Below are 55,441 nucleotides of genomic sequence, written 5' to 3'. Positions count from 1 at the left end.
ATTAAAAACATGTCAATTAGGGAAGCACCTATGCGATTCATTACAAGCGCTGGACGATGCATCTTTAACTTCATTTTATGTCGACTCCTTCATATCCTTCTTTACCCGTCTCATCGTACCACTTCTAAAAAACATTGTAAACTAGCGTTTCTCTTACTTTTCTTGTACAATTTGTTACAATAGCATTATAAAGGAGGTTCCCATATTGAAAAAATGGATAATCCTATTCGTCGCCTTCCTATTAACTGGTTGTGCAGGAAACACAAGTCACTTAACTTATACGGTTAACGATGAATACGAACTCATACGTACTTCTGGAAATGCATTTGAACTTTTCCCCTCGCAAGATGCTGTATATGCCACACAATACATCCCTGCAAAAATTACAGACATTGCTTGGGATGATAAATACATTATTGCAAAACAAACTGAGGAAAAATCAGATCCAAATAACCCTGACGCAGCAATTGCAAATAAAAAAAGTGAACATTATTGGATTATTGATGTAAAGCACAATAAACGTTTCGGTCCCTACAATGAAAAGCAATTTAATGAACAAAAAGATGCGTTTAAAATTAAGGTGCCTTTTCAAAATGTAGATTCATACATAAAAGAAATAAAAAAACAGTCAGCATAATATTTGTATGCTGACTGTTTTGTCTTACATTATTTTAGTGAGATGTTAAACGTTTGTGGCTCTTTTACAACATCTTGTGTTTCTGAATCTCCTGCAAGTAAATCATCAGTTGTAAACTGAATATCCTTTACCTTGTCTTTTCCATCGTCAAGTATTAAACCAATAATACCATCTCTTATTTCACCAGGCTTATAGTCTTCTCTTGATACATTTTTTGTACCAACTAACGTATCTTCGTCATATAAAAAGTTTTGAGTGGCTACTTTAAAATGTTGCTTACCATTAATCATAACATCATTCATAGAGAAAAATTGCATATTTTTATTTCCGCTATTCTCCACTTTATATGTAATCTCAACGTAACGAATTGTATTACTAATCTCTGTTCCACTTAGCGATGCATATAATTCTGCATCTTCTTGGCTTACTTTATCCCCTAATCTACGTTTTACTTCTTCAGGAGTTAGTGCCGTGTATACTTTCAATGTATTTTTTGCCTTTTCACTCATTTGTGATAAAGAGATTACTTTCACATCTTGTACGTGAATTTTCATTGGCGCTACTTCAAATGTTTGATTCACAGAATGCATCTGCTCTAACTTGAAAGTACCCCATCCTGTTTCTTTCACTTTTTGTCCTACTTTTTTCAGCTCACGCCCACCATATTCTTTCGTTTCAGGAATAGATTCTTTCTTCTTCGGTTCAGCTTTCTTTTCTTCTTGATGGAAGCAACCACTTAACATAAGAAGAAAACTACATAAAACAAAAATACTTTTCCATGCTTTCATCATTTCATTTCTCCTAACGCTATCATTCATGAATATAAAATTAGTCCCTTGCTTTGTAAACTATAGAAACAATGACAATTCCACAAAATGAACTTGTCAGTCCAGATACTATTATACCTCCAATTTGGAAAATATGAAAATAGGGGTCTAGGAACGCATGCACGATAAATATAAAAGCTGTCACAATGATTATCGAAACCCAATACTTTCTTTTTTCTAAAGCTACAATCATATCTTTCCCTGTTTCATCTTTATACTCCCATAGTACGTATAATAGCAATAATAAGCCAACACATGTACTCCCATGTTGCATATATTTATACAATGGAATACTGTGTAATTCAATTTGTAACAATGCTATTTTCATAACGAAATAGCCTGTATTATGAGTAAATGCATCCAAAACGACATGCGTGAGCATACCGAATAATGCAGAATAGCAAAATACAAAGAATTCTTTCCAGGTATGTAGCCCCCACCTCTCATCTATTGCATATGAATAATAACCAGCAAACGGTTTAGGCAAATGCGTTATAAACGGCTTTTTTAAAATGTAATGATATATGTATGCGATTAGAAATACAAGCGGTAAATTTAAATATAAGAACCCAAGCCATGTATGGCCAATAACACCATAGGGTCTAAAGTGCAAAAAATATTCAAAGTCAGGCGCCATACTACCTAATATAAGAGCCGTTACTGAAATATGTTTAGAGTGCTTTTTCGCAAAAGGAAGAACTGCTGCTGGATGTGCAAATGTAAACGGCATACTTTAACTCCTTCTCACATTTTCAATAGAATACCATATATCATAACGAGAGAATGAATCTTCATGCAATATTTATTTTCACATTGGAATATGATAGTTTAAATGATATAATCCACATAAAATATTCAGAAAACAAGAAGGGATTCAGGTGTCATTAACACTTGTATTTGCTGCCTTTTTAAATTCAAAATCCGTTATGAATTGAGGTTTATATATTGATTGACGTACCCTTTTTACAAAATGTCACATTAAAAAAAGAAAATATCCCTAGTTTTTCCGCATATCCTTACTGTTTACCCGCTATTCGAACATTACAATCACTAGCTTTCCATCCAAATGTAACATTCATTATTGGAGAAAACGGAACAGGTAAATCAACATTACTTGAAGGAATTGCAATTGCGTTAGGTTTTAATGCAGAAGGTGGAACGAAGAACTTCCGCTTTAGCACAAACGATTCCCATTCATCTTTACATGAATACCTTCGAATTTCAAAAAGTTTCAATACACCAAACGACGGTTTCTTTCTTCGCGCTGAATCATTTTATAACGTTGCTTCTTATATTGATGAAATAGATGCTGATAGAGAAGCACGTGGGAATCCGGTTATCAACTCTTATGGTGGTATCTCACTACACAAACAATCACACGGTGAATCATTCTTCTCATTATTTATGAACCGTTTTTCAGGACAAGGTTTATACATTTTAGATGAGCCTGAGGCAGCTTTATCACCAATGAGACAACTTTCCATGCTCATTCGAATGCACGAACTAGCTGAACAAGGTTCACAATTTGTTATCGCGACGCATTCTCCTATTTTAATGGCTTATCCTGAATCCACTATATATTCTTTAACACAAGAGGGAATTCACGAATCCACATTAGAAGAAACTGAGCATTACCAAACGACGAAACTTTTCTTTGAAAATCGCGATCGATTATTCCATCATCTATTTGAGTCGTAAAAAAAGAAGCAGCAATAGCTGCTTCTTTTTTATAGTGCTTCTATAAATAAGGCAACCCCGATACCGCCACCGACGCATAAAGAGGCAATTCCTTTTTCTAACCCACGTCTTTTTAATTCGTGAATTAAACTTACTGTAATACGAGCCCCTGTACAACCAATTGGATGCCCAAGTCCTACGCCACTACCGTTTACGTTCACTTTTTCACGGTCTAAGCCTAACTCTTTCTCTACAGCTAAATATTGAGCCGCGAAAGCTTCATTAATTTCAAGTAAATCTGCATCTTCCAATGACCAATCTACTTTTTCTAAACCTTTACGAATTGCTGGTGCTGGTCCAATACCCATAATTTTTGGATCTACTCCAGCTACTGAATATCCAACAATTCTAGCTAACGGTTGTAAACCTTTTTCTTTCGCTTTTTCTTCGCTCATTAATACTAGAACTGCACTCCCGTCATTAAGGCCAGATGCATTTCCAGCAGTCACTGATCCATCTTTACGGAACGCCGGCTTCAATCCAGCTAATTTTTCAGCTGTAATATCTGCACGTGGATGTTCATCCTTCGAAAATACAACTTCTTTTCTACGCTCTTTTATTGTAATAGGAACAATTTGATCGTCAAAGTATCCAGACTCGATTGCCTTCAGTGCCAATGTATGACTGCGAAGAGCAACTTCATCTTGTTCCTCTCTTGTAATTTCATATTGTTTAACTAAATTTTCCGCTGTTTCACCCATCATAATATGGTGAATCGGATCTTCTAACACTTCCCACACCGTATCACGAATTTCTCCGTGCTGTAGACGTTGTCCCCAGCGGTGCTGTTTCAATGCATAAGGGCTCGAACTCATCGCTTCTACCCCACCTGCAACAACAACATCACTTACACCTAATTGGATTTGCATTGCAGCTGACATAATTGCTTGCATACCTGAAGAACATTGACGTTGGATTGTATATCCCGTAACTGTGTCAGGAAATCCTGCCGCTAATGCAGCTGTTCTCGCCGTATTTGCTTCATCAGTTCTTTGAATACAATGACCTAAAATTACTTCATCAACTTCATGTGGTTCTACCCCGCCTCGTTTTACAGCTTCCTGAAGTACAGGAACAGCTAATTCTACTGGCGTTACATTTTTTAGCGCTCCTCCAAAAGTTCCAATTGGCGAACGAACTGCAGCTGTAATAACAACATTATGCATTTTGCACTTGCCCCTCTCTTATGTACCCTAGTCAGTTTTTAGGTGAAATTCCATAAGATGTATATCTATAACTATCATACTATAAACATACTAAAAAATCAAAATATTTAATATAATAAAAATAGAAGGAATTAACCTTCTATTCTGTCAGCGCATATAAAAACTTTTGTAAAATTTTCTCTGTCGTTTCATTCAATTTTGGCAACTTATCTACTGGAAAATATTGAAGTTTTAACCCTTCATGATCGAGCTTTAATTCCCCGCTCACATGATGTGCCTGATACAGATGAATAACATTGAAAATTTCATCGCCATTCGGATAACGGAAATATACTTCTTTTCCTGATAGAACACCAAGAAATTGCATTATTTTTGCAGTTAACCCCGTTTCCTCAAATAACTCTCTACGTGCAGTTTCTTCTGTCGTTTCGCCCAGTTCCATCGCCCCACCAGGTACACCCCAATCATATGTATCTGAACGATATTGAAGCAATACTTCTTGATTATCGTTTAATATAATAATTGCTGATCCTACGAGAATAAGCGGCCTTGTACCAACGACTTTTCGTAACTCTTCAATATACCCCATATGTAAATTCCCCTTTCCCTAACCTCCCTTATCATAACAAAATTTTGCTCTTTTTGTTCATGTAATTTTAAAGAAAAAAAGAAGCTTTCGCCTCCTTTTTTTCACCTTTATTTCTTAAAACTTTCATATTTTACAGCTTCAAAAGCTTCCTCAATTTCATCATTACGATAATGGACATATGTAAAACGCCCCAATTCTACTAATCTTGCTATTTCCTGTAACGCTTTATGCTGCTCATATGTTTCTTTCAGCTTAATATGTACATAAAACTTCATTAACGGATGTTCATATAAAGGTTCTCCCACCTCTACATATACATCTTCCACCCCTTGTACAACTCTTACATAACTTGCAAATTGATAAAGAGCTTCTCTGTCTGAAACGATTTTTAATGTATACATATATTCTCCCCCTTTTCTTTACTATATCAAAAAGATGATCACACTACGTTATAGAACTATGAAATTTTTTCGACTTGTCATCTATATATTCAATAAAGAAGGCGTTTATCCATACATGACATCTTTTCCCCACATATATTATAGGAAGAACTTTTTTTCAGTTGAGGTGTTCCTTATGGATCCATACGTCAATATATGTATTTGTATTACTCCCGGCGCCGATATTTCTGATGACCGCATCGCAAAAGATTTAGCTGTTGCAGAATCAATTTGGCACCCCATTACATTTCAAATTCAAGAAGTAATTGTATTAAATGAACTTTTCCGTTTTTTTGACCGTGAAATCAGTTATAAAAATTCCATTCAAAGTCAAGAAAAGCTGGCATCCTTTTTCCAAACATGTGTAAATGAAGCTCCTGAATGCGACCTTTATATTTGTTATATTGGCAGTGATTATTTCAAAGAAACAGCAGTAATTGCCTGCGCTTACTCTTTAGCAAAACAGCAACAACTTACCGGATATATCGTTTTAACAAACTCGGCTGCTCCTATGAAAAATATATATACGCTTGCTCACGAAATCGGTCATATTTTATTTACAAGACGTGTTCACGGAAAACTTACTCACGCAGATCCTCATTCCCCAACCGGCTCCGAGCACCATCCTTCTCCAACCAATCTTATGTATCCGATAGTCCCGCGCCCTGAAAATGTTCCTATTCAGTCTCTATTGACGAACGAACAAAAAACACTCTCTTTACAAAGCTCTTTATTGCAAAGAAAAAAACAGTAACCCTCATGTTACTGTTTAAAACAACTTATTCCAATCAACAAAACAAATCCCGGCTGCTAGAAATAAAAATAGACAACTAAATGTAAATGTAATCCCTCTAAAAATCCCTATATAATATTTCTTTGGAAATAATTTTTGGTATATCCAGAGCAGCCGCTTTTTATTGAATTTCTAGTTCACACTTTTTCTTTCTTCAATTTTTAAAGACCATCTCATTAATCCATATATACTTCCATACATAAGTAATATCTTTGCAATTCCCCAAAATACATTTCTTTCTTCTAAGTCTTTAAATAAGAACATAATCGCAAGAGGAACAATTAGTACCAAAACACCCATCCAACCAAGAACATATACTTCACCAATAAGAAGTAATAAAAATATACTTACTGCTAATATATATGTCTGCATTGTCGACAATTGTAAAATTGGCGTCCCATACCATTTATTCATAAACATTAATAACACTAATAATAAAATAGGTATCATTACTATTACATAAATAATTCCAAACTCTACTGATTTACTTTTAAAAGAAGACATTCTAAACGCAAAAACCGTTCCAATAATTGTAATAATTAAAACGATAGGATAACCAATTACCTGTACATTTGTTAACGTAAATTGTTGATTCGGATTTCCAAATAAAATATTGGTTAGTAACCAATACCCACCTATCCCAATAATCATTCCTAAAACACTCTTTATACTTCCGCCTTTATCCTTCTCCATCTCTTTCGCTAATTCTTCCGCATACTCTTTTGGCGAATCACCAAATATATTACTTACCGTTTTTCCTTCTTTCTCACCTTCAATTAAATGAGGTTCTGCATCTTCTAAAAAAGCGTCAACATCTTCTTCTTTAATTCCTTGTGTTATTAAATATACTTTCGTATCGATTAAGAACTTTTCTCCTTCTTTAGAAATCTGCATTATAGCCCCTCCCTTATTTAACCATTTCTCTTCTATTCGCCTTCACCATAATTTCAACAAAAATTAAAATAAATAAACTTCCGTATAAACATATAATTTGAAATAACATTGGAACAAGATCTTCCGTTGTAAATGTTTTAAACACTAACATAATTGAAAGTGGAATGATTAAATATAAGTTTTTAAACCATCCTTCAAAGTATATATTTATAGCTACTGTGATGATAAAAATCCCACCAGCTACTATATAACTTTGCACTTCGGTGAATGTGAGCATTTTTGTCGGATATATCACGTCTAATATCGTAACAGCTCCTAATAAAAACATTGGAGCGATCATAACTAAAGACCACATAGAAAACCATGTTTTTGTAAAACTTGTTACGAAGGCCATTTTGCGAAGTAGAAAATTAGGACCTATAACAACTAAAATCAATGAAAAACTATAACCGATACACTGAATAAGTGAAATCTGTAACATTCCATGATTCACTATTAAGATAGAAGCAATAATCCAAAACGATACGATATTCATTACTGTAAAACCAATTTGCTTCCACGTTTCCTGTCTATCTTTTTCCATCACTTGTACAAGTTCATGCGCATATTCTTTCGGTGAGCTTCCGAAAATATCTTCTACACTTTTCCCATCACTCTCACCCTCAATTAAATGGAGTTCCGCATCTTCTATAAAATTTTCAATATCGCTTTCTTTCACACTCTTTGCCGTCAAAAATAATCTCATATCTAACAAAAACTTTCGCGCTTCACTTGATAGCATTATTTTCTCCTTCCCTTCCCTTCAAGTAGACGTTCTACACTACTTTGCATCGTTTCCCAGCGATCCATAAATTCATCAAGTGCTTCCTCGCCTTTTTCTGTTAATGTATAATATTTTCTCTTTGGACCAGATGGAGATTCCTTCATTACGCTTGTTATTAGTCCTTCTTTTTGCATTCGTATTAATAACGGATAAATACTTCCCTCACTCGCCATTGTAAAACCATACTTCGCTAGCTTTTCACTCATTTCATAACCGTATATTTCGCCTTCAGAAATAATAGCAAGTAAGCATCCTTCTAAAATCCCTTTCAGCATTTGACTTGTCGACATAATTCAAATCCTCCTACTATCTTGCTTTACAAAATAGTATAGCAAAGACTATTTTGCAAAACAAGATAGCTAACGATATTTTTTCCAAATGTTTGCAGGAATTTCATTATAGCTTCTCTAAATAGAGCACTATGAAAACTTTATTATGAAGGGATGTTTTTCATCATGGTTACAAATCGAGTTGTCTTTTTAACAGGTGCTGCAAGTGGTATTGGTTATGAAATGGGAAAGGCTTTTGCAAAAGAAGGTGCAAAAGTTGTGATTACCGATCGGCTTGAAGAACGTGCAAAAGAAGCTGCTGAACAATTACAAAATGAAGGTTTTCAAGCTATCGGTTTAAAATGTGACGTTACATCTGAAGAGGAAATTACAGCAGCAATTTCTCAAACAGTTGATCATTTCGGTTCATTACATATATTAATTAACAACGCAGGAATGCAACACGTTTCACCCATTGAAGACTTTCCAACTGAAAAGTTCGAGCTACTAATTCAAATTATGCAAATTGCTCCGTTTATTGCAATTAAGCATGCCTTTCCGATTATGAAACAACAAAAATATGGTCGTATTATTAATGTCGCTTCTATTAACGGCCTTGTCGGGTTTGCTGGAAAAGCTGCCTACAATAGTGCAAAACATGGCGTAATTGGATTAACAAAAGTTGCCGCTTTAGAAGGTGCTACGCATGGTATTACTGTTAATGCCCTTTGCCCTGGTTATGTTGATACCCCCCTTGTACGTAATCAACTACAAGACTTAGCTACTACACGAAATGTACCACTTGAAAATGTTTTAGAAGATGTTATTTATCCACTCGTTCCACAAAAGCGCTTATTACAAGTACAAGAAATTGCAGATTATGCGATGTTTTTAGCGAGTGAAAAAGCTAAAGGTATAACTGGTCAAGCTGTCGTTATCGATGGTGGTTATACCGCTCAATAAAAATAAAGTTTGCTCAAGAAGAGCAAACTTTATTTTTTATCCCGAGGATCTTCGTACTTTAGTAATTGCCGCGGGAGCTTCTCAATTGCAACAATTACCCCCTCTAATTTACTTTCAATACGGTGGAGTAAATATAATGTTACAACAATCGGAAACCCTACATTACCTATCATCTTGATCCACTCTTCCACCCTCTTCCCCTCCTTTCATTATATAAGTAAGAGAAAACACTGCATTTAGGCATAAAAAAACAAGCTATTATGTATTAGCTTGTTTTTCAAATAATGATGCAATTTCTCGTTTATAGTCCCCGCGTATAATACCTTTCTCAGTAATAATTCCTGTAATTAATTCATTCGGCGTTATGTCAAATGCTGGATTATAAACATCCGTTCCAATTGGTGCTACTTGTTTTCCAAAGATTTTCGTAACTTCTGTTTCATCTCTTTCTTCAATAATAATTTCGGCTCCAGTTTCTTTCGTAACATCAAATGTTGACAGTGGCGCAGCAACGTAAAATGGGATATTAAAGTACTTTGCTAAAATAGCTAAATTCATTGTCCCTATTTTATTGGCTGTATCTCCATTTGCGACAATTCGATCCGCCCCCACAATAATTGCGTTTATTTCTTTCGTTTGAATAGCATGAGCTGCAGTATTATCTGTTATAAGGGTCACATCAATATTTGCTTGCTTCAATTCCCACGTCGTTAAGCGACCACCTTGTAAAACTGGTCTCGTTTCACACGCATATGCATGTAAACGCACACCTTTCTCTTTTCCAATATAAAAGGGAGCTAATGCAGTTCCATATCTGGCAGTTGCGATACTTCCAGCGTTACAGATTGTTAAAATATTATCGCCATCTTTAAAACATGTTAACGCATATTCCCCAATATTTCGACACACCTCTTCATCTTCCTGTTGAATGCGAAGCGCTTCTTCTTCTAATATTTTTTGCGCTTCTTTTATTGTAGTAATCTCTCGAATAGATTCTCTCATACGATCAATTGCCCAAAATAAATTTACTGCCGTTGGGCGTGATGTCCCTAAATAGTTACAGTCTCTATTAAACTTCTTTTGAAATTCTTCGATATGTAAAGTATTATATTTTTTCGCTGCAAGCGCCAAGCCAAATGCAGCTACAATTCCAATTGCAGGCGCTCCGCGTACTTCTAACATTATGATACTTTTCCCAACCTCTTCAATAGTCGTTAATGTTTTGTATTCTGTGCTATGTGGCAATTTCGTTTGATTTAATACCGCAATTGCATCCCCTTTCCAACTTACAGATCTCGGAACAGTAACGATTGTACTCATGCTTTTACACCCCTTGAAACTGTCTGTTGAAATAATGTTCGAAACAGTTGAATATCAGCACTTTTAGATTCATATTTTATTAGTTCTTTTCCTAAGGATAGCGCTTGTTTCTTAGCTTGAATTCTTGTTTCTTTATTTTCTATTTCATCTAAATCTGCTACATGAGCTAAACCAATTGTTCTACGAATTAGTTCACATCCGGCAAATCCAACAGCATCAGTAAAGATATTTTGCAAAATAATTGGTAACCATTGTTTTTCTTTCGTATATGCTTCTACACCTTCTCCAATCCATAACTTTGTAAAAGTCTCTACAAAATAACTCCACGTCTTTTCTATATGGAAAAATAGTACACTTCTCTTTTCTTCTTCTCTAGATAACGCATTTAATAATAGATTTGCAATAAATTGACCTATGTCAAACCCAAATGGGCCATATGTCGCAAATTCTGGATCAATCACTTTCGTTTCAGAAGGTGACGAAAAAATACTACCAGTATGTAAATCACCATGAATAAGAGTTTCTTTTCTTGTTAAGAACTTATATTTATATTGTGCTACTTTTAGTTTTAAAGTTTTATCACTCCAAAGTTCATCAACCACGAGCTGTAAATCTGGCTCATAATCATTTGTATCATAATGCCCAAACGGATCTGTAAACACTAAATCCTCTGTAATTTTACATAGGTCCGGATTTACAAAGGTACCTTCTAGTATCCTCTTCTCTTCTGACTGTAAACCAAAATCTGAAGTGTAAAATAAAACATGTGCTAGAAAACGACCAATATGCTGGGATAAAAGCGGATATTCTTCTCCGTCTATTAATCCTTTTCTTGTAATTGTTAGTCTTGATAAGTCTTCTATTACCGTTATCGCTAACTCTTCGTCATGACTGTACACTACTGGAACATAATCCGGTACATACTGCGCAAAAATTTGTAATGCCTTGCTTTCAATCGTTGCTCTTTTTATAGACAATGGCCAGCTTTCACCAACTACTTTCGCATAAGGCAGTGCTTGTTTTATTATAATGGATTTCTCTCCATCATCTAATTTGAACACGTAATTTAAGTTTCCATCTCCAATTTCATGACAAATGACATTTGCCTTCTCTTCAAAATAGCCATGATCTTTCGCATATTGTACAGTTGTTATTTCTGTTAATGAATAATATCCCATCTTCTTCTCCCCCTTTTTAAATTCAGAGGTTTTTCTAACATAGAAAAACCTCTTTCCACTAAGAAAGAGGTTTGAAGTTTATCTTCTCCCCTCTTATCTGCCAGAAAGTTTTACTTTCTGCTGGAATTAGCACCGTGCCTTTTGGCGTAATAAACGCCCCATTTCACAATGGTATTACGGTCGGTTGCTGGGCTTCATCGGGCCAAATCCCTCCACCTGCTCTTGATAAGAGTTGTATAATTTTTTGAATTTTTAACTTTATGTTGAAGACTATACCAAGAATAAAAATCACTTGTCAACATTTTATTTGTATAATTCTGGACGGCGATCCGCAAAAACTGGAATTCCTTTACGTACTTCTTTAATTTTCTCGAATTCAAGCTCTCCAAATAAAATTGATTCCTCTTCATTCGCCTCTACTACAACTTCACCCCAAGGATCCACAATTAAAGAATGACCTGCAAACACATTATTCGGATCCTTCCCTGCTCTATTACACGCAACAACATAACACTGATTTTCAACTGCTCTTGCTTGCAATAGCAAACGCCAATGTGCTAAACGAACTAATGGCCATTCAGCTACAACAAATAATACTTTTGCCCCTTTAGCAGTATGAACACGCATCCACTCTGGAAAACGAATATCATAACAAATTGTTCCAGCGCATTCAACATCATCTAGCTTAAATTCGCCCGTACCATTACCAGCTATTAAATATTTATGTTCATCCATAAGCTGAAATAAATGTACTTTACTATATTCGTTGACTAACTGTCCTTCATTATTTACAACATACATCGTATTTGTAACGCCTTGCTCTGTTTGCTTTGCTATGGACCCACCAACAATATGTACATCATATCGCTTCGCCCATTCTATTAACTTTTCTTTCGTTTCCACTCCATCCCTATCTGCAATTTCAGAAAGTCTCGTTAAATCATATCCTGTTGTCCATAGTTCTGGTAAGACGATAACATCTGGCCTTTCCTTCATAGCTTCACTTATTTTATTTTTAGCATTCTCAATATTTTTTTCTACATCTCCAAAAACAATATCCATTTGAATACATGCGACTTTCATTTTTTCAGCCCCATTCTTATTTTTCTCTTTACAAAATACTGGAAAGATTATATCATTTGTCACTAGAATTGTAACAACTTTCAAAAGAGGTGGAAAGTATGAAATTATTTCAACCTTCTGAGATAGTAACATCATTGCCAACACAATTTTTCGCTTCACTTGTTGCAAAAGTTAACAAAGTCGTTGCAGCTGGTCACGATGTTATTAATCTAGGTCAAGGTAATCCAGATCAACCAACACCGCAGCATATCGTAAAAGCTTTACAAGATGCTGCCGAAAAGACCATTCATCATAAATATCCGCCATTTCGCGGACATGAAAGCTTAAAGGAAGCCGTGGCTACATTCTATAAACGTGAATATGGCGTCGAATTAAACCCAAAAACTGAAGTTGCTATTTTGTTTGGTGGGAAGGCTGGACTAGTAGAATTACCGATTTGTTTTACAAATCCTGGTGATACGATTCTCGTTCCGGATCCAGGTTATCCAGATTATTTATCCGGGGTTGCTTTAGCAAAAGCACACTTTGAAAGAATGCCACTTATTGCAGAAAATAACTTTTTACCAGATTATACGAACATTGATGACTCTATTGCAGAGCGTGCAAAATTAATGTTTTTAAACTATCCAAATAATCCTACCGGTGCTACTGCATCAAAAGATTTTTTTGATGAAACCATTCACTTTGCTAATAAACATAATATATTAGTTGTTCACGATTTTGCTTATGGCGCTATCGGATTTGATGGTCAAAAACCTGTTAGTTTCTTGCAAGCAGATGGTGCGAAAGATATAGGAATTGAAATTTACACATTATCAAAAACTTTCAATATGGCTGGCTGGCGCATCGCTTTTGCTGTAGGGAATGAAAGTGTGATTGAAACAATTAACCTATTACAAGATCATATGTATGTTAGTATATTCGGTGCAGTTCAAGATGCTGCTCGAGAAGCGCTATTAAGTTCACAGTCTTGTGTAATAGACCTTGTAAATAGTTACGAATCTCGAAGAAACGCTCTTATTTTAGCCTGTCACTCAATTGGTTGGAATGTAGACATTCCAACAGGATCATTCTTTGCATGGCTTCCCGTTCCAAAAGGATATACCTCTGAGCAATTTTCTAATATTTTACTAGAAAAAGCACATGTCGCAGTTGCTCCTGGTGTTGGATTTGGTGAGCATGGCGAAGGGTATGTCCGTGTTGGTCTCTTACATACAGAAGATAGATTACGAGAAGCCATTAATCGAATTGATAAATTAAATTTTTTCAAAAAGTAATTGACAACACGAAAAATATCTGACAAAATTCAGTTATCTTAAAAATTTAAACATTTCTAAATACTTCTTATCAAGAGCAGGTGGAGGGACGAGCCCGACGAAACCCGGCAACCGATCTACAATTGTAGACACGGTGCTAATTCTCGCAGCATTATGCTGACAGATAAGGAGCTGGTTGTAAAAAAACCTCTCCTTAGCTGAGAGGTTTTTTTATTTAACTAGGAGGTTATAACAATGAGCGGAATAATAGCGACGTATTTGATCCATGACGGTTCACATAACTTAGAAAAAAAAGCTGAGCAAATTGCACTTGGTTTAACAATTGGCTCTTGGACTCATTTGCCACACTTATTACAAGAACAATTAAAACAGCATAAAGGCAATGTCATTCATGTTGAGGAATTAGCTGAACATGAACATACCAATTCGTATTTACGTAAAAAAGTAAAACGCGGAATTATTAAAATCGAATATCCGTTATTAAACTTCAGTCCAGATTTACCAGCAATTTTAACGACTACATTTGGAAAGCTATCCCTTGATGGCGAAGTAAAATTAATTGACTTAACTTTTTCAGACGAGTTAAAAAAACATTTTCCTGGTCCAAAATTCGGGATAGATGGTATTCGAAACCTTTTACAAGTGCATGATCGTCCCCTTTTAATGAGTATTTTTAAAGGAATGATTGGACGAAATATTGGGTATTTAAAAACGCAATTACGCGATCAAGCAATTGGTGGTGTAGATATAGTAAAAGATGATGAAATATTATTTGAAAATGCATTAACACCACTTACGAAACGCATTGTATCTGGAAAAGAAGTTTTACAATCCGTATATGAAACATACGGACATAAAACGTTATATGCCGTAAATTTAACAGGACGAACTTTTGATTTAAAAGAAAATGCTAAACGTGCAGTGCAAGCTGGAGCTGATATTCTATTATTTAACGTATTTGCTTACGGACTAGATGTACTACAATCACTTGCAGAAGATGATGAAATCCCAGTTCCTATTATGGCACATCCTGCTGTAAGTGGTGCTTATTCAGCATCCAAGTTATATGGAGTTTCATCTCCATTATTACTTGGAAAGCTACTACGTTATGCTGGGGCTGACTTTTCATTATTCCCATCTCCATACGGAAGTGTTGCGCTAGAAAAAGAGGAGGCTCTTGCTATCTCAAAATATTTAACTGAAGACGATGCATCTTTCAAGAAGAGCTTTTCTGTTCCGTCTGCTGGTATTCATCCTGGTTTCGTTCCCTTTATTGTACGAGATTTCGGTAAAGATGTTGTTATTAATGCTGGCGGCGGGATACACGGACATCCAAATGGAGCGCAAGGCGGCGGTAAAGCTTTCCGTACTGCAATTGATGCTACTTTGCAAAATAAACCACTCCATGAAGTAGACGACATAAATTTGCATAGTGCACTACAAATATGGGGAAATCCCTCTTATGAGGTGAAATTATGAGTATTCAAGTATTTTGTGATTTCGATGGCACGATTACAAATAATGATAACATTATGTCCATTATGGAAAAATTCGCACCACCAGAAGCCGAAGAAGTAAAGAATAAAATTTTATCACAAGAACTATCCATTCAAGAAGGTGTTTCTCAATTATTTCAATTAATACCTACTAATCTGCACGATGATATTATTCAATTTTTAATAGAAACTGCTGAAATCCGTAGTGGTTTTCATGAGTTTATACAATTCGTAAAGGAAAATAACATTTCTTTTTACGTGATATCAGGTGGAATGGATTTCTTCGTCTATCCACTCTTACAAGGAATCATTCCAAAAGAGCAAATTTATTGTAATGAAACAGACTTTTCAGCAGAGTTTATTACAGTTAAATGGCCTCATTCTTGTGATGATCATTGTCAAAATCATTGCGGATTATGTAAATCATCATTAATCCGTAAATTAAGTGATACAGATGACTTTCATATTGTAATTGGAGATTCTATTACTGATTTACAAGCCGCGAAACAAGCTGATAAAGTATTCGCTCGCGATTTTCTTATTACAAAGTGTGAAGAAAATCATATTGCTTATACACCGTTTGAAACATTTCAAGATGTGCAAGCTGAATTAAAACTTTTGTTGGAGGTGAAGGCATGAAACAACTTTTTCGTCAATGGTATGACTTAAGCGAGATAAAAAAAGAGTTAACAACACGAAATTGGTTCCCAGCAACAAGTGGTAATATTTCTATAAAGGTTAGTCATGAACCACTTACTTTTCTTATTACGGCAAGCGGTAAAGATAAAACAAAAACCACTCCAGATGATTTTCTATTAGTAGATCATGTAGGAGTTCCCGTTTTAGAGACTGAATTACGCCCTTCAGCAGAAACAATATTGCATACACACATTTATAACAATACGAATGCCGGTTGCGTACTTCATGTTCATACAACCGATAATAATGTCATCACAAATTTATATAGTGATGCAGTCACCCTTCAAAATCAAGAAATTATTAAAGCTCTCGATATTTGGGAAGAAGGTGCAACCATTCACATTCCTATTATCGAAAACCATGCCCATATCCCAACACTTGGAGAAAACTTCCGAAAGCATATACAAGGAGATTCGGGTGCAGTATTAATCCGTAACCACGGTATTACCGTATGGGGCCGAGATAGCTTTGATGCAAAGAAGAGATTAGAAGCTTATGAGTTTTTATTCCAATTTCATATAAAACTATTATCAATTCAAGGAGGCGTTTCTAATGGCGCAAATTCGTATTCATGAAGTAAATACTCGTATTGAAAATGAAGTGGAAGTATCTAAATTTCTACAAGAGGAAGGCGTTTTATATGAGAAATGGAATATTTCTAAACTTCCTACTCATTTAAATGAAAATTATTCGTTAACGGATGAAAACAAAGCTGAAATATTAGCTATTTTTTCAAAAGAAATCGCTGATGTTTCAGCACGTCGAGGTTATAAAGCACATGATGTAATCTCACTTTCAAGTAGCACACCTAACCTTGACGAATTATTAATTAATTTCCAAAAGGAACACCATCATACAGATGACGAAGTTCGCTTTATCGTCAGTGGTCACGGCATTTTCGCTATTGAAGGTAAAGATGGGAAATTCTTTGATGTTGAACTTGAGCCAGGCGATTTAATATCTGTTCCTGAAAATGCAAGACATTATTTTACCTTGCAAGATGATCGCCAAGTTGTAGCTATTCGTATTTTTGTGACAACTGAAGGCTGGGTTCCAATCTATTAAGGTAGTTAGTTGAATAAAAGGACTTGGACCCCCTTTTCCAAACTTTTATTCACTCTACATATATACATCCTCCTATGGAACAGACTTATTTCATTTTGAAATAAGTCTGATTTTTTATTTACTTGAAAGTACCATTTCATCACAAATTTACACCTTAATTTTTCAAGTGCATTTTTCGAACATTTTTTGAACATTTATTTAATTTTTTCTGAAAATTCTGTTTTATATGTGATATACTACAATTAACTTAGAAGGAAAATAATATCGCAAACAGAGGGGGATAATCATGAGCTTACTTATCGCACTTATACTTGGAGTTACATGTGGAGCATTTCCTGTTATTTTAGGAGCTATTATGGAAGAGTTAGAAATTGGTGTTTTAGGATTTGTCGCATCTTGTGTAAGCGCTTTATTATTTGGTTTATTCGGCGCTATTCCTGTTTCAATTCTGTGTGCTTTTTATATAATACGCCATGCTCGTACAAAACAATTTGGTCCTAATCACATCGCACAAATTATCCCGTTCCCGGTTGAACGATGCCGACGCGCTTCTAACTTATAATTATAAAAATTAAAGATGACTAAATAAATAAAAGTCCTCAAATGAGGACTTTTATTTATTTTCTTCTAGAAATTGAAACAATTCTTGTAGATGTAGGGCATCTTCACCATAGCTAACAGATACATGAAATATACCATCAATCTCAGCTTGCATATAAAGATCCACTCCATCACGATCATATTTCAATGCCAAATAAAACTCCATTTCTTCTAACATCTTTTTTGAGGTTCGAATTACATAATGTCCCTTCTCATCTCTTCCATATTCAAATTCTGGTTCAAAATCATATTTTTGTTTAAAAGCTTCTTTTTGTCTTTCATTAATTTGCATACAAGTAGCTCGCTGTACAGTATCAATCATCTCATCAAACTTTTGAAGGTCCACCTCGTTTACCCCCTTATATATTTTTTATATAGTACTTGTGTTCCACTATTTTCTTCGCCATCCTTAATTAACTCTTCATACAATTCTTTCGCCAAACTTAAGCCTGGGACTGGTAATTGTAATTTTTCTGCTTCCTCTAAAGCAATTTTCATATCTTTCATAAAATGCTTTACATAAAATCCTGGCTCAAAGTCTCCTTTTAACATTCGAGGAGCTAAATTACTTAATGACCAGCTACCTGCTGCCCCTGTTGAAATACTCTCTAACACTTTATCTGGATTCAGTCCAGCCTTCTTCGCGTAAGCAACAGCCTCACATACTCCAATCATATTGGAAGCAATCGCAATTTGATTGCACATTTTTGTATGTTGTCCACTCCCAGCTGGTCCTTGTAATTGAATGTTTGTTCCTAACTTTTCAAGTAAAGGTAAGCATCTATCATATATTTCTTTCTCCCCACCTACCATAATTGCGAGTTTTGCTTCTTTTGCGCCAACATCTCCTCCTGAGACAGGTGCATCTAACGTATATATATTTTTTCTTTTTGCAACTTCATTAATCCGTTTTGCTAAAGTAGGTGTAGATGTCGTAAAGTCAATTGCTATCGTACCTTCTTTTGCATGTTCTATAATTCCTTCTATACCAAAATACACTTCTTCTACATCATGTGGATATCCAACCATTGTCATTACAATATCAACTTGCTTCACTAACTCTTTTGGCGTATTACACCAATTTGCACCATCTTGCACTAAAGAATCTGTTTTTGCTTTCGTTCTATTATATACATATACTTTATGACCATCTTGCATTAAGTGATAAACCATACTTTTTCCCATTACGCCAATACCAATGAAACCTATTGATAAAGTTTTATGTTCCATTTTCTCATCCCCTTTGTTCTAATAAATCATTTACCATCTTTCGGAACTCTTTATTAAAGTCATCATCCATACTATTTTTCACATTTGAAAATAAAATAACAAAAGTTCCTTTTTCTTTATTAAAATTATTGAAAGTGTTCCAACCAGATAATACACCATGATTATGAAAATAATCTGGATATATATAAAAACTAAATGCATATTTCCGTTCTGCTGAAGGTGAAAACATTGCTTGTATACTTTGTTCAGAAAGAAGTTTTCCATTTATAATTGCTTCGTCTAATTTCTTCATATCTCCAACTGTCGTATACATCTCACCACAACCATATAGCCAATCCATGCCTAACTTCTGCGCTGGTACAAGCTCTTGATCTTTTTTCACATAACCCTTTGTAAAATTTTTATCTCCAGGTACCATATTTCCCATACCGGATTCATGCATATCTGCTTTTACAAATATGTTTTCTTTTATGTAATCTCCTAAAGGTTTTTTCGATATACGTTCTATTATATAAGCAAGCACCATATAATTATAATCTGTATATCTCCAACCTGTTCCTGCAGGAAATTCTAAATTTTGACGTCCAATCCAATTAATTAATTGTAAGCGGGAAGCCGCATTAATATTGCCTTTTGCGTGTTCAGGTAAACCAGAGGTATGCGTTAATAAATGATATAGCGTAATATTTTTATTCTCCGGAAATGAAGGAATATATTTATTTACATTATCTTGAATATTCAATTTCCCTTGTTCTTGCAGCTGTAAAATAGATGTGGCAACGACTGTTTTCGTAATAGAACCGATACGATATTTTGTTTGAGGCGTATTTTCTATTTTATTTTGAACATCAGCATACCCATATCCTTTATTCAATATAACATGCTCTTTATCTGTTACCAAAACTGTTCCATTGAATTGCTTTCCGACTAAATATTGATCTAATTTTTGAGATATGCTAGCATAATCAATTTGTTGCTCTTCTTTTTCTTCTATATTCCCTTGTACTTCCGATTCAATAGTAGGATTCACTTTAGTTGTTAATACAGTGTTTTCCTTTATATTGGGGCTAACAAGAAAATAGTATACTCCGCCGCCAACTATAGCAGACAGTGAAGCCACCACCATTACTTTTTTTATCATATTGATCCTCCATAATTCCTTCGCTAAAAATTGTCCCCCTATTCTATTATCAAACAATAAAAAAAAATCGCAACAATTTGTTGCGAAAAATCACATTTTTTCTTTTCTATACACACATACTTGATTCTTTCCATTTTTTTTCGCTTCATATAATGCAATATCCGCTCGTTGCATTAATTCTTCTCTTGTAGTTCCTTGTTCATATAACGCAACTCCAAAGCTAGCTGTTAACTTCGAAATTCCAGTGAATTGCTTTGTTTCAATGAAGAATCGTAATGATTCCGCAACTTGAAATGCTTCCTTTTCTACTGTATTTGTCACTAATATAATGAATTCTTCCCCTCCCCATCTTGCAAATACATGTTGCTGCTCCACTTTAGATTTCATAAGCTCTGCAAGTTGTATTAATGCCAAATCGCCAAAATCATGACCATATGTGTCATTAACTGTTTTAAAATTATCTATATCAAATAAAATAATTGCTATTTTCTCATCATTACGTATTACCTTTTCCCATTCTACCTCTAGTATTTGTTGAAACTTTAAACGATTATAAATCTCTGTCAATGAATCTATCATAGCAAGTCTTTCTTGTTCTTGATAGATTTCATCTAATTCTGTAATTTCCGTGCACTTTACAATAAATCTTGATAAATCTTCTGGCAATGGTGTCGCACGTAATAGAAAAGTAGATACTGCCCCTTCATAATTTGACATCTTAATTCTTCTACCGCTTGATAAAGTATCGTCTAGCCATGTTATATCATGCGTCGTCGAGTAGTATCCATTTTCTCTAATAAAATGTTCAGCAAATACTAAATGTTGCTCGCGATAGGCAAACAAATTTTCATATCCGAAAAACGTTAAAAAATTTGTATTACAATCAACAATTTCATCATCTTCTACTATAAATAATAAATCATTTTGAAAATCAAACATCGTTTGAAGCAGTTCCTGTTGTAAACTAACTTGCCTTACTAAAGAAAGTTGATACAAACTCTTATTCACTTCTTCTAACACTGCTTGCGGAGTTACAGGGGCTATTACAATATTACGTATTCCTAATGCAAGTACATCTGTAAATTCCTTTGTTATTTGTTGATCCCAAATGACAATGAATGTACTTTGCGAGGTATACATATTCTTTATATATTTTATTTGAGAATAATCTGTTACATACATAATTATAATGTGCGGTTTCGTTCTTTGAAATAATAGTTCGCCCTCTTCAAAACTATTTGCTATAAACATACATTTTGGATGGATATTTTCTATCGTTTGTTGATGTTTACATCCATTTTCTATATAAAGGACATTTAACTGCAGATCTTGTAACACATTTTGGAAAACCGTATTCTCTAATAAAAAATGTAGTATGTTCATCACTAGTCTTCACTCACTTCATATATCTTGTTCTACTGAATTCCTCACAAACATTTCTAAAAGACTGTTCTCCAATAAACTTTAATTTGTGAGAAATACATATTAACAAGCTAATTGAGAATGTTATCTTCCCTTTTCACTCTATAAATTCCTTTTTTAGTGTATGATTATAGGAATTATATCGTTTGTATGAATGCCCTAGCTTATTTCTTAAAACTTGACAATTAAAATAAAGATATTATATTCTTAAATTCGACAACTTACAAAATGTAAGTAATATACATTGCGTTTTCCCGATAATTTTATATACAATTTGGAGGATATATTATGACAAACGACAACTTTTTTAACGTTCTATATGAACGCACATCTACACGTGCATTCAACCCAAATAAAGAAATCTCATCTACAGAATTACATGAGATTTTAAAAGCAGCAGCACAAGCACCTTCCGCTTGGAACTTACAACACTGGAAATTCCTTGTTTTTCAAGGTAAAGATGTACAAAAACGATTACACCCAATAGCTTATAACCAACAACAAATTCTTGATGCTTCTGCAGTAGTCGCTATTTTAGGTGATTTAGAAGCTTATAAAAATGTTGAGCCAGTATATGGTCCAATTGTAGAACAGGGATTTATGAAAGAAGAAGCAAAAGAACGCTTAGCTAAAAATATTGAATCTGCATATGCTCGTGAACAATTCCCAAGAGATGCTGCCTTTTCAAATGCATCTTTAGCAGCAATGCAACTTATGCTTGCAGCTAAAGCAACTGGTTGGGATACTTGTGCTATTGGTGGCTTCAATCCACAAGCACTGACAGACGAATTTAACGTTTCATCTCGTTACGTTCCTATTATGCTTATTACAATTGGTGAATCAACTTTAAAAGGCCACCCTGCACCTCGCATGAGCGTAGAGCAAGTAAGCGAGTGGGCAAAATAATAAAAAACGAAGGCAACTACATTGCCTTCGTTTTTTTATTCCCTGTCATAATTTTGTAATATTACTACAAATCATTCGACATTTATACTTATGGAAAAGTATATTCTATTCCCTTCTCATAAATAAACGTGACGTTTCGTGTCGAATTTTGTTAAGGCGTTGAAATATACCCGTGTATTTTTGTTACAATTGTGATACAATGATAACAAATAGATAACAAGAGAGGGATTTTCATTGAGTTCATACGGAAGCTTTATCGCACTTTTATGTTACATAGTAACTGTACTGCTTCTATATTTTATTGGCGATGCCGCAAACATCTCCATTTTACAATTTCCAAAAGAAGAAGCATTCCAATTAGAATCAGAAAAACATACTGCACGATCCATTGTACCACTACTCCTAGCTCTTCCTGTATATATCATCGTTTTATATAAAAGTAAAAAAGTGTAAAGGCTACCCATTTCATTTATTTCGGTGGTTTTTACATTTTTTTGTTATATTCCACCTATTTTAAACATCATTCCATACTAAACACCCAGCTAGTCATTTAAAATGAGAAAATCCCCTAGAAAAAATTCCACTCTCTGTCCAGTCACTAACTACCGAACTTACATAGATTATAAGTGTGAAGGGGGTGATGAGGATTATGTTTGGATCATTTGGATGCTGTGATAACTTTAGAGAATGTCATCATCATGAAAGAGAGCGCGACCATCGCGAGAAAGAGAGAGAGAGAGAGGTTAGACCACAACAACCAGCTGTATGTAACGTACTTGCTAGCATTTCAGTTGGAACAGAACTTTCTCTTTTAAGCATTAGAGGTAATGGTACTTTCAACAATGTAATTTTTGAAGGTTTCGCTAACGGTGTTGCTCTTTTCTCTGCTTTAGCTCGTAATGACAAAGACAACAAAGATAACAATAAAGACGATAAGAACAATCAAAATCGAAATACTTTTACTGGTATTTTACGTGTATGCCCAACTGATATCGTTGCAATCGCTATCTAATTCTGTCTCTTATCCTCGATAGTAAGCAAATAAGATTTACTTTTCTCATAGAAAAAACCTGAGACCGATTTCAAATCGACTCAGGTTTTTTTATTAATTAGATGCTTTTAACTAGTTCAACAACTTCTTCAGCAGTTGACATCATTAATGCTTTTTCTGCTAATGTTTCCATTTCTGCTTTTGACAACTTGCTTAGCTGTGTTCTTGCAGGAAGAATAGATGTTGCACTCATACTGAACTCATCTAACCCTAATCCTAATAGTAATGGGATAGCAAGTGAATCGCCCGCCATCTCACCACACATACCAGCCCATTTTCCTTCTTTATGAGCAGCATCGATAACCATTTTTACAAGACGTAAAATAGATGGGTTATATGGTTGGTATAAGTATGATACTTGTTCGTTCATACGGTCTGCAGCCATTGTGTATTGGATTAAATCATTTGTTCCGATAGAGAAGAAGTCAACTTCTTTCGCGAATTGATCTGCTAATACTGCTGAAGCTGGGATTTCAACCATCATACCAACTTCAATAGAATCAGAAACAGTTGTACCCGCTTCTACAAGTTTCGCTTTCTCTTCTAATAAAATTGCTTTCGCTTGACGGAACTCATCAAGAGTTGCAATCATTGGGAACATAATTTTTAAGTTACCGTATACGCTAGCACGAAGTAATGCACGAAGTTGTGTACGGAACACATCTTGCTCATCAAGACATAAGCGAATTGCACGATATCCTAAGAATGGGTTCATTTCTTTTGGTAAATGTAAGTATGGAAGCTCTTTATCTCCACCGATATCAAGTGTACGAACAACGACTGGTTGACCTTCTTTTACACCTTCAAGAACTGCTTTATACGCTTCGAACTGCTCTTCTTCTGTTGGAAGATTGTCACGGCCCATGTATAAGAATTCTGTACGGTATAAGCCAACGCCTTCTCCGCCATTATCGATAATACCTTGTACATCATTTGGTGTTCCGATATTTGCAACAAGCTCAACGTGATGTCCGTCACTTGTTACAGTAGCTTGGTCTTTTAATTTAGCCCATTCAGCTTTTTGCTCTTCAAATTTCGCTTTCTTTTCTTCAAACGAACGAAGAGTTTCTTCTGATGGGTTTACAATTACTTCTCCATCTAAACCGTCAATGATAACGATATCGCCATTTTGGATTTTCTCCATAACAACTTTTGTACCAACAACAGCTGGAATTTCCATAGAACGAGCCATAATTGCTGAGTGAGATGTACGTCCACCGATATCAGTAGTGAAACCTTTTGCATACTTACGGTTTAACTGAGCTGTATCAGATGGTGTTAAATCTTCAGCAATGATGATTACCTCTTCAGAAATTGTACCAGGATTTGAGAAGTTAATTCCTAGTAAATGTGCAAGAACGCGTTTTGTTACGTCACGAATGTCCGCAGCACGTTCTTTCATATATTCGTTATCCATGTTTTCAAACATAGAAATAAACATTGATGCAACTTCATCCATTGCAAATTCAGCATTTACTTTTTCGCTATTTACTTTATCTTTTACTGGGTTTACTAGTTCTGGATCATTTAACACTAATAAATGTGCTTCAAAGATTGCAGCTTTGTCAGCACCTAGCTCAGCAAATGCGTGGTCCTTAATAGCTTCTAATTCAGTTTTTGCTTTCTCAAGCGCAGCGTCTAAGCGTGCAATTTCTGCAGCTTCGTTTGTAATTGATTTCTTTTCGATGTTAAATTCAGGATTTTCAAGTCTGAAAGCCTTTGCAATAGCAATCCCACTTGATGCAGCGATCCCTTGAATGTTAAGAGTCATTATTCTCCTAATCCTTCGTTTTTCATAGTTTCTTCGATAGCTGCTAGTGCTTGAGCTGCATCATCACCATTTGCAGTGATTTTAATTTCTGCGTTTTGTTGAATGCCTAAAGACATAACGCCCATGATTGATTTTAAGTTAACGTTCTTTCCGTTATACTCTAAGTTAATATCAGAACCGAATTTGCTTGCAGTGTTTACAAGTAGAGTTGCTGGACGAGCATGAATTCCTGAGTCGCTAGTTACTTTAAAGATTTTTTCCATGATAATTTATCTCCTTTAAATTACAGTATTTTTTAGTTGTATAGACGTGAGTACTACATCATCTATTGTATATAATAGGCGATGTTCGGTCAACCACATCGCCTATTATAATTATAAACATTTTGCGTCAAATTCCTACTGAATGTCAATAATAGCGGTTTCGCCCTTCTTAACATTTCCATCTTTTTTCAATTCGACTTGTTGCCCTTGTTGTAAGTTTGTAAAGACAATTGGTGTAATGATAGATGGTGCATTTTCTTTTACAAATGCAAGATCTACTTTTAATAATGGTTGGCCTTGTTTCACCTTGTCGCCTTGTGCTACAAGCGCTTCAAAACCTTCACCATTTAATTTTACAGTATCAATACCGAAGTGAATTAAAATTTCTTTTCCGCCTTCAGATTGAATACCAATCGCATGTTTTGTAGGGAATACATTGACAATCTCACCGTTCACTGGAGAAACTACTGTTCCTTCAGTTGGCTCAATTGCAAATCCGTCTCCCATCATTTTTCCTGAGAATACTTGGTCAGGTACTTCTGTAATTGGTAAGATTTTTCCTTCGATTGGTGATACAATTGTTTCATTTTCATCAACTTTTTGAGGAGTTTCTTCCACTTTTACAGGTTCTTCTTTTTCAACATGAGGTGTACGACCTGACATAATATCATGAATTTGTGATTTTAATGTGTCAGATTTCGGTCCGAAAATAGCTTGAATGTTATTTCCAACTTCAAGTACACCAGCTGCTCCAAGTTCTTTTAAGCGGTCTTTGTTTACATTCTTTTGTTCGTTAACTTGAACACGTAAACGAGTAATACAAGCATCTAAAGAAGCAATGTTTTCTTTACCACCAAGTGCTACTAATACTTCACGAGGGAGTTCGCCTGCTTCTGCTTTTCCTGCGCCGTCATTTGCATTTGCCACTTCACGACCAGGTGTTTTTAGATTCCATTTACGAATTGCAAAGCGGAATCCGAAGTAGTAAATAACTGCTAGTACAAGACCAACAATAATTACCCACCACCATGCTGTACGGCCTGGTAGTACACCGAATAATAGGAAGTCAATTAAACCACCAGAGAATGTCATACCAATTTTAACACCTAAAATTTGCATTGTCATAAATGATAGACCAGCAAATACAGCGTGAATTCCGAATAATACTGGTGCTACGAATAAGAATGAAAATTCAAGTGGCTCTGTAATACCTGTTAAGAAAGATGTTAATGCTGCAGAACCTAAAATACCTGCTGCTAATTTTTTATTTTCTGGACGTGCTTCATGGTACATTGCTAAAGCTGCTGCTGGAAGACCGAACATCATGAACGGATACTTACCAGTTGTAAATGTACCTGCTGTTAATTCTACACCGTCTTTTAACTGTGCCATAAAGATTTTTTGGTCACCACGGATTAATTCGCCAGCTGCATTTGTATACTGACCGAATTCGAACCAGAACGGTGAATAGAAAATGTGATGTAATCCAAATGGAATTAATGAACGTTCAATTAAACCGAATATAAATGCTGCAATTGTTCTATTTGCATCAATCATTTGATGTGAGAACGTGTTTAAGCCACCTTGAATGTATGGCCAAACGAAGCACATGATAATACCTACTATTAAAGAGAATGTTGCAGTTGCAATCGGTACGAAACGCTTACCTGCAAAGAAACCTAAGTATGATGGTAATTCAATATTGAAGTATTTATTATAGCAATATGCCGCTACTATACCGACGATAATACCACCAAATACCCCTGTTTGTAGCGTTGGAATACCTAATACGTTTGCATACGCTGGATCTGCAAATCCAATTTTTACTGGGTCTGCTCCAGAACTTGTTACTTTCACTAGCTTATCTACTTCTAAGAACACACTCATCGTTTTGTTCATAATTAAGTAGCCGACGAATGCTGCTAAACCAGCTACTCCGTCTCCACCAGCTAAACCAATTGCTACCCCAACTGCGAATAATAATGCAAGGTTAGCGAAAATAATATCACCAGATTGTTCCATAATTTTTGCAACCATTACGAACCAATCTGCTTTTAAAGCAGGAATAACATTTGTTAACTGTGGATTTTGAAATGCATTACCAAATCCAAGTAAAATACCTGCCGCCGGTAAAATCGCTACTGGAAGCATTAACGCTTTTCCGACTTTTTGAAGAACACCAAAGATCTTCTTAAACATGGAAACCCTTCCTCTCTTATCTATATTGATACCTTCCGACAAACGCCAAAAAGACATGAGGAAAAAAAGATAGAACGATAGCTATACAAAGGGTAGTATATCCCTTTCTCTAGCTTACATTCCTTACTTTTCTCCACTCATGCCTGATCGAATCAGTAACACGTGTCAAAAATAGGTTTACGTATAAGTTCACTATAATTAAGGCAAACGTTTTCGTTACTCACCTTAATGTGTTTGTCGAAATTTGTATAACTTTGCAATAGTTATTATACATAACTATTGTAAGCGATTCAATCATTTTTTTTAACGTTTTCATTTTAGACAAAAATATATGGCTTTTTACACATGCTCTGCCTTTACTAAGCGTTGCAAGTGCATCGTTAAATAAATACTTTCAGCTTCATATACAGGTAGTTGCAACTCTTTTTGCATGACCTTAACTAGCTTCCAAGCCAAGTTATAGCAAGCTGGATACTCCGCCTTTAATAAATCAGCAAAACTTTGCGATTCCTCTACTTTTTCTCCTTTTTTCACCCTCTCAATAGCATATTGAAGATGACGAATAAGACGTAAATAATGAATGCTCTCTTGATCTAATGTAATTTGTAAGTTTGTCTCAATTAAAGATACAAGTTGTGCAATGAGACGGGAGTTTTGATTAACTGAAGATAAATCAGAATTTGTAAGCGAACTGTAAATGTGAAGTGCAATAAAACCAATTTCTCCTTCTGGCAATGTAATTTGCAAACGAGAATTTAAAAGTTCTACAACACCTTCCGCAATTTCATATTCCTTTGGATAGAGCATTTTTGTTTCAACTAAAAAAGGGTTATCAATTGTAAGTCCTTGTTTTAACCTTTTAATCGCAAATGAAATATGATCTGTTAACGCAATATGAATATGTTCATTTAGTGGCGATTTCGCTTTCCCTTGAATGTACAGCATAATATCGTTCATCAATTCAATTAATTTTTCACTAATATGCGGCACTAATAATTTGTATTGTTCACGATCACGTTCATTTTTTAAGACAAACATCTTTTCGATTTGTTCTTGCTCCAATACATCTTTCGCTTTTTTCCCAAATCCAATTCCTTTACCAATCACTACTACTTCCTCGTGTTCCGGATGGCTAGCAATGATGACATTATTATTTAAAACTTTTTTAATTTCTAGATAATTACTCATATAACACCACCCTCGTACTTAAATAGCCTACTTTTATGTTACAGAATATTCTTCTTTGTCGTCAATGTAAAACATCTGCCATTTAATAAAAATTCATTTTTTAGACATGTTTATATATGATGCGTATAATGTAAGAGCAACTGTACATAGAAAGGAGATAACAGCATGATTAAAATGTTTGTAAGTGATATCGATGGTACAATGATGCAACACGGAGGTCTTATTGACGAACAAGATGTTGCGGCACTGCGCAGCCTTGCCGAGCAAAATGTTATTCTTTGCTTCGCTTCCGGAAGACTTGATAATGAAATTGCAGACTTAATGAAAGCTGTAAATACAAATTTTCATCGCATTAGTGTAAATGGTGTTTTTGTATATACACATGAAAATAAACAACTATTATCTGCAACTTTTGATTCCAGCATACTTCCCGATTTGTTAGCTATGACGAATGAAGATCCTTATTTCCGTTATGTAAGTGATGAGCATAATTATTACATTGAAGAGAAAACACCTTTCATTCAAGAACTTGAACAACAAGTAACTATGACTTCTGTTGAAGAACCAAACTTACTACAGAAGATTGATGATACAATTTTCCCAAATAAAATTTCTGTCGGTGGAACAAAGGAGAGCTTACAACTCCTTCAGAAAAAAATTGATGAAAAATTCCACGGGAAAGTTAGTACTTTCATCTCAGCAGAACAATGTTTAGATGTAATGCCACCGAATGTTAGTAAAGGCTCTGCCATTTCTGTTTTATTAAATGAGTTTCAAATAAAACCTGAGGAAATTGCTTGTATAGGGGATTCTTATAATGACATTCCTATGTTTTCTTTAACTCCTCACAGTTTTGCTATGTCGCAAGCAGATGATGCAGTAAAAAAACACGCTCACTATGTAGTAAATCACGTCAAAGATGCTGTTAACCACGTAATTGCTCATAATAAAAATACGACTCATTCCTTATAAGGATGAGTCGTATTTTTATTTCTTTACATGTTAACCATTTTCAATTCCACTGTACTTCACAAACTGAAATATACTATTTGTTACGTGCGATATTCGTAATAAATTTATAACGATCTCCACGATAAATACATTTCACGTACTCTAGCGGTATCTCACCTTCTGAATATGACCATTGACGCATTACAAGTACAGGCGCCTTTTTAGGAATATGCAGATGTTCAGCTTCATTTTCCGTCGCAACGGAAGCTTCAATTGACTGAGTAGCGCTAACAAGTTTAAAGCCCAGTTTTTTCTCTAAATGTTCATATAAAGATTGTTGCAATATCTCTTCGTTAATATCTTTTACAAGAGCTGGCGACAAATATGTCGTCTCAAAAGCAATCGGTTCATCATCAGCTAAGCGAATACGCCTCACTTCATAAACCGATTCCCCCTCCTGTATTCTCAACCGGTCTGCTATTTTAGCAGTAGCTGGAACTAGGCGGAAACTAAGTAATTGACTACTTGGGTTCATCCCACGAGAAATCATGTCTTCTGTGAATCCCGTCATTCCTTGCAATTTTTGTTCCACTTTCGGAAGTTGGACAAATGTTCCAATTCCACGCTTCCGATATAAATAGCCTTGTTCCACTAAATTATTAATCGCCTGTCTGATTGTCATTCGACTCACTTCGAACTTATCACAAAGTTCATTCTCAGATGGGATTTTATCTCCCGGCTTCCATTCGCCGTCCTCAATTAGCTGTTTCACCCACTCTTGAATCTGATAATAGATCGGAAATGGTGAATACTTGTCGATGTTCATCAGCAATCGCCTCACTGCATAAAGATAGAGCTTCTTGATCAGCGATTACGGTTACATTCGGATGACGTTGTAAAACTGTAGCCGGACACTCTTCACTATATTCACCTTGCAATAATTCTTTAACAGCTTCTGCCTTTTTAGAACCCATAGCAACAAGTAGAACTTGTTTCGCTTTCATAATGCTTCCAATTCCCATTGTAATCGCATGAGTTGGCACATCTTCTTCTTTTTCGAAGAATCGAAGGTTTGCTTGGCGTGTAGATTCTGTTAATTCAACAATGTTTGTTGGAGAATTAAACGGTGTTCCTGGCTCATTAAATCCGATGTGACCGTTTTCACCGATTCCAAGAATCTGTAGGTCAACTGGGTTAGCAGCTAGAATGCTCTCGTAACGTTTGCACTCTTCCTCTAAATCACTTGCCATCCCGTTTGGTACATAAGTTTGTTTAAATGGAAGATGATCAAACAACTGTTCTTGCATGAAGTAGTGATAGCTGTTTTTATCTTCATGTGGTAAATTTACGTACTCATCTAAGTTTACAGTGGTTACACGGCTTGTATCAAGTTTATTTTTTCGCATTTCTGCATAAATACCTAATGGAGAGCTTCCTGTAGCCATTCCTAATGTTGGATTTTCTTTTGTTTTTACAACTTCTTCAATTAATTTATAACCTGCTTCTGCTAATTCTTCTGGAGTTTTTACAACAAGAATATTCATTTAATTACTTCCCTTCCTTCATATGAATTCCTAAACGAACCGTATCATATACATGTAAATCTTCATTCATCACAACAAAGTCTGCATCTTTTCCTACCGCTAATGCACCTTTATTATTTAATCCAAACTCTTCTGCTTGGTTAACTGATGTCATAAGTACTGCATCTTTGATTGAACAACCTGTAAATTCAATTACATTTCGGAAAGCTTGATCCATTTTTAGAATACTACCAGCTAACGTTCCATCTTCTAATCGAGCACTACCATCTTTTACATGTACTGGCTGTCCGCCAAGCTCATATAATCCATCTTCAAGACCTTTTGCACGCATTGCGTCAGTAATAACACTTACTTTTTTCGGTCCTTTTAACTTATATGCTAATTTCACCATATCAGGGTGAATATGAATACCATCTGTAATTACTTCAACCATTACATCTGGATTTAATAACACATGACCCACAACTCCTGGTTCACGGTGATGTAATCCACGCATTTGATTGTATAAATGTGTCGCATGTGTAATCTTTCTATTTTTTAGTTGCGCATCAATTGCATCTGTATGTCCCATTGTGCCAACTACACCAGTTTCAGCAAGATATTGTTCAAACTCTAATGCTCCCTCTTCTTCTGGTGCATATGTTACTAATTTAATTAAGTTCCCACTTGCTTCTTGCCATTGTTTAAATTGCTCAATATTTGCAGGAACGATATGTTCAAGTGGCTGTGCACCTGCACGTTTCTTTGAAACATAAGGTCCTTCTAAATGAATATATTCGAAATGCGCTCCTTTTTCTTTTGCTTCTTTCGCAGCAGTTAACGCTGCTTCAATTGCCTCTGGAGCTTGTGTCATTGTTGTTGGGAAGTAAGTTGTAACCCCTTCTTTTAACATTTCTTTACCTAGAGTTACTAACCCATCGCTATTTGCATCCATCGCATCAATATCGTATCCACCATGAATATGAACATCGATCATACCTGGAATTATAATCTTCCCTGTAGCATCAAAAACAGTTTCATTTTCTTGTGGTACATATTGAGCCATCAAACCAATTTCTTTAATGGTTTCTGCGTAACGAATAAATCCGTTTTCCACTATTTCTTGACCTGTGTAAATTTTGGCATTGATGACAATTTGCGTTTTCATTTTCATCGATCCTTTCCCATGAATTACCTACTTGTTATTATTACCTTATTCGCCTAGTTCCATCTTAATATACGCACGAGTAGTTGTCTATACATTCTAATGAAATTTCCTTTTTATTCAACAGAAAAGGAAATTTCTTACGTCTCTTATAATTATAATATATATTATTCATTTTTCCAAAAAGGGACAGTATCGCCCCCTAATATAGAAATCACTTCAACAATGGCATTAATCCGCTAGATTCTAACATAATATGTTCACCATCTGTTTCCATTTCTACTGTACGTTTATTCGTTCTATATACCATTATACCGTGCCTTTTTAAGCGTTTCACTACACTTTGGTGAGGATGTCCATACGGATTATTACTCCCGTACGATAGAATAGCAAACTGCGGTTCCACTTTTTTTATAAACGTTTCACTTGTTGAAGTATATGAGCCATGATGCCCCACTTTTAACACATCTGCATGGACATCAAATTGTTTTAATATTTCATGTTCTGTCCGTACATCCGCGTCACCCATTAATAAAAAATCCGCTTTTCCATATCGCACCTTTAAAACAATTGAGGATTCATTATTTTCATCTTTTGATTTCCCGTTGTTTAATACTTGTATAGAAACATGTGGATCCAGCGGTATATATTGTCCTTCCTTTACTGAAACGAAAGGTATCCCTCTTTTTTTTATATTATTCCGATACGTATGATAAGTAAGAGAACTATATGTTTTTCCGCTATCTAGTATAAGCGATACCGGCATTTGCTCTACAATTGGAATTAACCCCCCTATATGATCCATATCGGGATGCGTACTGACAATTACATCTAAATGATTAATCCCTTTCTCAATTAATTTCTGAATAATAACCTCTCCTGCTTCATAAGGTCCTCCATCAATTAACATTGTTTGTCCATTTGGCATTATAATAAGTGTTGCGTCACCTTGCCCCACTTTTAAAAAGCTCACTTTCATTTTACTAAGATGTTGCCGATGCATATGTAAAGGAGACGTAGTATGAATGGACATCATATACCTTTTAGCTGATGCGCTATTTAAAGAAAAACATAATAAAACAGAAACTAATAATAAAATAATCCGCATACCTCTCATAACTCGTCTCCTTTTTTCATTTAGTATGGCACTGTAAATAATTGATATACAAAAAAAAGCTTAGCAAAATGCTAAGCTTTTATTTCGATATCTCTTGTAAGGAACCGAAGAATAAATCTGCTTCATTCATTTGTTCATTCTCTTCAGAAAGCGGTGGTAAATCATCTAATGTTTTCAATCCAAATGTGTCTAAAAATTCTTTTGTTGTTCCGTATAAAATAGGACGCCCTGGTCCTTCTGCTCTTCCCATTTCTTTTATAAGTAAATGTGAAACCAACGTTTGTAACGCCTTATCAGTTTTAACTCCTCTAATCTCTTCCATTTCAGTCCTTGTGATTGGTTGGCGATATGCAACAATCGCTAACGTTTCGAGGGCAGCTTGTGAGAGTGAAGCAGCTGTTGGTGTATCTATTAATTTTTGATAATATGAAGCATGTTCTTTCTTTGTAGCAAAACGATATACTTTTGCATACTGTACAATTTGCAAACCACGGTTTGCACCTTCACATTCTTGTTGCATTTCTTCTAAAATATTAATTGCTTCATTCATTTCAATTTCAAGAACTTTCGCTATTTGTTCTGGATAAATCCCTTCATCACCAGAAACAAATAAAAGGCCTTCAATAATTGACTTTTGTTCTTTCCTATCCATTTCACGAGCTCCTTCCTTCTATTTTCTCATAAAAATACACATCAAAAAACCGAATCACAATTAATGCGTTCGGTTCAATATTTTTTCTCTTGTTCCAAACGATACATTAAAACATAGCATGAGATAAAATGTTGCTATCCCATTTTCACATACTTGCTCTATGCAGATTTATTAGAGCTTGATACGAAAATTTCATCAAAATTATGTTCTTGCTCAATTATGATTTGTTGGTTTTTCATAAGTTCCAGAACTGCTAAAAATGTTACAACCATTATTTCACGTTCATCATCAACAAACAAATCATAAAAACTTTGGCGACCACCCTTTATTTTTAACTGTTTTAAAATATCAGTCATTCGCTGTTCAATTGGTATTTCTTGACGAGTAATACGTGTTGTTACAGGTTTTTTTGCCTTTTTACGGCGCATTAATTTTTGAAATGCTGCTAGCATATCATATAACGTAACATCAAGAGGTAAGCTTGTCTCCTCTTCTTGTTGCAACGATGTAAAGTCAATTGGTGGACGTGTATATAGCTGTGCTCTTTCTTGTTCTCTTTCTTTTAACTCAGTAGCAACTTGCTTATATTTCTTATATTCAATTAACCTCTCCATCAATTCTTGACGAGGATCATCTATAAAATCATCACCGTTATCAAGTACATCTTCTTCATGTTTCGGCAACAACATCTTACTTTTAATTTGTAATAACGTTGCAGCCATTACTAAATACTCACTTGCAACATCTAATTGAAGTTCTTTCATCGTATGCACATAAGATAAATATTGCTCTGTAATATCTGCTACAGGAATATTATATATATCAATTTCATAACGATGTATTAAATGTAACAATAGATCTAACGGCCCTTCAAAAGCCTCTACTTTAAAATTATATTGCACAAAGCATCCCACCACATTTTTTCTATAACAACATAAGTATAGAGCATACTCATGTTCTATCCAACCTTTTTAAGAAATTTAATTAAAAATAGACCGATGCCTATGTCATCATGCCCACCACTTCATATGATAACAGTGTAGTAAGAACAATGTAGGAGGTCAAAAAACTATGGGTCACGTTGATTGTGGTTTTAGCGGTGGGTTCGCATTACTTGTTGTACTGTTTATTTTACTAATTATTGTAGGAGCAGCTTGCTTCTGCTAATATGAACAATAACGGCTAGGGGGAAACCTCCTAGTCGTTTATTGTTCATATTTCTATGATACACTTATATGTATAACCGTTAGATAGGAGCGAGAAAACATGTATCCTACCGAATACATACAATTTTTAATTCATTTCCATGGAGATTATGACTATTTTGAATGCCACGAAATACTAGAAGAGTATTGGAAGACAAAACCAAGAGGTAATCGTGATCATTACTTAGTTGGTCTCATTCAAATTGCAGTTTCTTTATACCACCAAAGACGTGCTAATTGGAATGGTTCTACAAAAATGATGAAAAGCGCAATTACAATTTTAGAAAAAAGCGGTGTGCCTTTACAACGTTTAGGAATTAATCAAGTACAACTTCTTTCCTTGCTCAATGAAAGATTGCAATCTATCCATAAAAAAGAACGTTTTGTACCTTTATTTTTACCCTTATCAGATTCATCGTTAGAGAAGCAGTGCATAGAGTTATGTCAAAAACAAAACCTCTCTTGGAAAGACTTGAATGCTATCCCAGGTGAATATATTATAAACAAGCACACTTTGCGTGATCGTACAGAGGTCATTACTGAACGAAACGAACAATTACAAAAAAGAAAGCAGAGATAATAAACTACTTATCTCTGCTTTCACGAATGTATATTTTGTTCTAGCCCTTTACATTTTTCGCAAAAACTTGCTGTTTGCTCATTTCCGCAAATTGTAAACTCAAGAAATTTACTCTTTAACTCTTGAACCATCTTCGTCCCAATCCCCACATGACGGTGAGACGGGTTCACACTCAAATGCTGAATTTCTAATACTTGATTCTCTTTTTTTACAATCCCCATTATTCCAACAAAATCTTCATTTTCTTTCCACAAATACAATTGCCAATCATCTTTTGCTTCATATTCTTTCATTGTCAATTGTAATGTTTTCACATCTTTTTCAGTTGGCATAAACGAAAGAAGCCCCATTGCAATTTTTTCATAACTTTTTTTAAAACGAATTAACATAACCCTTATCCCTTCTTACAAAAGTTACAAACTAGTAATCCCCTCAATCACTCTTTTCATATCACATTCATTTTACAATATTTTCAACAGAGTGAGAAGAGTCTAAAACAACTTGATAATCATACAAAGCGAAAAGAAGAAAGTCAAATCTATGTTTCAGCACTATTCCTTTAATAAATAGAGTTAAAAAAAGAAAATTTTATATGGAATGGAAAGAAACATATCATTCAACAGCACTTCATTTATAGTTACTCTAAAGCAGCACAATTCTAGCAAAATTAATATAACAAAAAATATTTATTGAAACATATAATGTAATGTATTCTATGTAATTGGTTAAAGGTTTGTTCTCACAAACAATATATTTTAGCAACAATACTACTTGTATGATGAGCTGTAGAAGTAGTACTCAATCTCATTAAAAATAAAAAAGAGAGCAAAAGCTCTCTTTTTCCTTACCTTATTCTTCCCAAACTTTAACTTCTTTCATTACATCGCCTTGACGCATTTTTAATACTGTTTCAATACCGCTTGTTGCTTTACCGAATACAGTATGAACACCATCTAAATGCGGCTGTGGCTCATGAACGATAAAGAATTGGCTACCGCCTGTGTTACGGCCAGCGTGAGCCATAGAAAGTGATCCTACAAGGTGTCTATGAGGGTTTCCATCAGTTTCACATGGAATAGAGTAACCTGGGCCACCTGCACCTGTACCTGTTGGGTCTCCACCTTGGCTTACGAAGCCAGGAATAACACGGTGGAATGTAACACCGTCATAAAATCCTTGCTCTGCTAATTTTTTAAAGTTTTCTACTGTTTTCGGTGCTTCTTCTGGGAAAAATTCCAAGTCGATTTTTTCACCGTTTTCCATTAATATGTATCCTAAAGTTTTCATACGTATATGTCTCCTTTCAACTATCTCAGCACTATATTACCACATTCATGACTAGAAACAAAAAGAATCCGACAATCTAGATACTTCTTTTTTGAAATGTGGAAAAAGCTAGGTGACAAATAAGAAATATATACTATAATAACTTTGTTGCCCGAAAATTTTAGAAAGAGAAAGGGAGCGATTTTTCGTGAAAACGAAATTATTAGCTCTGCTATTAGCTGTAACGGTATTTATGATGCCAACAGCTTCATTTGCAGACATCATTGAGGGAGAATCAATTGTTACATTAGGAGAGAACTTATCCGAACAACAAAAACAAGATCTGTTAAAAGAAATGAAAGCACCAAAAGATGCTACAATTATCACTGTATCTAATGCGGAAGAACATAAATTTCTAGAAGGCATTGTTCCAAAAGCACAAATTGGTACGAGAGCAATTTCTTCTTCTATGATTACATACACAAAACCAGGATCTGGTCTTATTGTACGATCAAAGAACATTAACTGGGTAACAGATGCAATGTACACTAACGCTTTGATTACAGCAGGTGTAAAAGATGCAGAAATTCAAATTACTGCACCTTTTAAAGTTTCAGGAACTGCAGCTTTAACTGGATTAATGAAAGCATACGAAACTGCGTCCAATAAACAAATTCCTGAAGAAATTAAAAAAGTAGCGAATGAAGAAATGGTACAAACAGCCCAGCTTGGTGATAAAATTGGTGAAGAAAAAGCAGTTCAACTTGTTGCAAAAATTAAAGAAGAAATTGCAAAAGAACAGCCAAAAACAACAGAAGATTTACGTTCATTAATTAAAAAAATTGCTGATCAACTCGGCATTACATTAACAGATGAACAGTTAGATAACTTAGTATCGTTATTTGATAAAATGAAAAATCTTAATATCGATTGGAATCAAGTTGGTAGTCAATTAAACAAAGCAAAAGAACATGTTTCTGCCTTTTTAGGATCTGAAGAAGGACAAAGTTTTCTAGATAAAGTGAAAGATTTCTTCTCAAGTATCATTGATTTTGTTAAATCTTTATTCAAGTAAAAAAGAAGCCCGCCAGTGACGGGCTTCTTTTTTATACAAGTAATGGTAATTTCATAACAGCCTCTTCAACCGAACGCACTATATGATTTGCTTTCTCCTTTACATATGGATGGGCATGATGAAGAGTAAATGAATGCGGGGTTACTTCAAACATAGAAATATCATTGAAAGAATCTCCAATACAAGCAACTTCATTTGCTTCAATTTGCAAATGGTCCATTAGTCGCTTTAGAGCACTCCCCTTACTCACGCCTCTTGGCATAATATCAACATAGCGTTTACCTGATATAAAAACTTCCGCTTCGCCTTGAAACGTATCTCGTAGCTCTTGATCTAACGTCACAATTTTCTCTTCTTCTCCAAAAACAAACAATTTTGCAGGGTGTACAGTCTTACCAAACTCTTCTTCTAACGCTTCAATTTCAGCGATATGCACGCCCATATACGCTTCAAAATTATGGTGATGTTCATTCTTCCTTTTTGTATATCGCTGCTCATTTGCACAAACAATATCCGCTAGTCCTTTTTTATGTATATATCGATATATTTCCTGGGCAACCACATTTTCAAAACTCGATTCATGAAATAAATTTCCATCCGGAAGCAACATTGTCGCTCCATTTAAGCCAGTTGTATAATATGGGAATGAAAACCTTTTTACAACTTCATCAATTCTGTGTGTAAAGCGGCCAGAGGCAAAACAAATATTTGTCCCTTTCTCAGCTAACCAACACAGCGCACGTTCATCTTCTTTTTGCATATGATTCACATCGTAAACGAGCGTGTCATCTAAATCACTTACAAATAATTTAATCATGTCCTCTTCCCCTTCCATACACAATATCTACTCTAAGTGTACACAAAAAATGTTTGATTTTTGTTAAAAAATAATAAATTTTTGCTAAAAAAAATAAACGGGTGTATAATCCCGTTTATTTTTGTCTTTTTACATTTTGAGGTCTTACAATACTTGGTCGTACTTTTAAACTAGACATCGTTGGACGGAGTAAAATTTTTGTTAATGCGCCCCAATCAAATGGTAAAAACGGCCATAAATAAGGTGTTTGTAAACTTTTTATAGACGTTAAAAATAAAATTAATATCGTCATACCAATTACAAATCCCATCTCATGGAAGAGACCTGTTAAAATAATAACAAACAATTTCCCAACCTTATTCCCTAATCCTAATTCATAACTCGGTGTTGCATATGCACCAATCATCGAAACTGCTACATACAAAATTACTTCTGGCACAAACAAACCTACATCAATTGCAATTTGACCAATTAATATAGCGGAAATCAACCCTGCTGCAGACGATAACGGCGTTGGAGTATGAATGGCTGCCATCCTTAAAAACTCAAGTCCGACCTCTGCCATTAACACCTGTAATAAAATTGGTAAATGCGTCATCTTAGTCGGTCCAATAAAAGCAAGATTTGCTGGCAAAAGAGTTGGATCAAATACAAACACTAACCAAAATGGTAATAAAAATAACGAGAATATAACACCTAAAAAGCGCACCCAGCGTAAAAATGTACCGACAGCTGGATTTTGTCTAAACTCTTCCGCGTGCTGTAAATGATGAAAATATGTTGTCGGTGTAATCATAGCACTTGGCGATGTGTCAACAAGTACTAACACATGTCCTTCTAGTAGATGATTTGCTGCTACATCTGGCCTTTCTGTATATCGAATAAGTGGAAATGGGTTATAGCTTTGCTTTACAACAAATTCTTCTACTGTTTTATCCGCCATCGTAATTCCATCTACATCGATGTTATTTAATTCTTGTTTTATAATCTTTACTAAATCTGGATTTGCAACATCTTGAACGTATGTAATGCAAATATCCGTTTGTGATCTATCTCCTACTCGAACCATTTCATTTCGAAGACGTGGATCTCGAATTCTTCTACGGATTAATGCTGTATTTACAACGATATTTTCAACAAATCCATCCCTTGCACCGCGTACTACCTTTTCGGTATCTGGTTCTGTCGGCGTTCGCCCTGGATAACTACGAACATCGATTGCAAACGCTTCCGTTTCACCTTCCACAAATATCACGATGAGTCCTGATAATACTTGGAGCATTACCTCATCCATCGTTTTCACTTTACTTACTTGTTGATGGATTAAGCGATTCTCTAAAAGCTTCACTGTATCTTCTTCTACATCCCTTATCTCATTTGTATCCACCGCTTCTTCTAAAATAGGGATAATATAATTTGTATCACAAAGTCCGTTTACAAATAACACACCAATTTCTTTATTCAAAATTTGAAATTTACGAATGCCAACATCGTATGTAACGCCTAGCCCAACTGTCTGCTTTAAATAATTTTCATTGTCACTTATGAAAGTTGATATAGGGATATCCACTTTTTTAGGCTTCGTCATAAAAACCACTCCTTTCCAAAATTAATTGAATTGCTTTCTTCGTAATAGGTGATCCCCTCTCCCATTCATCATTTCCACACATCTTACCAATGTCACCGACTCCAACGATGACAGGAACATTCAAGTCATCTAAACAATAAATTGTATCTCCGCTAATTCTGCCAATTTCGCCATCTGGAAGTCCAAATTTATCAACACCGTATTCGGTTAAATTCCCGTTCCGATCTACACTTACATCTACACGTGCCCATTCCCAATGATGCGTATTAGACGCTACCGCTAAAATACCGAGCACATCAATTTGTTTATGGGTAGCCACATATTTTAAAGCCTTTTCACCAGATCCTTCTCCAATAAATCCACTGTCATCAAACATGACAAATACAGGGTCATATGGCGTTTGCATAATAAGCTCAACAACTTTTTTCCCTGTCAATTTGGTTGGATTACTTTGTGATGCTGAAATACACCTTCCCCCAAATTCCTTCGTTAAAAGCTCAATTGTCCGCTTTGCATATTCATCTCCATCTGTGACCAAAACAACCCTTCGTCTCATTTGATTTATCCTTTCGGTTTACATATAAGTGCTATAAAAAACGAAAACAATATCGCTGCGGAAATGCCCGCAGACGTTAAACTAAACATGCCAATACCAATTCCTAAATATCCATGTTTTTCTGCTGCATGCATTGCTCCGTGCAATAGTGAATGTCCAAAACTTGTAATAGGGACTGTTGCTCCAGCACCTGCAAACTTTATTAGTTTATCGTACAATCCAAATCCATCTAAAATTGCTCCGATGACTACAAAAGTTGCCATTAAATGAGCTGGTGTTAACTTTACAAAATCTAACAATAGTTGCCCAATTAAACAAATAACTCCACCTACAAGAAATGCATATATAAAATCCACAATTCACTCTCCTTTAACTCTCTCAAATACGACACCATGTGCAATTGTTGGAATCGTTTCCTTCTGTTGCATCATCATCGGGCTTAATAATGCACCAGTCGCAACGACAAAAATTCGTTGTAAATTCCCTTTTTGCATCTCGTGTAATAAATGACCATATGTGACAACTGCTGAACAAGCGCAACCACTACCACCTGCAAACACTTCTTCTTGACTTGGTTCATAAATCATCAATCCACAATCATTGTATATATGCCCAAGATCATAACCTTCCTCAAGTAAAAGTTGTTTCGCAATCGGCGTCCCAACAGCTGATAAATCTCCCGTAACAATCAAATCATAATCATCGGCACTTCTTCTTAAATCTTCAAAATGTTGTTGAATTGTATGAGCTGCTGCTGGAGCCATCGCTGCTCCCATATCCAAAGGATTTGTGATTCCTAAATCTTGCACTTTTCCAATTGTAGCCGACGTAATTTTAATTGCACTTTTTTCATTGCTAATTAATATAGACCCTGCACCAGTCACAGTTGAATTTGCTGTCCCTGGCTTTTGTCCACCGTACTCTGTTGGATAGCGAAATTGTCTTTCAGCCGTTGCATTATGACTACTTACTGTAGCTAAAACACGATTTGCAAATCCACCGTCTATAAAAGCTGAGCCAACTGCTAAAGTCTCCATAGACGTCGCACAAGCGCTAAACATTCCTAAAAAAGGAATGCCCCACTTACGCGCAACATAATTTGCTGTCACTGTTTGATTTAATAAATCTCCTGCTAAAAAGAAATCAATTTGCGATGTTTTTATATTCCCTTTTTGCACTGCTTGTTGAATTGAGTCTGACATTAATCTTCGTTCGGCGAGCTCCCAATTTTCTTCTCCACAATGCAATTCATCATATGAAATATCAAATTTTTTCCCAAGAGGGCCCTCAGCTTCTTTCGGACCGACAGCAGTACCCGTTGCATTCACATATATATCATTTTGAAATACCCACGTTTGTTTTCCGGTCAACCTCATACTAGCCCCTCCTTTAAGACATAAAAATTTTAAAGGTATACCTTATTAACCCAATGATATATGCACCAACAACCCCAAATACAATCACACTTCCTGCCAGTTTAAACATATTTGTAGCAATCCCTAGAACAACCCCTTCGCTCTTATGTTCTAAGGCAGCGCTCGCCATAGAATTTGCAAATCCTGTTACCGGTACCGCTGATCCTGCTCCAGCAAATTGACCGATTTTATCATATACACCACACCCTGTTAAAATCGCGGATAATAAAACAAGGGTTGCAACAGTTGGGTTTCCTGCCTCTTGTTCACTGAAGTGAAAATAATGTATATAAAATTTCATCAATACTTCTCCAACTGTGCAAATGAGTCCACCTACAAGAAATGCTTTGATACAATTTAGTAAATAGTTTGGCTTTGGATGATACTCCTTCACTTTATTTATGTAATCATCCTTCAATTTCTGACTTGTCATTTATATACTGCCTCCTACTTTACGAAATAAATCCAGTGAAACAACGATCCTATTACTTTCCCAAGTACAAGAGCAACGAGTAAAACAATAATCTTCCCCTCTACCCCTACTCGTTTCGCTAAAATAGGTAGAACATTTAACACCTCTGTTAATGCCGCAGCAAGCATTCCGATGAATGTGCCACAAAATATCCCTAATATAACGAGCCAATATTGCGACGTTTGAAATGTAATGTTTTTCAAACTGCACCAAGCCCCTGTTAAAGTACCTGCAATGACTGCCCACTCAAAATATTGAATATGCTTTCCACTTCTCGTTAATTGAGCTAAACGGGGGATTATACCAAGTACAGCTAAAAATGCGACATATCCGCTACCTACCGCAATCCCTCCAGCTAAACCAATTAAAATAACAAATCCAGACTCAATCATCGGCAAGTTGTTTCATATTATCCTTGTTTTCATTAACGATTACATACTGATCAAGTGACTGTTGGTATTGAAACATCTCAACTTCTAACGGACTCGGCTCTTCATTAATTCGCTTTTGAAATACATGATTAAAGAATAAAACCATCCCTAAGCCAAGACCTAAAGAATAAGGAATTTGAAATAAAAGTGGTTGTGCATTAAATTCTCCAGTAATCATGTAATATAACCGTTGATGTACTTGTTGCATACTTACATCTTCATGGAAATAAATGATCGCAAGGGCCGCTCCAATGAACAGTAACAGCCATACAAGCCCGAAAAAAATTGGGTGTGTCTTCTTTTTTTCGTATATAATTTCAACAAGAGTTTGTCCAGAACCGAGTAAATTAATTTGTACATGAGATGCTTTCTGTTGAATAATCTCAATTACTTTCATAACATCAATTACAACATGCGTCTTATCATGCGCTGTTATTTTGTAAACTATCTCATTTTGTAACAACTCAACTACGGAAGAATCTCCGGCAAGTTGAGCAACATCGCCCAGCTTTACTTCATAAGTAGGAGAAACTTTTAAACGATTGCGCATTTTAATATAAATCGTTTGTTCCAACTTTCATTCACCCCTTCACTCTTCCTCGTAGTTGTAGTATGGTTATTGAATTTTTTTCTAATACAATTTTTTCATAAAAAAACATCTGCACCATTTCGGTACAGATGTTTTTTACTTATGCCTTTTTCTTAAATAAGTTTGCAATACTTAATGCAAGCCCTCCCCAAATGACTACTATTCCAATAACCATCATCATAATCGCTGATCCACTCATTATGAAACACCTCGATCTTTCCATTCTTTTTCAAGCTTGGCAGAATCCGAATGAATTTGTGCATCCCATTTTTTCAGGCCAATGATTATTGCAACTATGAGGAATGCTGCTGCTATCGACCAACCATACGTTACAACAAACTCAGTCGGATAATCTCCGTAGTTCTTTTTAATATTTTGGATTGTACCATCAATTAGCATATACCCTAACATAAGCGGAGTAATAACGAGTAAACTCACTCTCCAAAACGTTCCTAATTTAATATCAGATACAAAGTTTGCATGATTTTGATAAACTGGTAAACGGCGTAAAATGAGCCCTATCGTAACTACTTCCGCAAGTGCAATTGTAATTAATCCGAAATTATTAGCGAAATAGTCGACAACATCTAAGAACATAAGTCCACCACGTGTTGCAAAAACAAGAGAAACTAACACGAGAAGGGTTCCCATAATTCCAATAGTTTTTTCCCGACTTAAACTGAATTTTTCAGATACAGCGGCAAAGCATACTTCCGCGAGTGAAATAAGTGATGTAATTCCAGCAACCGTTAACGATAAGAAAAATAAAACACCAAACAACGGTGACATCGGCAATTCATTAATAATTTGGGGAAATACTACGAACGCAAGCCCAACGCCAGCACTTGCTACTTTATCAACCGGTACTCCCATATTATTTGCCATAAATCCAAGAGCTGCAAAGACCCCAATACCTGCTAATAATTCAAATCCTGAGTTTGCAAATCCAGTAATAAAGGCATTATTTGTTGTATCCGAGTTTTTCGGTAAATAACTAGAATACGTAATCATAATTCCAAATGCTAAAGATAAACTAAAGAATATTTGACCGTAAGCAGCAAGCCATACTTTCCCATCAAAAATACGACTCCAATCTGGTTTAAAGAATGCATCTAGTCCTTGCATAGCACCTTCCATCGTCACTGCACGAACAACGATAATAAGGAACATAACAACTAATAAAGGAATAAATATACGGTTAACAACTTCGATTCCTTTTTTAACTCCTTTAAATGCAACGCCAAGCACAATAATCCAAACGAGAGCTAACGGAATTAATACTTCTGGTACAAGTCCTCCAAATTGTCCTGGCTTATCTGCAACATGTAAGTACTCTTTAAATAAAAATGATTGCGTGTCTTTTCCCCATGCTCCAGTAATTGCAAAGTATGTATACGATATAGACCAAGCAATAATCACTGCATAATATGTTGAAACAATAAATGTTACGCACATTTGCCACCATCCAATAAATTCTGCACGCGGGCTAATACGGAAAAATGTAAGTGGTGCTGAGCCACGATGACGATGACCAAGGGCAAACTCAAACGCTAACAATGAAATACCAGTCGTTAATAATGCAAATAAATACGGTAAAAAGAATGCTCCTCCTCCATTTTCATACGCTGTATAAGGAAAACGCCATATGTTTCCTAATCCAACGGCAGATCCGACCGCTGCGAAAATAAATCCAGCTCTCGTTCCCCATTGTTGCCTCGTTTCCATATTTCCTTCCCCCTTTATGACAAGTTCATACTTGGATTATATTTTAAATTGACTAAATTATCAATAAATTCTGTTAATTTTTGCGAAAATTAACATCTCTCTCCTATTAACGGCATAAAAAAATCGAATAGACGATTATTCGTCTATTCGATCTTTCATCTGTTTTAATATTTTCTTTTCAAGTCTTGAAACTTGTACTTGCGAAATGCCTATGCGCTCGGCTACTTCTGACTGTGTTTGATCTTTATAGTAACGCAAGTATACAATTAAGCGCTCTCGTTCATCTAGTTCTCTAATCGCTTCTTTTAAAGCAATTTTATCGAACCATTTCGTTTCAGATTGATCTGCAATTTGATCTAAAATAGTGATTGGATCTCCATCGTTTTCATATACAGTTTCATGTATAGATGAAGGGGCCCGGCTCGCTTCTTGTGCTAGAACAACTTCCTCTGGCGTTAGTTCTAGTGCCTCTGCCACTTCATTAATCGTTGGAGCCCTTCCGAATTCTTTCGAAAGCTCATCTCTCATCTTTCGAATTTTGTTTCCTGTTTCTTTTAAAGACCTACTAACTTTTACTGATCCATCATCGCGTAAGAAACGTTGTATTTCACCAATAATCATTGGAACTGCATATGTTGAAAATTTCACGTCGAAAGATAAATCAAATTTATCTACCGATTTCAAGAGCCCAATACATCCAATTTGAAATAGGTCGTCTGGTTCGTATCCTCGATTAAGAAACCGCTGTACAACCGACCAAACGAGGCGCATATTACTTTGAACGATTGTATCTCTCGCTTGTTGATCTCCATCTTGACTTTTTTGAATTAACGCTTTTAGCTCGTGGTCCTTTAACTGAGGTTTCTTCTTCTCATTTTTGACCTCTATGTCCATAGGCTATTCTCCTTAATTGCATAGAGCGTTACTATTTGATAAGTATTTTGTCAAATGGATTGTTGTCCCGAAAGATTCGTTTGAAATAACTTCTACTTCATCCATAAAATTTTCCATGATAGTAAATCCCATTCCGGAACGCTCTAATTCAGGTTTAGTTGTAAAAAGGGGTTGTCTCGCTTCATCTAAGTTAAAGATTCCAATCCCTTCATCTCGAATCGTGAGTTTCACCATTGCTTCTTCCAAAATTACAGAAATATAAACAATACCTTCTGCATTTCCTTCGTATCCATGAATAATTGCATTTGTAACCGCTTCTGACACAACTGTTTTAATCTCCGTTAATTCTTCCATCGTTGGATCTAGTTGTGCAATGAAAGCCGCCACTGTAACGCGAGCGAATGATTCATTTTGACTTAATGCTGAAAATTGAAGGTTCATTTCATTTCTCATCTATGCCACCCCCAACGTCGCGAGCGCGTGCGCTTCACTTTCTTCTAAGCGAACGATTTTGAATAAGCCCGACATTTCAAATAAACGCTTAACAGGCGGTGAAATTGCACAAACAACCATTTCTCCACCTAATCCCTTTACGTGTTTATATCGGCCTAATATAACACCTAGACCAGAACTATCCATAAACGATAAGTTCTCTAGACTCAAAACAATATGATGAACACCATGTGTCTCAATCATATCTGTTACTTTCGTTCGCAACTCTTCAGCCGTATGATGATCTAATTCACCCTCTAGTCTCACACATAGGACGTCACGTTTTACTTCTAATTGCATGGAAAGACTCACACGATTTCCTCCTTATGCTCAAACTTTACTTATTCACATACATAAAGATTTTCGTGATACAAAATAAGAATCCTTCCTGCTGACAAAAGAAGAACTATTTCGTCATAAAGTGAAACCTTTCAGCATTATTCACTTACATACGAATAGAAAAGCGGCAAAATATTTGCCGCTATTTTGATGTTGAAAACATCCCAAAACTTCTTTTAAATAACTCCCACCAGCTCGCTGCAGCAACATCTTCTTTTGCTACAATTGTTTGTTTTAATAAAACATCTTTATCTTTTTTAATAACAAGGGTGCCAAGCGCGTCACCTTTTTTAATCGGTGCTTTTACTTTCTTTTCAGCAATTACTTCTTGTTTTACCTTGTCCATATTCTCGCCCTTCTTCATAAGAAGAGAAACATTATCTGACGCAACTAAATCTACTTTTTCTTTTTTCCCTTTTCCTACTTGAACTGTCTTAATTTTTTCGCCGCGCGTATACAATTTCTTTGTCATATATTGTCCAAATGCATAGTCAAGAAGCTTTGTCACTTGGTTGTTCCGTTCTTTTGATGTTGGTGCTCCCATGACAACTGAAATGACACGCATACCATTTTTTTCAGCCGATGCTGTTAAACAATATTTCGCTTCTGTCGTAAAACCTGTTTTTACTCCATCTACGCCAGGATAAAAACGTACTAGTTTATTCGTATTAACGAGCCAAAACTTTTTATCTGTATCTTCACGTAAATAATCTTCGTACTTACCTGTGTATTTACGAATAAGTGGATACTTCATCAATTCTCTCGCCATTATAGCCATATCATTTGCTGTCGAATAATGGTCTTTGGCCGGAAGACCTGTTGGGTTTTGAAAATGTGTATTTTTCAGCCCTAAATCTTTCGCCTTTTTGTTCATCATATTTACAAATCCTTCTTCTGAACCTGCGATGTGCTCGGCTACCGCAACAGATGCGTCATTTCCAGATGCAATTGCAATACCCTTTAACATCTCATTTACAGTCATCTCTTCCCCAGGTTCTAAAAAGATTTGCGATCCACCCATTGAAGCTGCATGTTCACTCGCTCTAACTTTATCGGTCAGTTTTAATTTTCCTTTTTCAACTTCTTCCATAATTAAAAGCATTGTCATAATCTTTGTCATACTAGCAGGTGGTAATTTTTCATTTGGGTTTTTATCAAATAAAACTTTACCTGTATCTTGCTCAATTACGATTGCTGACGACGCTTGTTCCGCTAACTTCGGCGTTGTTTCTTCTGTTTTCTCTGGCTTCGTTTTCTCAGATTGCGCGAAACTCACTGAAGTTCCAGAAAGCAATAACATGAAACAAACAAGTATTCCAAAAACTCGCTTCATGACTAACCCTCCATTCTATATCAGACCTATTTTTTCCAATTCATCTTTTTTTAATACCAATTTTTTCTATTATTTTCAGTTGACAAATACATTCGTCCCCTATATTGTATTAAGTGTATTACACATAGTAGTACACTTAATACATATGAGGAAGGAGACATTGCTCTTGCATATTCAACTTGATCCAAGAAGCAACACTCCGATATGGGAACAAATTGTTCAAAATATAAAAGAACTCGTATTGAAAAACATGTTGGCTCCAAGTGATAAACTTCCTTCTGTACGCGAACTCGCTTCTTTACTCGTTATAAATCCAAATACAGTGAGTAAAGCGTATCAAGAGTTAGAGAGACAAGGAATTATTGAAACGTTACGAGGAAAAGGAACATTTGTATCCCAATCGATTACCCCAACATTAGACGAAAGGAAAATCGCTATGGTTGAAAAGCAATTTCATCAATTACTATTAGAAGCCTCTTATCTTGGTGTTACGAAAGATAAAATTCATGATTGGATAGATTCATACTATAAAGAGATTGGAGGAAATACGGATGCTGAAAGTGACAAGCTTGAAGAAAACAATTGATACTCAAACAATTTTAGACGATGTTTCTTTCACATTACAAAAAGGTAGTATTATCGGGTTACTTGGAAGAAACGGCGCGGGAAAAACAACTTTATTACGAACGATGGTCGGCATTTTAGACCCCGACGAGGGAACTGTTACATATGAGGATATCGACATTCATAAGAATCCTGAAACGAAACAAAAAATCGTATATGTTCCGGATTCTACTAACATACTGAACGGTTATACAGTAAAAGAAATCGTGAAGTTTTATAAAGCAGTTTATACAGCTTTTGATGAACCATATTTCTATGAACTACTAGAACATTTCAACTTACCAAATAAACGAATTCGTAGTTATTCAAAAGGAATGAAAGCACTGCTTGCCATCATTTTAGCTGTTGCTGCAAAAGCAGAATATATTATTTTAGATGAACCAACAAACGGACTTGATCCTATCGTTAAAAGACAGATTTTACAGTTTCTCGTTGGAGAAGTTGCAGAAAAAGAAATTACCATTTTCATCTCTACCCATCATTTAGATGAAGTGGAACAAATTGCAGATACAATCATTATGTTAAAAGGACATACTGTAGCATCTATTACGTCACTAGACGATGCAAAATCACAATTTGCAAAAATACAAGTAGCTTACGAGCGTTCATTACCTCAAAAACTAGAAAACTTAAGCAATATTAAAATATTAAATCAAACAGGAAAAGTATATACAATCTTAATTGAAGGAAATGTGGCTACAACACTCGAGAAGTTTTATAAAGAACAACCACTGCTCATTGAAGAATTAACAATGTCACTTGAAGATGTCTTCGTTACGACACTGGAGGAGGATGGATATGTTTCATAAAGCGTTATGGATGTGGAATTGGAAGCGTGGGAAATATGCTGCGTTACTTTTTCTCTTCAGTTCACTTTATTTTTTATCTTTCGAATACTATCAAGCAGCAGAAACTCAACAGTCTCTCTTTCTCCATCCAGAAAAAATAGGTGAAGAAAAGTTCTACTATCATTATTCTTTTTATTCTTCTAATAGCTTTTGGTTAAGTATTATTACAATTATCCTATCCTGTATATTAATTGGCTGGGAGCGCAGTAATCAAAATGGAGATTCACTTATGACATTTCCATTTAAAAGACGTGATATGTTCTTATCGAAGTGGGTTTTCGGTGGATTTTTCATTGTACTATCATTTCTAATCAATTGGGGTCTTATGTATTTTATTTATAAATCTACGATTCACTTTGAATATCAATCTTTCGAACCGTTTCATCGATATTTCTTGTATGCAATTTTCACATATATCGCTATCTATACTGTCTCTTTATGTATAGGTACATTTACTGGCAGTATTATTTCACAAAGCATCTTCAGCATTACTTTTTGCATAATGGGAATGGGAATCTTTTCACTCTTACTCCTTTTCTTTACAGCTCATGCTGAGGCAATACAGGGGAATAAAAGTTATACGAATTTCGAAAACATTTATAAATTCAATAAAAAGACCAACATTTCAAGCGCTATATTAGACTTTTCAATTAGTTATAATTACCACCCTACTGTCCAATCAGATGAAGATCATGGAAAAGTAATACAAAGGGGACCCACTTTTCATAGTTACTACTCTGCAAAAGTAATACTTGTTCCTATCTTCTATACTATTTCCAGCTTACTAATTGGTATGTTTCTTTATGCACGATCACCTAATGAACATAATAAGAAAATTTTCCTTTTCCCAAAATACAACTCACTCTGGATGTGGGGTACTACCTTTTATTTTGCATTAATAGGTGGGCAAATGTTAAAACGTTTTGATTTATTATTTAGTTACTATGTTGGGTTCTTTTTATTTGGAATCGTCACTTATTTTATATTATCACGTCTTACAAACTATAAAGTTTTTTAAAGGAGAGATCCTATGTTTCAAAAAGCATTATGGGTGCATACCTACAAACAAAGTAAATATATTATTTGGCTATTTTGGTTAGTAAGTTTTTATGTACTATCATATAAATACTATTTAGCAGCTGCCGAGCAATTAAAATATTTTCATGAACATAATGAATGGAAATATATATACCGATATAATTATCAACTTTCACTTCCCGATGCTATTATGGTTCAAGGAGGACTCCTTATTATATTAGCCTGCATTCTTATTGGATGGGAACGTCAAAATCAATCAAGTGACATTTTATGGTCTATGCCATTTAAACGAACACATCTCTTCATAACGAAATGGCTTTTTGGTGTGTGTAATATTGTAGCTATCGTTATACTAAATTGGGGACTTTTTGCTATTATGAAAAAGACAACCTTTCATAATAAGTATCAAATATTTTCACCATTTCATACTTACTTCTTGTACATGGTTATCATCTTAATTGCTATCTATACACTTGCATTATGCATAGGAACAATTGCTGGTAATATGATTTCACAAGGATTCTTCAGTGTTGCTATACTTGGATTCCCTTTTATTTTGCCGACTCTAATTGCCGGAGCTATTTCTATTCATACGGTTGGACTTACTTCCAATCATACCGTCTATACGGAGGAAAATGTAGATCGTTACGGTTCAGGAATAGAAAAAATGAGTATTTTAGCGCCAGTTCGCGGATTCAATATTAATTTTAATTACGATCCTCAACGTGCTTATACTGATCAACAAGGCGTACGTCATGATGAACCTAATTTTACATATATTCCTTCAGCAACAAAACTTATCGGTCCAATCGCAAATATGCTTATTCTATTCCCTTTAGGAATGTACTTATATACAAGATCACCTAATGAACAAAACGGAAACTTTCTATTATATCCGAAGCTTAAAACACTATGTATGATATGTTGTGTAATCTTTATTGGAATGTTTGGAGGAATGGCAGCGGGCGGAAGTCGTTCTATCTTAAATTATTATATTGGTTTTATAGGGACCAGTACGATAGTCTACCTACTATTATCTCGCTTATTAAAATTTAAATTTTCTTGGCGTGTGAAATAACCTCCTCTTTAAGAGGAGGTTATTTTAAATTCTCTCTCCTATCCCCATACACCATCTCTTCTTTCATTCCAAATCCATCACCATTTTGCACAATTTGCTCTGTCGGGGCAACTACACTTTCGGCAATTTTCCATTCCCCACGCTCTTTTACGAATACTTGTAGAAAATAGTTCATGCCATCTAATTGATATGCATTTTCTTTTTTCACATTATAGTGAATCGCAATGTAGTACACTTGAATGTTTTCTTTCCCTATTTTTGAGACGTATTGCGATAGTCTCGGTATATAAAGTGCTGCTTTCTGAAAAGATAGTTGCTTCGCTTTAACAAGCGATGAACTTGTTACATTACGTAATGTGTCCCGATTACGAATATTATCGCTATGGTGGAATAATACTGCGTTTTGCATAGAACGAACCCATAATTTCGAATATAAGACTGTATTATCATTTTCAATGTACTTCACTTCTTTTCGCACTACTTGGATAGGCGTATCTGCGTACGTGAATGTTTGAAAACAGAAAAAACCACCAAATAAAATGGTAAGTGCAGCAATATATTTCATAATCTTTCCTCCGATCTTTTAATTAAAGTATCGGAGTTTCAAAATATTTTTATTCAAAAGAAAAAGGATAGGAATGCTTTCGCTTCCTATCCTCATTTATTATAATACGCGGCCAAATAGTTCTAAGACCATTTCTATTTCTTGGTCGCTCCAACCTTTAAATCTCTCTTTATAATATTCTTTACGCACAGCTTCAAGTTTTTCAGTTACTTCTCTTCCGTGCTCTGTAATTTCTAAGTACACGATTCGACGATCTGAATTAGAACGTTTTCTTTCTACTAATCCTTTTCGTACGAGACGATCTGTAACAGCTGTAATATGACTGGAGGTTACGTTTACTTCACTCGCAATTTGCGAAGCCATCTGTGGACTGTTTAAAAATAACGCACGTAATACAGAAAATTCATTATATGGCATATGTTCTGCAAAACGTGTATTAATATCATTTTGTAATAAACGTATCATTTTTCGAAATGATGCAGATAAATCTAAAATCAGCGTTTCTCTTTTTTCGTTCAATAGCCTCGTCCCTTTTTTATCATATTTACACATATTATAATCTATAAATACCTATGTTGTATATGCTTTCTTTCCTCAACATTCTCATTTATGTAACTTTTTTCATATAAATTTCTTTTTTGTTCACACATATACATATAAAAAGGATGGTGATGGAAAATGCAGGGTGGAATGAATCCTTATTTACACAACGTACGCACTGCTAATACTGGTAAAGAAGCTACTATTACTGTACAAGGAGAAGGTGTTGTAAAAGCAAAACCGAATGTTGTTATATTAACACTCGGCATTCGAACAGATGATAAAAATGTAAAACAGGCTCAAGAAGAAAATGCAGTGCAATCCAAACAATTGCTGGATGCACTTAAACAGCTTGGTATTGCCGATAAAGATATAGAGACGATTTCTTATACAATTACTCCTCAATACGAATATGTAAATGATAAAGCATTGCTGCAAGGATACCGCGTGGAGCATTTGTATGAAATTACCGTTTTAAATGTACAAAAAGCTGGGGAAGTATATGATATAGCCGTTTCAAATGGTGCAAATGTAGCAAAAGGTTTACGTTTCCGAGTATCTCATCCAAATAAATATTATGAGCAAGCTCTCATTCAAGCTCTGCACCAAGCAGTAGAAAAAGCTCGTGCTATTGCGAGTACATATAATTTAAATATTAATCCTGTTCCCCTCTCATTCGTTGAAGAATCTGCCCAATTACCAAGGGAGGTTACGTCTTATGCTACTTTACATGCGCAAGCAGCTCCACCCATTCAATCGGGAGAGTTAGAAATTATTTCAACAATACGGGCAATTTTTACGTATTTATAAATAATTTCATTTATAAGTAAACGTTATCATTTTCCTTGTTGTAAAAACATGATGTTCTGATATAATAAAGGACGGTGAGCTCTTACGAAAGAGATATCACGGGTGGGAGAGGGATATGAAAAAGAAGGTTTAACATGAAAGGAATACTTGAAAGAACATTTAAATTAGGTTTACACGAAACATCACCAAAACAAGAAGTTTTAGCTGGAGTTACGTCATTTTTCACGATCGTATATATTATGATTGTAAATGCATCAATTTTATCCGATGCTGGCATTCCTCTTGAAGCTGGAATTTTAGCAACTGTTTTCAGTTCATTTGTCGGATGTCTACTCATGGCATTTTGGGCAAATGCACCTGCTATTCTTGTCCCTGGTATGGGTGTAAATGCATTCTTCACGTACACAGCTGTGCATACGCTTGGACTAACTTGGCAAGAAGCATTGGCTGCTGTCTTTATCTCTGGTATTATTTTTGCAATTGCCGCTTTTACACCAATCGCTCGCGTGCTATCAGTATCAATTCCAAAGTCATTAAAGGAAGCAATTACTGTCGGCATCGGATTATTTTTAGCGTTTATCGGATTGCAAAAAGGTGGCTTAGTCGTTTCGAACCCAAATACTGCTGTTGCAATGGGTAAATTAAGTAACCCTGTCGTTCTTGCGACCGTGCTTACTCTTATCGTTGCACTTGTACTATTTATTCGTAACGTACGTGGAAACTTTT

68 protein-coding genes, 1 pseudogene and 2 riboswitches (2 of these 71 cut by a window edge) are annotated in these 55,441 nt (G+C 35.3%); of the genes and pseudogenes, 23 read left to right on the top strand and 46 right to left on the bottom strand.

What is annotated here, in order from left to right; genetic code table 11:
- Positions 1 to 74, bottom strand: the beginning of a protein-coding gene (locus tag MR112_RS07660; RefSeq protein ID WP_000769080.1) for an RDD family protein. 382 nt of this gene lie to the left of the window's left edge; the window shows 74 of its 456 coding nt (coding positions 1–74); the start codon lies at positions 72 to 74; its stop codon lies beyond the left edge, outside the window.
- Between the two features lie 131 nt (positions 75 to 205).
- On the opposite strand from MR112_RS07660, the gene MR112_RS07655 reads away from it, so the two are divergent.
- The gene (locus MR112_RS07655) at positions 206 to 637 is read left to right on the top strand and encodes a DUF3997 domain-containing protein (RefSeq protein ID WP_000758789.1); all 432 of its coding nucleotides are present in this window, start codon (positions 206 to 208) and stop codon (positions 635 to 637) included.
- Positions 638 to 666: 29 nt separating this feature from the next.
- On the opposite strand, the gene MR112_RS07650 is transcribed toward MR112_RS07655, so the two are convergent.
- Together MR112_RS07650 and MR112_RS07645 are read right to left on the bottom strand one after the other, a co-directional pair.
- Complete coding sequence (locus MR112_RS07650) at positions 667 to 1,428, bottom strand: hypothetical protein (RefSeq protein ID WP_000973899.1); 762 nt, start codon at positions 1,426 to 1,428, stop codon at positions 667 to 669.
- Positions 1,429 to 1,465: 37 nt separating this feature from the next.
- A complete protein-coding gene (locus MR112_RS07645) occupies positions 1,466 to 2,194 on the bottom strand; it encodes a DUF4184 family protein (protein ID WP_242244876.1) in 729 nt (242 codons plus the stop codon).
- A 215-nt stretch (positions 2,195 to 2,409) separates the two neighbouring features.
- On the opposite strand from MR112_RS07645, the gene MR112_RS07640 reads away from it, so the two are divergent.
- A complete protein-coding gene (locus MR112_RS07640) occupies positions 2,410 to 3,162 on the top strand; it encodes an AAA family ATPase (protein WP_000567998.1) in 753 nt (250 codons plus the stop codon).
- Positions 3,163 to 3,191: 29 nt separating this feature from the next.
- On the opposite strand, the gene MR112_RS07635 is transcribed toward MR112_RS07640, so the two are convergent.
- From MR112_RS07635 to MR112_RS07625, 3 genes are all read right to left on the bottom strand, one after another.
- Positions 3,192 to 4,367 (bottom strand): acetyl-CoA C-acetyltransferase, encoded by a 1,176-nt coding sequence (locus MR112_RS07635; RefSeq protein ID WP_000552081.1) that lies wholly within the window; start codon positions 4,365 to 4,367, stop codon positions 3,192 to 3,194.
- 139 nt (positions 4,368 to 4,506) lie between these two features.
- Positions 4,507 to 4,956, bottom strand: coding sequence for an NUDIX hydrolase (locus MR112_RS07630; protein WP_000540529.1), 450 nt, complete (start codon positions 4,954 to 4,956; stop codon positions 4,507 to 4,509).
- Positions 4,957 to 5,063: 107 nt separating this feature from the next.
- Positions 5,064 to 5,357, bottom strand: a complete 294-nt coding sequence (locus MR112_RS07625) for a DUF3928 family protein (RefSeq protein ID WP_000288330.1) — start codon at positions 5,355 to 5,357, stop codon at positions 5,064 to 5,066.
- A 175-nt stretch (positions 5,358 to 5,532) separates the two neighbouring features.
- Between MR112_RS07625 and MR112_RS07620 the strand changes: the two genes are divergently transcribed.
- Complete coding sequence (locus MR112_RS07620; protein WP_000371608.1) at positions 5,533 to 6,150, top strand: ImmA/IrrE family metallo-endopeptidase; 618 nt, start codon at positions 5,533 to 5,535, stop codon at positions 6,148 to 6,150.
- 15 nt (positions 6,151 to 6,165) lie between these two features.
- Here MR112_RS07620 and MR112_RS07615 read toward each other — a convergent pair.
- The 4 genes and pseudogenes from MR112_RS07615 to MR112_RS07600 form a co-directional block, all read right to left on the bottom strand.
- A pseudogene (locus MR112_RS07615) lies at positions 6,166 to 6,309 on the bottom strand (DNA-binding protein); the annotation flags it as partial.
- A 12-nt stretch (positions 6,310 to 6,321) separates the two neighbouring features.
- Positions 6,322 to 7,083, bottom strand: a complete 762-nt coding sequence (locus MR112_RS07610; RefSeq protein WP_001167278.1) for a DUF1129 domain-containing protein — start codon at positions 7,081 to 7,083, stop codon at positions 6,322 to 6,324.
- A 13-nt stretch (positions 7,084 to 7,096) separates the two neighbouring features.
- The gene (locus MR112_RS07605) at positions 7,097 to 7,864 is read right to left on the bottom strand and encodes a DUF1129 domain-containing protein (RefSeq protein ID WP_242244875.1); all 768 of its coding nucleotides are present in this window, start codon (positions 7,862 to 7,864) and stop codon (positions 7,097 to 7,099) included.
- The gene (locus MR112_RS07600; RefSeq protein ID WP_000107982.1) at positions 7,864 to 8,196 is read right to left on the bottom strand and encodes a PadR family transcriptional regulator; all 333 of its coding nucleotides are present in this window, start codon (positions 8,194 to 8,196) and stop codon (positions 7,864 to 7,866) included. Before MR112_RS07600 ends, MR112_RS07605 begins: the two co-directional genes overlap by 1 nt.
- 165 nt (positions 8,197 to 8,361) lie before the next feature.
- Here MR112_RS07600 and MR112_RS07595 point away from each other — a divergent pair, with 165 nt between their 5' ends.
- A complete protein-coding gene (locus MR112_RS07595) occupies positions 8,362 to 9,138 on the top strand; it encodes a 3-hydroxybutyrate dehydrogenase (RefSeq protein WP_000258428.1) in 777 nt (258 codons plus the stop codon).
- A 29-nt stretch (positions 9,139 to 9,167) separates the two neighbouring features.
- Here the strand turns inward: MR112_RS07595 and MR112_RS07590 are convergent, their stop codons facing one another.
- The 4 genes from MR112_RS07590 to MR112_RS07575 form a co-directional block, all read right to left on the bottom strand.
- The gene (locus MR112_RS07590; RefSeq protein WP_000393336.1) at positions 9,168 to 9,329 is read right to left on the bottom strand and encodes a YvrJ family protein; all 162 of its coding nucleotides are present in this window, start codon (positions 9,327 to 9,329) and stop codon (positions 9,168 to 9,170) included.
- A gap of 67 nt (positions 9,330 to 9,396) precedes the next feature.
- Positions 9,397 to 10,458 carry an S-methyl-5-thioribose-1-phosphate isomerase gene (gene mtnA / locus MR112_RS07585; protein ID WP_134208405.1) on the bottom strand — a complete coding sequence of 354 codons (1,062 nt, stop codon included), beginning with the start codon at positions 10,456 to 10,458 and terminating at the stop codon, positions 9,397 to 9,399.
- On the bottom strand, positions 10,455 to 11,636 hold the full coding sequence (mtnK, locus tag MR112_RS07580) for an S-methyl-5-thioribose kinase (RefSeq protein WP_071741176.1): 1,182 nt from the start codon (positions 11,634 to 11,636) through the stop codon (positions 10,455 to 10,457). Before mtnK ends, mtnA begins: the two co-directional genes overlap by 4 nt.
- A gap of 90 nt (positions 11,637 to 11,726) precedes the next feature.
- Positions 11,727 to 11,868, bottom strand: a riboswitch (SAM riboswitch).
- A gap of 71 nt (positions 11,869 to 11,939) precedes the next feature.
- On the bottom strand, positions 11,940 to 12,803 hold the full coding sequence (locus MR112_RS07575; protein ID WP_002204714.1) for a carbon-nitrogen family hydrolase: 864 nt from the start codon (positions 12,801 to 12,803) through the stop codon (positions 11,940 to 11,942).
- A 14-nt stretch (positions 12,804 to 12,817) separates the two neighbouring features.
- On the opposite strand from MR112_RS07575, the gene MR112_RS07570 reads away from it, so the two are divergent.
- The 6 genes from MR112_RS07570 (at position 12,818) to MR112_RS07545 (ending at position 17,818) form a co-directional block, all read left to right on the top strand.
- The gene (locus MR112_RS07570; protein ID WP_242244874.1) at positions 12,818 to 13,996 is read left to right on the top strand and encodes a pyridoxal phosphate-dependent aminotransferase; all 1,179 of its coding nucleotides are present in this window, start codon (positions 12,818 to 12,820) and stop codon (positions 13,994 to 13,996) included.
- A 64-nt stretch (positions 13,997 to 14,060) separates the two neighbouring features.
- A riboswitch (SAM riboswitch) is annotated at positions 14,061 to 14,166 on the top strand.
- Positions 14,167 to 14,230: 64 nt separating this feature from the next.
- A complete protein-coding gene (mtnW, locus tag MR112_RS07565) occupies positions 14,231 to 15,475 on the top strand; it encodes a 2,3-diketo-5-methylthiopentyl-1-phosphate enolase (protein WP_025687566.1) in 1,245 nt (414 codons plus the stop codon).
- Positions 15,472 to 16,131 carry a 2-hydroxy-3-keto-5-methylthiopentenyl-1-phosphate phosphatase gene (locus MR112_RS07560; RefSeq protein ID WP_000027461.1) on the top strand — a complete coding sequence of 220 codons (660 nt, stop codon included), beginning with the start codon at positions 15,472 to 15,474 and terminating at the stop codon, positions 16,129 to 16,131. The genes mtnW and MR112_RS07560 overlap by 4 nt, the downstream gene beginning before the upstream one ends.
- Positions 16,128 to 16,766 (top strand): methylthioribulose 1-phosphate dehydratase, encoded by a 639-nt coding sequence (locus MR112_RS07555; RefSeq protein ID WP_000811341.1) that lies wholly within the window; start codon positions 16,128 to 16,130, stop codon positions 16,764 to 16,766. Before MR112_RS07560 ends, MR112_RS07555 begins: the two co-directional genes overlap by 4 nt.
- The gene (locus MR112_RS07550; RefSeq protein ID WP_000057314.1) at positions 16,744 to 17,256 is read left to right on the top strand and encodes a 1,2-dihydroxy-3-keto-5-methylthiopentene dioxygenase; all 513 of its coding nucleotides are present in this window, start codon (positions 16,744 to 16,746) and stop codon (positions 17,254 to 17,256) included. Before MR112_RS07555 ends, MR112_RS07550 begins: the two co-directional genes overlap by 23 nt.
- A gap of 286 nt (positions 17,257 to 17,542) precedes the next feature.
- Positions 17,543 to 17,818: a hypothetical protein gene (locus MR112_RS07545; protein WP_000054659.1), complete on the top strand. Its 276-nt coding sequence runs from the start codon at positions 17,543 to 17,545 to the stop codon at positions 17,816 to 17,818.
- A gap of 51 nt (positions 17,819 to 17,869) precedes the next feature.
- On the opposite strand, the gene MR112_RS07540 is transcribed toward MR112_RS07545, so the two are convergent.
- From MR112_RS07540 to MR112_RS07525, 4 genes are all read right to left on the bottom strand, one after another.
- Positions 17,870 to 18,202 (bottom strand): DUF3909 family protein, encoded by a 333-nt coding sequence (locus MR112_RS07540; protein WP_000365622.1) that lies wholly within the window; start codon positions 18,200 to 18,202, stop codon positions 17,870 to 17,872.
- Between the two features lie 5 nt (positions 18,203 to 18,207).
- Positions 18,208 to 19,086, bottom strand: a complete 879-nt coding sequence (locus tag MR112_RS07535) for an NAD(P)-dependent oxidoreductase (protein ID WP_071741175.1) — start codon at positions 19,084 to 19,086, stop codon at positions 18,208 to 18,210.
- Between the two features lie 4 nt (positions 19,087 to 19,090).
- Positions 19,091 to 20,227 carry a serine hydrolase gene (locus MR112_RS07530; protein ID WP_000592912.1) on the bottom strand — a complete coding sequence of 379 codons (1,137 nt, stop codon included), beginning with the start codon at positions 20,225 to 20,227 and terminating at the stop codon, positions 19,091 to 19,093.
- Positions 20,228 to 20,317: 90 nt separating this feature from the next.
- Positions 20,318 to 21,610, bottom strand: coding sequence for a GGDEF domain-containing protein (locus tag MR112_RS07525; RefSeq protein ID WP_001023185.1), 1,293 nt, complete (start codon positions 21,608 to 21,610; stop codon positions 20,318 to 20,320).
- A 327-nt stretch (positions 21,611 to 21,937) separates the two neighbouring features.
- On the opposite strand from MR112_RS07525, the gene MR112_RS07520 reads away from it, so the two are divergent.
- The 3 genes from MR112_RS07520 to MR112_RS07510 all read left to right on the top strand — a co-directional run bounded on the left by MR112_RS07520 (position 21,938) and on the right by MR112_RS07510 (position 23,567).
- Positions 21,938 to 22,555, top strand: a complete 618-nt coding sequence (locus MR112_RS07520; protein WP_000180391.1) for a nitroreductase family protein — start codon at positions 21,938 to 21,940, stop codon at positions 22,553 to 22,555.
- Between the two features lie 234 nt (positions 22,556 to 22,789).
- On the top strand, positions 22,790 to 23,008 hold the full coding sequence (locus MR112_RS07515) for a hypothetical protein (RefSeq protein WP_000100485.1): 219 nt from the start codon (positions 22,790 to 22,792) through the stop codon (positions 23,006 to 23,008).
- Positions 23,009 to 23,204: 196 nt separating this feature from the next.
- Positions 23,205 to 23,567 carry a DUF3915 domain-containing protein gene (locus MR112_RS07510; RefSeq protein ID WP_000468041.1) on the top strand — a complete coding sequence of 121 codons (363 nt, stop codon included), beginning with the start codon at positions 23,205 to 23,207 and terminating at the stop codon, positions 23,565 to 23,567.
- A gap of 97 nt (positions 23,568 to 23,664) precedes the next feature.
- On the opposite strand, the gene ptsP is transcribed toward MR112_RS07510, so the two are convergent.
- The 4 genes from ptsP to glcT all read right to left on the bottom strand — a co-directional run bounded on the left by ptsP (position 23,665) and on the right by glcT (position 29,027).
- Positions 23,665 to 25,377, bottom strand: a complete 1,713-nt coding sequence (gene ptsP, locus MR112_RS07505) for a phosphoenolpyruvate--protein phosphotransferase (protein WP_000174207.1) — start codon at positions 25,375 to 25,377, stop codon at positions 23,665 to 23,667.
- Entirely contained in the window at positions 25,377 to 25,640 is a 264-nt protein-coding gene (ptsH, locus tag MR112_RS07500) for a phosphocarrier protein HPr (protein ID WP_000411080.1), read from the bottom strand. Before ptsH ends, ptsP begins: the two co-directional genes overlap by 1 nt.
- A gap of 135 nt (positions 25,641 to 25,775) precedes the next feature.
- Positions 25,776 to 27,839, bottom strand: coding sequence for a PTS glucose transporter subunit IIABC (gene ptsG, locus MR112_RS07495; protein ID WP_000473178.1), 2,064 nt, complete (start codon positions 27,837 to 27,839; stop codon positions 25,776 to 25,778).
- A 339-nt stretch (positions 27,840 to 28,178) separates the two neighbouring features.
- Positions 28,179 to 29,027 carry a glucose PTS transporter transcription antiterminator GlcT gene (gene glcT, locus MR112_RS07490; RefSeq protein WP_000073860.1) on the bottom strand — a complete coding sequence of 283 codons (849 nt, stop codon included), beginning with the start codon at positions 29,025 to 29,027 and terminating at the stop codon, positions 28,179 to 28,181.
- Between the two features lie 165 nt (positions 29,028 to 29,192).
- On the opposite strand from glcT, the gene MR112_RS07485 reads away from it, so the two are divergent.
- Positions 29,193 to 29,999: a Cof-type HAD-IIB family hydrolase gene (locus MR112_RS07485; RefSeq protein ID WP_000594243.1), complete on the top strand. Its 807-nt coding sequence runs from the start codon at positions 29,193 to 29,195 to the stop codon at positions 29,997 to 29,999.
- A gap of 73 nt (positions 30,000 to 30,072) precedes the next feature.
- Here MR112_RS07485 and MR112_RS07480 read toward each other — a convergent pair whose 3' ends face one another.
- From MR112_RS07480 to scpA, 6 genes are all read right to left on the bottom strand, one after another.
- On the bottom strand, positions 30,073 to 30,804 hold the full coding sequence (locus MR112_RS07480; protein WP_014894892.1) for a GntR family transcriptional regulator: 732 nt from the start codon (positions 30,802 to 30,804) through the stop codon (positions 30,073 to 30,075).
- Entirely contained in the window at positions 30,734 to 31,522 is a 789-nt protein-coding gene (gene nagB / locus MR112_RS07470) for a glucosamine-6-phosphate deaminase (protein WP_001024210.1), read from the bottom strand. The genes MR112_RS07480 and nagB overlap by 71 nt, the downstream gene beginning before the upstream one ends.
- Before the next feature lie 4 nt (positions 31,523 to 31,526).
- On the bottom strand, positions 31,527 to 32,669 hold the full coding sequence (nagA, locus tag MR112_RS07465) for an N-acetylglucosamine-6-phosphate deacetylase (RefSeq protein WP_074047463.1): 1,143 nt from the start codon (positions 32,667 to 32,669) through the stop codon (positions 31,527 to 31,529).
- 211 nt (positions 32,670 to 32,880) lie between these two features.
- A complete protein-coding gene (locus MR112_RS07460) occupies positions 32,881 to 33,783 on the bottom strand; it encodes a ComEC/Rec2 family competence protein (RefSeq protein ID WP_001214826.1) in 903 nt (300 codons plus the stop codon).
- Between the two features lie 79 nt (positions 33,784 to 33,862).
- A complete protein-coding gene (gene scpB, locus MR112_RS07455) occupies positions 33,863 to 34,435 on the bottom strand; it encodes a segregation/condensation protein ScpB (protein ID WP_000375168.1) in 573 nt (190 codons plus the stop codon).
- Positions 34,436 to 34,593: 158 nt separating this feature from the next.
- A complete protein-coding gene (gene scpA, locus MR112_RS07450) occupies positions 34,594 to 35,337 on the bottom strand; it encodes a segregation/condensation protein A (protein ID WP_001199753.1) in 744 nt (247 codons plus the stop codon).
- Positions 35,338 to 35,506: 169 nt separating this feature from the next.
- Here scpA and MR112_RS07445 point away from each other — a divergent pair, with 169 nt between their 5' ends.
- Both MR112_RS07445 and MR112_RS07440 read left to right on the top strand, forming a co-directional pair.
- Positions 35,507 to 35,602, top strand: coding sequence for a YjcZ family sporulation protein (locus tag MR112_RS07445; RefSeq protein WP_000510194.1), 96 nt, complete (start codon positions 35,507 to 35,509; stop codon positions 35,600 to 35,602).
- A 99-nt stretch (positions 35,603 to 35,701) separates the two neighbouring features.
- Positions 35,702 to 36,220: a DUF309 domain-containing protein gene (locus MR112_RS07440; protein ID WP_000283597.1), complete on the top strand. Its 519-nt coding sequence runs from the start codon at positions 35,702 to 35,704 to the stop codon at positions 36,218 to 36,220.
- A 20-nt stretch (positions 36,221 to 36,240) separates the two neighbouring features.
- Here MR112_RS07440 and ribT read toward each other — a convergent pair whose 3' ends face one another.
- Together ribT and MR112_RS07430 are read right to left on the bottom strand one after the other, a co-directional pair.
- Positions 36,241 to 36,609 carry a GNAT family N-acetyltransferase RibT gene (gene ribT / locus MR112_RS07435; RefSeq protein ID WP_000908401.1) on the bottom strand — a complete coding sequence of 123 codons (369 nt, stop codon included), beginning with the start codon at positions 36,607 to 36,609 and terminating at the stop codon, positions 36,241 to 36,243.
- Between the two features lie 460 nt (positions 36,610 to 37,069).
- Positions 37,070 to 37,507, bottom strand: coding sequence for a peptidylprolyl isomerase (locus MR112_RS07430; protein ID WP_000853782.1), 438 nt, complete (start codon positions 37,505 to 37,507; stop codon positions 37,070 to 37,072).
- 187 nt (positions 37,508 to 37,694) lie between these two features.
- Here MR112_RS07430 and MR112_RS07425 point away from each other — a divergent pair, with 187 nt between their 5' ends.
- Complete coding sequence (locus MR112_RS07425) at positions 37,695 to 38,561, top strand: DUF1002 domain-containing protein (protein WP_000850514.1); 867 nt, start codon at positions 37,695 to 37,697, stop codon at positions 38,559 to 38,561.
- A gap of 31 nt (positions 38,562 to 38,592) precedes the next feature.
- Here the strand turns inward: MR112_RS07425 and MR112_RS07420 are convergent, their stop codons facing one another.
- The 14 genes from MR112_RS07420 to dacF all read right to left on the bottom strand — a co-directional run bounded on the left by MR112_RS07420 (position 38,593) and on the right by dacF (position 49,212).
- On the bottom strand, positions 38,593 to 39,396 hold the full coding sequence (locus tag MR112_RS07420; protein WP_002026273.1) for a Cof-type HAD-IIB family hydrolase: 804 nt from the start codon (positions 39,394 to 39,396) through the stop codon (positions 38,593 to 38,595).
- A gap of 97 nt (positions 39,397 to 39,493) precedes the next feature.
- Positions 39,494 to 40,966 (bottom strand): spore germination protein SpoVAF, encoded by a 1,473-nt coding sequence (spoVAF, locus tag MR112_RS07415; protein ID WP_000165595.1) that lies wholly within the window; start codon positions 40,964 to 40,966, stop codon positions 39,494 to 39,496.
- A complete protein-coding gene (spoVAEA, locus tag MR112_RS07410; protein WP_001254415.1) occupies positions 40,953 to 41,522 on the bottom strand; it encodes a stage V sporulation protein SpoVABEA in 570 nt (189 codons plus the stop codon). The genes spoVAF and spoVAEA overlap by 14 nt, the downstream gene beginning before the upstream one ends.
- A gap of 5 nt (positions 41,523 to 41,527) precedes the next feature.
- A complete protein-coding gene (spoVAE, locus tag MR112_RS07405) occupies positions 41,528 to 41,878 on the bottom strand; it encodes a stage V sporulation protein AE (protein WP_000345916.1) in 351 nt (116 codons plus the stop codon).
- 3 nt (positions 41,879 to 41,881) lie between these two features.
- A complete protein-coding gene (gene spoVAD, locus MR112_RS07400; protein ID WP_001241165.1) occupies positions 41,882 to 42,898 on the bottom strand; it encodes a stage V sporulation protein AD in 1,017 nt (338 codons plus the stop codon).
- Positions 42,899 to 42,911: 13 nt separating this feature from the next.
- Complete coding sequence (spoVAC, locus tag MR112_RS07395; RefSeq protein WP_000203810.1) at positions 42,912 to 43,370, bottom strand: stage V sporulation protein AC; 459 nt, start codon at positions 43,368 to 43,370, stop codon at positions 42,912 to 42,914.
- A gap of 14 nt (positions 43,371 to 43,384) precedes the next feature.
- Positions 43,385 to 43,801 carry a stage V sporulation protein SpoVAB gene (gene spoVAB, locus MR112_RS07390; protein ID WP_000572936.1) on the bottom strand — a complete coding sequence of 139 codons (417 nt, stop codon included), beginning with the start codon at positions 43,799 to 43,801 and terminating at the stop codon, positions 43,385 to 43,387.
- Positions 43,794 to 44,414 carry a stage V sporulation protein AA gene (locus MR112_RS07385; RefSeq protein WP_000438369.1) on the bottom strand — a complete coding sequence of 207 codons (621 nt, stop codon included), beginning with the start codon at positions 44,412 to 44,414 and terminating at the stop codon, positions 43,794 to 43,796. The genes spoVAB and MR112_RS07385 overlap by 8 nt, the downstream gene beginning before the upstream one ends.
- A gap of 115 nt (positions 44,415 to 44,529) precedes the next feature.
- Positions 44,530 to 44,628 carry a methionine/alanine import family NSS transporter small subunit gene (locus MR112_RS07380; RefSeq protein WP_000016826.1) on the bottom strand — a complete coding sequence of 33 codons (99 nt, stop codon included), beginning with the start codon at positions 44,626 to 44,628 and terminating at the stop codon, positions 44,530 to 44,532.
- Positions 44,628 to 46,154, bottom strand: a complete 1,527-nt coding sequence (locus tag MR112_RS07375; RefSeq protein ID WP_000450088.1) for a sodium-dependent transporter — start codon at positions 46,152 to 46,154, stop codon at positions 44,628 to 44,630. The genes MR112_RS07380 and MR112_RS07375 overlap by 1 nt, the downstream gene beginning before the upstream one ends.
- 135 nt (positions 46,155 to 46,289) lie before the next feature.
- Positions 46,290 to 47,048, bottom strand: a complete 759-nt coding sequence (sigF, locus tag MR112_RS07370; protein WP_000350729.1) for an RNA polymerase sporulation sigma factor SigF — start codon at positions 47,046 to 47,048, stop codon at positions 46,290 to 46,292.
- A 12-nt stretch (positions 47,049 to 47,060) separates the two neighbouring features.
- Complete coding sequence (spoIIAB, locus tag MR112_RS07365) at positions 47,061 to 47,501, bottom strand: anti-sigma F factor (RefSeq protein WP_001243398.1); 441 nt, start codon at positions 47,499 to 47,501, stop codon at positions 47,061 to 47,063.
- A complete protein-coding gene (gene spoIIAA, locus MR112_RS07360) occupies positions 47,502 to 47,852 on the bottom strand; it encodes an anti-sigma F factor antagonist (RefSeq protein ID WP_000059135.1) in 351 nt (116 codons plus the stop codon).
- A 169-nt stretch (positions 47,853 to 48,021) separates the two neighbouring features.
- Positions 48,022 to 49,212 (bottom strand): serine-type D-Ala-D-Ala carboxypeptidase DacF, encoded by a 1,191-nt coding sequence (gene dacF / locus MR112_RS07355; protein ID WP_000831981.1) that lies wholly within the window; start codon positions 49,210 to 49,212, stop codon positions 48,022 to 48,024.
- A gap of 166 nt (positions 49,213 to 49,378) precedes the next feature.
- On the opposite strand from dacF, the gene MR112_RS07350 reads away from it, so the two are divergent.
- Genes MR112_RS07350 through MR112_RS07335 form a run of 4 tightly spaced genes read left to right on the top strand, consistent with a single transcriptional unit; the run spans position 49,379 to position 52,800 of the window.
- On the top strand, positions 49,379 to 49,798 hold the full coding sequence (locus MR112_RS07350) for a GntR family transcriptional regulator (RefSeq protein ID WP_000548040.1): 420 nt from the start codon (positions 49,379 to 49,381) through the stop codon (positions 49,796 to 49,798).
- On the top strand, positions 49,764 to 50,645 hold the full coding sequence (locus tag MR112_RS07345) for an ABC transporter ATP-binding protein (protein WP_000922164.1): 882 nt from the start codon (positions 49,764 to 49,766) through the stop codon (positions 50,643 to 50,645). Before MR112_RS07350 ends, MR112_RS07345 begins: the two co-directional genes overlap by 35 nt.
- Positions 50,635 to 51,702, top strand: coding sequence for an ABC transporter permease (locus MR112_RS07340; RefSeq protein WP_059303470.1), 1,068 nt, complete (start codon positions 50,635 to 50,637; stop codon positions 51,700 to 51,702). The genes MR112_RS07345 and MR112_RS07340 overlap by 11 nt, the downstream gene beginning before the upstream one ends.
- 12 nt (positions 51,703 to 51,714) lie before the next feature.
- The gene (locus MR112_RS07335) at positions 51,715 to 52,800 is read left to right on the top strand and encodes an ABC-2 transporter permease (RefSeq protein ID WP_242244873.1); all 1,086 of its coding nucleotides are present in this window, start codon (positions 51,715 to 51,717) and stop codon (positions 52,798 to 52,800) included.
- 19 nt (positions 52,801 to 52,819) lie between these two features.
- On the opposite strand, the gene MR112_RS07330 is transcribed toward MR112_RS07335, so the two are convergent.
- Positions 52,820 to 53,365, bottom strand: a complete 546-nt coding sequence (locus MR112_RS07330; RefSeq protein WP_033696439.1) for a hypothetical protein — start codon at positions 53,363 to 53,365, stop codon at positions 52,820 to 52,822.
- Between the two features lie 99 nt (positions 53,366 to 53,464).
- Positions 53,465 to 53,884 carry a MarR family winged helix-turn-helix transcriptional regulator gene (locus tag MR112_RS07325; protein WP_001003307.1) on the bottom strand — a complete coding sequence of 140 codons (420 nt, stop codon included), beginning with the start codon at positions 53,882 to 53,884 and terminating at the stop codon, positions 53,465 to 53,467.
- A gap of 159 nt (positions 53,885 to 54,043) precedes the next feature.
- Here MR112_RS07325 and MR112_RS07320 point away from each other — a divergent pair, with 159 nt between their 5' ends.
- Together MR112_RS07320 and MR112_RS07315 are read left to right on the top strand one after the other, a co-directional pair.
- Positions 54,044 to 54,715: an SIMPL domain-containing protein gene (locus MR112_RS07320; RefSeq protein WP_001161449.1), complete on the top strand. Its 672-nt coding sequence runs from the start codon at positions 54,044 to 54,046 to the stop codon at positions 54,713 to 54,715.
- A gap of 134 nt (positions 54,716 to 54,849) precedes the next feature.
- On the top strand, positions 54,850 to 55,441 hold the start of the coding sequence (locus MR112_RS07315) for an NCS2 family permease (protein ID WP_000676248.1). The gene runs 698 nt beyond the window's last position; 592 of the gene's 1,290 nt are visible here — the first part of the coding sequence; the start codon lies at positions 54,850 to 54,852; the stop codon falls past the right edge of the window.

It is taken from the genome of Bacillus cereus group sp. BfR-BA-01330 (genome assembly GCF_022663885.1).
Lineage (GTDB): Bacteria > Bacillota > Bacilli > Bacillales > Bacillaceae_G > Bacillus_A > Bacillus_A cereus.
This window is presented reverse-complemented; position numbering and strand designations above follow the sequence as displayed.

What these genes read in the sequence shown, in the direction of transcription:
- ptsG (WP_000473178.1), bottom strand. Translation starts at nt 27,839, where the DNA reads ATGTTTAAGAAGATCTTTGGTGTTCTTCAAAAAGTCGGAAAAGCGTTA.
- mtnK (WP_071741176.1), bottom strand. Translation starts at nt 11,636, where the DNA reads ATGGGATATTATTCATTAACAGAAATAACAACTGTACAATATGCGAAA.
- MR112_RS07430 (WP_000853782.1), bottom strand. Translation starts at nt 37,507, where the DNA reads ATGAAAACTTTAGGATACATATTAATGGAAAACGGTGAAAAAATCGAC.
- MR112_RS07375 (WP_000450088.1), bottom strand. Translation starts at nt 46,154, where the DNA reads ATGGAAACGAGGCAACAATGGGGAACGAGAGCTGGATTTATTTTCGCA.
- mtnW (WP_025687566.1), top strand. Translation starts at nt 14,231, where the DNA reads ATGAGCGGAATAATAGCGACGTATTTGATCCATGACGGTTCACATAAC.
- MR112_RS07485 (WP_000594243.1), top strand. Translation starts at nt 29,193, where the DNA reads ATGATTAAAATGTTTGTAAGTGATATCGATGGTACAATGATGCAACAC.
- MR112_RS07645 (WP_242244876.1), bottom strand. Translation starts at nt 2,194, where the DNA reads ATGCCGTTTACATTTGCACATCCAGCAGCAGTTCTTCCTTTTGCGAAA.
- spoVAB (WP_000572936.1), bottom strand. Translation starts at nt 43,801, where the DNA reads ATGATTGAGTCTGGATTTGTTATTTTAATTGGTTTAGCTGGAGGGATT.
- MR112_RS07625 (WP_000288330.1), bottom strand. Translation starts at nt 5,357, where the DNA reads ATGTATACATTAAAAATCGTTTCAGACAGAGAAGCTCTTTATCAATTT.
- MR112_RS07535 (WP_071741175.1), bottom strand. Translation starts at nt 19,086, where the DNA reads ATGGAACATAAAACTTTATCAATAGGTTTCATTGGTATTGGCGTAATG.
- MR112_RS07545 (WP_000054659.1), top strand. Translation starts at nt 17,543, where the DNA reads ATGAGCTTACTTATCGCACTTATACTTGGAGTTACATGTGGAGCATTT.
- MR112_RS07330 (WP_033696439.1), bottom strand. Translation starts at nt 53,365, where the DNA reads ATGAAATATATTGCTGCACTTACCATTTTATTTGGTGGTTTTTTCTGT.
- MR112_RS07595 (WP_000258428.1), top strand. Translation starts at nt 8,362, where the DNA reads ATGGTTACAAATCGAGTTGTCTTTTTAACAGGTGCTGCAAGTGGTATT.
- MR112_RS07530 (WP_000592912.1), bottom strand. Translation starts at nt 20,227, where the DNA reads ATGATAAAAAAAGTAATGGTGGTGGCTTCACTGTCTGCTATAGTTGGC.
- MR112_RS07600 (WP_000107982.1), bottom strand. Translation starts at nt 8,196, where the DNA reads ATGTCGACAAGTCAAATGCTGAAAGGGATTTTAGAAGGATGCTTACTT.
- MR112_RS07440 (WP_000283597.1), top strand. Translation starts at nt 35,702, where the DNA reads ATGTATCCTACCGAATACATACAATTTTTAATTCATTTCCATGGAGAT.
- mtnA (WP_134208405.1), bottom strand. Translation starts at nt 10,458, where the DNA reads ATGAGTACAATCGTTACTGTTCCGAGATCTGTAAGTTGGAAAGGGGAT.
- glcT (WP_000073860.1), bottom strand. Translation starts at nt 29,027, where the DNA reads ATGAGTAATTATCTAGAAATTAAAAAAGTTTTAAATAATAATGTCATC.
- MR112_RS07650 (WP_000973899.1), bottom strand. Translation starts at nt 1,428, where the DNA reads ATGATGAAAGCATGGAAAAGTATTTTTGTTTTATGTAGTTTTCTTCTT.
- MR112_RS07550 (WP_000057314.1), top strand. Translation starts at nt 16,744, where the DNA reads ATGGCGCAAATTCGTATTCATGAAGTAAATACTCGTATTGAAAATGAA.
- MR112_RS07510 (WP_000468041.1), top strand. Translation starts at nt 23,205, where the DNA reads ATGTTTGGATCATTTGGATGCTGTGATAACTTTAGAGAATGTCATCAT.
- MR112_RS07380 (WP_000016826.1), bottom strand. Translation starts at nt 44,628, where the DNA reads ATGAGTGGATCAGCGATTATGATGATGGTTATTGGAATAGTAGTCATT.
- MR112_RS07445 (WP_000510194.1), top strand. Translation starts at nt 35,507, where the DNA reads ATGGGTCACGTTGATTGTGGTTTTAGCGGTGGGTTCGCATTACTTGTT.
- MR112_RS07320 (WP_001161449.1), top strand. Translation starts at nt 54,044, where the DNA reads ATGCAGGGTGGAATGAATCCTTATTTACACAACGTACGCACTGCTAAT.
- spoVAF (WP_000165595.1), bottom strand. Translation starts at nt 40,966, where the DNA reads ATGACGAAGCCTAAAAAAGTGGATATCCCTATATCAACTTTCATAAGT.
- MR112_RS07560 (WP_000027461.1), top strand. Translation starts at nt 15,472, where the DNA reads ATGAGTATTCAAGTATTTTGTGATTTCGATGGCACGATTACAAATAAT.
- MR112_RS07480 (WP_014894892.1), bottom strand. Translation starts at nt 30,804, where the DNA reads ATGAACATCGACAAGTATTCACCATTTCCGATCTATTATCAGATTCAA.
- nagA (WP_074047463.1), bottom strand. Translation starts at nt 32,669, where the DNA reads ATGAAAACGCAAATTGTCATCAATGCCAAAATTTACACAGGTCAAGAA.
- scpB (WP_000375168.1), bottom strand. Translation starts at nt 34,435, where the DNA reads ATGGATAGGAAAGAACAAAAGTCAATTATTGAAGGCCTTTTATTTGTT.
- ptsH (WP_000411080.1), bottom strand. Translation starts at nt 25,640, where the DNA reads ATGGAAAAAATCTTTAAAGTAACTAGCGACTCAGGAATTCATGCTCGT.
- ptsP (WP_000174207.1), bottom strand. Translation starts at nt 25,377, where the DNA reads ATGACTCTTAACATTCAAGGGATCGCTGCATCAAGTGGGATTGCTATT.
- MR112_RS07525 (WP_001023185.1), bottom strand. Translation starts at nt 21,610, where the DNA reads ATGAACATACTACATTTTTTATTAGAGAATACGGTTTTCCAAAATGTG.
- MR112_RS07520 (WP_000180391.1), top strand. Translation starts at nt 21,938, where the DNA reads ATGACAAACGACAACTTTTTTAACGTTCTATATGAACGCACATCTACA.
- MR112_RS07610 (WP_001167278.1), bottom strand. Translation starts at nt 7,083, where the DNA reads ATGCAGATTTCTAAAGAAGGAGAAAAGTTCTTAATCGATACGAAAGTA.
- spoIIAB (WP_001243398.1), bottom strand. Translation starts at nt 47,501, where the DNA reads ATGAGAAATGAAATGAACCTTCAATTTTCAGCATTAAGTCAAAATGAA.
- ribT (WP_000908401.1), bottom strand. Translation starts at nt 36,609, where the DNA reads ATGTTAATTCGTTTTAAAAAAAGTTATGAAAAAATTGCAATGGGGCTT.
- MR112_RS07345 (WP_000922164.1), top strand. Translation starts at nt 49,764, where the DNA reads ATGCTGAAAGTGACAAGCTTGAAGAAAACAATTGATACTCAAACAATT.
- spoVAEA (WP_001254415.1), bottom strand. Translation starts at nt 41,522, where the DNA reads ATGAGACGAAGGGTTGTTTTGGTCACAGATGGAGATGAATATGCAAAG.
- MR112_RS07340 (WP_059303470.1), top strand. Translation starts at nt 50,635, where the DNA reads ATGTTTCATAAAGCGTTATGGATGTGGAATTGGAAGCGTGGGAAATAT.
- MR112_RS07620 (WP_000371608.1), top strand. Translation starts at nt 5,533, where the DNA reads ATGGATCCATACGTCAATATATGTATTTGTATTACTCCCGGCGCCGAT.
- MR112_RS07635 (WP_000552081.1), bottom strand. Translation starts at nt 4,367, where the DNA reads ATGCATAATGTTGTTATTACAGCTGCAGTTCGTTCGCCAATTGGAACT.
- spoVAD (WP_001241165.1), bottom strand. Translation starts at nt 42,898, where the DNA reads ATGAGGTTGACCGGAAAACAAACGTGGGTATTTCAAAATGATATATAT.
- MR112_RS07460 (WP_001214826.1), bottom strand. Translation starts at nt 33,783, where the DNA reads ATGAGAGGTATGCGGATTATTTTATTATTAGTTTCTGTTTTATTATGT.
- MR112_RS07335 (WP_242244873.1), top strand. Translation starts at nt 51,715, where the DNA reads ATGTTTCAAAAAGCATTATGGGTGCATACCTACAAACAAAGTAAATAT.
- MR112_RS07605 (WP_242244875.1), bottom strand. Translation starts at nt 7,864, where the DNA reads ATGCTATCAAGTGAAGCGCGAAAGTTTTTGTTAGATATGAGATTATTT.
- MR112_RS07420 (WP_002026273.1), bottom strand. Translation starts at nt 39,396, where the DNA reads ATGGAAGGGGAAGAGGACATGATTAAATTATTTGTAAGTGATTTAGAT.
- spoVAC (WP_000203810.1), bottom strand. Translation starts at nt 43,370, where the DNA reads ATGACAAGTCAGAAATTGAAGGATGATTACATAAATAAAGTGAAGGAG.
- dacF (WP_000831981.1), bottom strand. Translation starts at nt 49,212, where the DNA reads ATGAAGCGAGTTTTTGGAATACTTGTTTGTTTCATGTTATTGCTTTCT.
- nagB (WP_001024210.1), bottom strand. Translation starts at nt 31,522, where the DNA reads ATGAATATTCTTGTTGTAAAAACTCCAGAAGAATTAGCAGAAGCAGGT.
- sigF (WP_000350729.1), bottom strand. Translation starts at nt 47,048, where the DNA reads ATGGACATAGAGGTCAAAAATGAGAAGAAGAAACCTCAGTTAAAGGAC.
- MR112_RS07570 (WP_242244874.1), top strand. Translation starts at nt 12,818, where the DNA reads ATGAAATTATTTCAACCTTCTGAGATAGTAACATCATTGCCAACACAA.
- MR112_RS07630 (WP_000540529.1), bottom strand. Translation starts at nt 4,956, where the DNA reads ATGGGGTATATTGAAGAGTTACGAAAAGTCGTTGGTACAAGGCCGCTT.
- MR112_RS07555 (WP_000811341.1), top strand. Translation starts at nt 16,128, where the DNA reads ATGAAACAACTTTTTCGTCAATGGTATGACTTAAGCGAGATAAAAAAA.